At 39.6% G+C, this 57671-nt stretch carries 45 protein-coding genes, 1 other RNA gene, 2 pseudogenes and 2 CRISPR repeat arrays (2 of these 50 running past the window's edge); of the genes and pseudogenes, 33 read left to right on the top strand and 15 right to left on the bottom strand.

Translation table 11 applies throughout. The features are described 5' to 3' along the window. Window positions 1-199: the beginning of a quinone-dependent dihydroorotate dehydrogenase gene (locus RS893_RS01240; protein WP_315789441.1), read on the bottom strand. It extends 941 nt beyond the left edge of the window; the window shows 199 of its 1140 coding nt (coding positions 1-199); its start codon is at window positions 197-199; its stop codon lies off the left edge, out of view. A 97-nt stretch (window positions 200-296) separates the two neighbouring features. Between RS893_RS01240 and RS893_RS01235 the strand changes: the two genes are divergently transcribed. From RS893_RS01235 to RS893_RS01225, 3 genes are all read left to right on the top strand, one after another. Continuing rightward, window positions 297-3119, top strand: coding sequence for a GAF domain-containing protein (locus tag RS893_RS01235; protein ID WP_315789440.1), 2823 nt, complete (start codon window positions 297-299; stop codon window positions 3117-3119). 330 nt (window positions 3120-3449) lie between these two features. Continuing rightward, window positions 3450-3620, top strand: a complete 171-nt coding sequence (locus RS893_RS01230) for a DUF2256 domain-containing protein (RefSeq protein WP_315789439.1) — start codon at window positions 3450-3452, stop codon at window positions 3618-3620. Window positions 3621-3656: 36 nt separating this feature from the next. Further along, window positions 3657-4616, top strand: coding sequence for an isoaspartyl peptidase/L-asparaginase (locus RS893_RS01225; protein WP_315789438.1), 960 nt, complete (start codon window positions 3657-3659; stop codon window positions 4614-4616). Window positions 4617-4713: 97 nt separating this feature from the next. Here the strand turns inward: RS893_RS01225 and glmU are convergent, their stop codons facing one another. The 4 genes from glmU to RS893_RS01205 all read right to left on the bottom strand — a co-directional run bounded on the left by glmU (window position 4714) and on the right by RS893_RS01205 (window position 9262). After that, window positions 4714-6099, bottom strand: a complete 1386-nt coding sequence (glmU, locus tag RS893_RS01220) for a bifunctional UDP-N-acetylglucosamine diphosphorylase/glucosamine-1-phosphate N-acetyltransferase GlmU (protein ID WP_315789437.1) — start codon at window positions 6097-6099, stop codon at window positions 4714-4716. A gap of 200 nt (window positions 6100-6299) precedes the next feature. Beyond that, window positions 6300-7529, bottom strand: a complete 1230-nt coding sequence (locus RS893_RS01215; RefSeq protein ID WP_315791828.1) for a two-component system response regulator — start codon at window positions 7527-7529, stop codon at window positions 6300-6302. Between the two features lie 87 nt (window positions 7530-7616). Then, a complete protein-coding gene (locus RS893_RS01210) occupies window positions 7617-7814 on the bottom strand; it encodes a hypothetical protein (RefSeq protein WP_315789436.1) in 198 nt (65 codons plus the stop codon). A 485-nt stretch (window positions 7815-8299) separates the two neighbouring features. Then, a complete protein-coding gene (locus RS893_RS01205; RefSeq protein WP_315789435.1) occupies window positions 8300-9262 on the bottom strand; it encodes a tRNA (5-methylaminomethyl-2-thiouridine)(34)-methyltransferase MnmD in 963 nt (320 codons plus the stop codon). Between the two features lie 129 nt (window positions 9263-9391). Between RS893_RS01205 and RS893_RS01200 the strand changes: the two genes are divergently transcribed. Beyond that, the gene (locus RS893_RS01200) at window positions 9392-10207 is read left to right on the top strand and encodes a sulfurtransferase (RefSeq protein WP_315789434.1); all 816 of its coding nucleotides are present in this window, start codon (window positions 9392-9394) and stop codon (window positions 10205-10207) included. Window positions 10208-10269: 62 nt separating this feature from the next. Here the strand turns inward: RS893_RS01200 and RS893_RS01195 are convergent, their stop codons facing one another. Continuing rightward, window positions 10270-11700 carry a hypothetical protein gene (locus RS893_RS01195; protein WP_315789433.1) on the bottom strand — a complete coding sequence of 477 codons (1431 nt, stop codon included), beginning with the start codon at window positions 11698-11700 and terminating at the stop codon, window positions 10270-10272. 506 nt (window positions 11701-12206) lie between these two features. On the opposite strand from RS893_RS01195, the gene RS893_RS01190 reads away from it, so the two are divergent. Continuing rightward, on the top strand, window positions 12207-13667 hold the full coding sequence (locus tag RS893_RS01190; protein WP_315789432.1) for a FecR family protein: 1461 nt from the start codon (window positions 12207-12209) through the stop codon (window positions 13665-13667). A 414-nt stretch (window positions 13668-14081) separates the two neighbouring features. Here the strand turns inward: RS893_RS01190 and RS893_RS01185 are convergent, their stop codons facing one another. Next, window positions 14082-16475 (bottom strand): CHASE2 domain-containing serine/threonine-protein kinase, encoded by a 2394-nt coding sequence (locus RS893_RS01185; protein ID WP_315789430.1) that lies wholly within the window; start codon window positions 16473-16475, stop codon window positions 14082-14084. Window positions 16476-17240: 765 nt separating this feature from the next. Between RS893_RS01185 and RS893_RS01180 the strand changes: the two genes are divergently transcribed. The 3 genes from RS893_RS01180 to RS893_RS01170 all read left to right on the top strand — a co-directional run bounded on the left by RS893_RS01180 (window position 17241) and on the right by RS893_RS01170 (window position 21493). Beyond that, the gene (locus RS893_RS01180) at window positions 17241-17765 is read left to right on the top strand and encodes an NYN domain-containing protein (RefSeq protein WP_009454098.1); all 525 of its coding nucleotides are present in this window, start codon (window positions 17241-17243) and stop codon (window positions 17763-17765) included. Window positions 17766-17855: 90 nt separating this feature from the next. Then, on the top strand, window positions 17856-19451 hold the full coding sequence (locus RS893_RS01175; RefSeq protein ID WP_315789429.1) for a 2-isopropylmalate synthase: 1596 nt from the start codon (window positions 17856-17858) through the stop codon (window positions 19449-19451). Window positions 19452-20047: 596 nt separating this feature from the next. After that, entirely contained in the window at window positions 20048-21493 is a 1446-nt protein-coding gene (locus RS893_RS01170; RefSeq protein WP_315789428.1) for an ATP-dependent DNA helicase RecQ, read from the top strand. 60 nt (window positions 21494-21553) lie between these two features. On the opposite strand, the pseudogene pheS reads toward RS893_RS01170, so the two are convergent. Next, a pseudogene (gene pheS / locus RS893_RS01165) lies at window positions 21554-22545 on the bottom strand (phenylalanine--tRNA ligase subunit alpha). 611 nt (window positions 22546-23156) lie between these two features. Between pheS and surE the strand changes: the two are divergent. The 8 genes from surE (at window position 23157) to secA (ending at window position 32603) form a co-directional block, all read left to right on the top strand. Beyond that, a complete protein-coding gene (gene surE, locus RS893_RS01160) occupies window positions 23157-23954 on the top strand; it encodes a 5'/3'-nucleotidase SurE (RefSeq protein WP_315791827.1) in 798 nt (265 codons plus the stop codon). A gap of 426 nt (window positions 23955-24380) precedes the next feature. Next, window positions 24381-25277 (top strand): MBL fold metallo-hydrolase, encoded by an 897-nt coding sequence (locus RS893_RS01155; RefSeq protein ID WP_315791826.1) that lies wholly within the window; start codon window positions 24381-24383, stop codon window positions 25275-25277. Between the two features lie 224 nt (window positions 25278-25501). Then, window positions 25502-26602 (top strand): bifunctional riboflavin kinase/FAD synthetase, encoded by a 1101-nt coding sequence (locus RS893_RS01150; RefSeq protein ID WP_315789427.1) that lies wholly within the window; start codon window positions 25502-25504, stop codon window positions 26600-26602. Window positions 26603-26633: 31 nt separating this feature from the next. Beyond that, a complete protein-coding gene (locus tag RS893_RS01145) occupies window positions 26634-26936 on the top strand; it encodes a hypothetical protein (RefSeq protein WP_315789426.1) in 303 nt (100 codons plus the stop codon). Beyond that, window positions 26920-27828, top strand: a complete 909-nt coding sequence (locus tag RS893_RS01140; protein ID WP_315789425.1) for a MoxR family ATPase — start codon at window positions 26920-26922, stop codon at window positions 27826-27828. The genes RS893_RS01145 and RS893_RS01140 overlap by 17 nt, the downstream gene beginning before the upstream one ends. A 95-nt stretch (window positions 27829-27923) precedes the next feature. Then, a complete protein-coding gene (locus tag RS893_RS01135; protein ID WP_315789424.1) occupies window positions 27924-28664 on the top strand; it encodes a class I SAM-dependent methyltransferase in 741 nt (246 codons plus the stop codon). Window positions 28665-28763: 99 nt separating this feature from the next. Next, the gene (locus tag RS893_RS01130) at window positions 28764-29309 is read left to right on the top strand and encodes a cytochrome C (protein WP_315789423.1); all 546 of its coding nucleotides are present in this window, start codon (window positions 28764-28766) and stop codon (window positions 29307-29309) included. Window positions 29310-29810: 501 nt separating this feature from the next. Beyond that, window positions 29811-32603: a preprotein translocase subunit SecA gene (gene secA / locus RS893_RS01125; RefSeq protein ID WP_315789422.1), complete on the top strand. Its 2793-nt coding sequence runs from the start codon at window positions 29811-29813 to the stop codon at window positions 32601-32603. Between the two features lie 136 nt (window positions 32604-32739). Here secA and RS893_RS01120 read toward each other — a convergent pair whose 3' ends face one another. Continuing rightward, a complete protein-coding gene (locus RS893_RS01120) occupies window positions 32740-32973 on the bottom strand; it encodes a hypothetical protein (protein WP_315789421.1) in 234 nt (77 codons plus the stop codon). Here RS893_RS01120 and RS893_RS01115 point away from each other — a divergent pair. From RS893_RS01115 to queF, 5 genes are all read left to right on the top strand, one after another. Then, entirely contained in the window at window positions 32972-33238 is a 267-nt protein-coding gene (locus RS893_RS01115; RefSeq protein WP_315789420.1) for a YciI family protein, read from the top strand. The genes RS893_RS01120 and RS893_RS01115 overlap by 2 nt on opposite strands. A 37-nt stretch (window positions 33239-33275) precedes the next feature. Next, window positions 33276-33372, top strand: an RNA gene (ffs, locus tag RS893_RS01110) — signal recognition particle sRNA small type. Between the two features lie 26 nt (window positions 33373-33398). Next, on the top strand, window positions 33399-33791 hold the full coding sequence (locus tag RS893_RS01105) for a phasin family protein (protein ID WP_315789419.1): 393 nt from the start codon (window positions 33399-33401) through the stop codon (window positions 33789-33791). A 330-nt stretch (window positions 33792-34121) separates the two neighbouring features. Continuing rightward, window positions 34122-34526, top strand: a complete 405-nt coding sequence (locus RS893_RS01100; RefSeq protein ID WP_315789418.1) for a hypothetical protein — start codon at window positions 34122-34124, stop codon at window positions 34524-34526. A 75-nt stretch (window positions 34527-34601) separates the two neighbouring features. Further along, the gene (queF, locus tag RS893_RS01095; RefSeq protein ID WP_315789417.1) at window positions 34602-35015 is read left to right on the top strand and encodes a preQ(1) synthase; all 414 of its coding nucleotides are present in this window, start codon (window positions 34602-34604) and stop codon (window positions 35013-35015) included. 134 nt (window positions 35016-35149) lie between these two features. On the opposite strand, the gene RS893_RS01090 is transcribed toward queF, so the two are convergent. Both RS893_RS01090 and RS893_RS01085 read right to left on the bottom strand, forming a co-directional pair. Continuing rightward, complete coding sequence (locus RS893_RS01090) at window positions 35150-36568, bottom strand: cytochrome c biogenesis protein (protein WP_315789416.1); 1419 nt, start codon at window positions 36566-36568, stop codon at window positions 35150-35152. A 79-nt stretch (window positions 36569-36647) separates the two neighbouring features. After that, entirely contained in the window at window positions 36648-37379 is a 732-nt protein-coding gene (locus RS893_RS01085; RefSeq protein WP_315789415.1) for a cytochrome c biogenesis protein CcdA, read from the bottom strand. A gap of 183 nt (window positions 37380-37562) precedes the next feature. Between RS893_RS01085 and RS893_RS01080 the strand changes: the two are divergent. After that, a pseudogene (locus tag RS893_RS01080) lies at window positions 37563-37745 on the top strand (IS1634 family transposase); the annotation flags it as partial. Window positions 37746-37804: 59 nt separating this feature from the next. On the opposite strand, the gene RS893_RS01075 reads toward RS893_RS01080, so the two are convergent. Beyond that, window positions 37805-38041: a hypothetical protein gene (locus tag RS893_RS01075; protein WP_315789413.1), complete on the bottom strand. Its 237-nt coding sequence runs from the start codon at window positions 38039-38041 to the stop codon at window positions 37805-37807. A gap of 879 nt (window positions 38042-38920) precedes the next feature. Here RS893_RS01075 and RS893_RS01070 point away from each other — a divergent pair. From RS893_RS01070 to RS893_RS01055, 4 genes are all read left to right on the top strand, one after another. Beyond that, the gene (locus RS893_RS01070) at window positions 38921-40207 is read left to right on the top strand and encodes an ABC transporter ATP-binding protein (RefSeq protein ID WP_315791825.1); all 1287 of its coding nucleotides are present in this window, start codon (window positions 38921-38923) and stop codon (window positions 40205-40207) included. 13 nt (window positions 40208-40220) lie between these two features. Further along, window positions 40221-41297: a class I SAM-dependent methyltransferase gene (locus tag RS893_RS01065; RefSeq protein WP_315789412.1), complete on the top strand. Its 1077-nt coding sequence runs from the start codon at window positions 40221-40223 to the stop codon at window positions 41295-41297. Between the two features lie 8 nt (window positions 41298-41305). Beyond that, a complete protein-coding gene (locus RS893_RS01060; RefSeq protein ID WP_315789411.1) occupies window positions 41306-42580 on the top strand; it encodes a glycosyltransferase family 2 protein in 1275 nt (424 codons plus the stop codon). Between the two features lie 65 nt (window positions 42581-42645). Continuing rightward, window positions 42646-43575, top strand: a complete 930-nt coding sequence (locus RS893_RS01055; RefSeq protein ID WP_315789410.1) for a glycosyltransferase family 2 protein — start codon at window positions 42646-42648, stop codon at window positions 43573-43575. A gap of 227 nt (window positions 43576-43802) precedes the next feature. Here the strand turns inward: RS893_RS01055 and RS893_RS01050 are convergent, their stop codons facing one another. Both RS893_RS01050 and RS893_RS01045 read right to left on the bottom strand, forming a co-directional pair. Then, complete coding sequence (locus RS893_RS01050) at window positions 43803-44405, bottom strand: site-2 protease family protein (RefSeq protein WP_315789409.1); 603 nt, start codon at window positions 44403-44405, stop codon at window positions 43803-43805. Window positions 44406-44417: 12 nt separating this feature from the next. Further along, window positions 44418-45197 (bottom strand): prohibitin family protein, encoded by a 780-nt coding sequence (locus RS893_RS01045; RefSeq protein ID WP_396336405.1) that lies wholly within the window; start codon window positions 45195-45197, stop codon window positions 44418-44420. A 330-nt stretch (window positions 45198-45527) separates the two neighbouring features. On the opposite strand from RS893_RS01045, the gene nfi reads away from it, so the two are divergent. The 7 genes from nfi (at window position 45528) to RS893_RS01010 (ending at window position 52753) form a co-directional block, all read left to right on the top strand. Further along, entirely contained in the window at window positions 45528-46193 is a 666-nt protein-coding gene (gene nfi, locus RS893_RS01040) for a deoxyribonuclease V (RefSeq protein WP_315789407.1), read from the top strand. Between the two features lie 237 nt (window positions 46194-46430). Then, complete coding sequence (locus RS893_RS01035) at window positions 46431-47120, top strand: FHA domain-containing protein (RefSeq protein WP_315789406.1); 690 nt, start codon at window positions 46431-46433, stop codon at window positions 47118-47120. 166 nt (window positions 47121-47286) lie between these two features. After that, window positions 47287-49293 (top strand): FHA domain-containing protein, encoded by a 2007-nt coding sequence (locus RS893_RS01030; protein WP_315789404.1) that lies wholly within the window; start codon window positions 47287-47289, stop codon window positions 49291-49293. A gap of 380 nt (window positions 49294-49673) precedes the next feature. Continuing rightward, window positions 49674-50408 (top strand): GDSL-type esterase/lipase family protein, encoded by a 735-nt coding sequence (locus RS893_RS01025; RefSeq protein WP_315789403.1) that lies wholly within the window; start codon window positions 49674-49676, stop codon window positions 50406-50408. Between the two features lie 53 nt (window positions 50409-50461). After that, window positions 50462-50896 (top strand): hypothetical protein, encoded by a 435-nt coding sequence (locus tag RS893_RS01020; protein ID WP_315789402.1) that lies wholly within the window; start codon window positions 50462-50464, stop codon window positions 50894-50896. Window positions 50897-51257: 361 nt separating this feature from the next. Further along, entirely contained in the window at window positions 51258-51851 is a 594-nt protein-coding gene (gene cysC / locus RS893_RS01015) for an adenylyl-sulfate kinase (RefSeq protein ID WP_315789401.1), read from the top strand. Between the two features lie 239 nt (window positions 51852-52090). Continuing rightward, window positions 52091-52753 carry a class I SAM-dependent methyltransferase gene (locus tag RS893_RS01010; RefSeq protein WP_315789400.1) on the top strand — a complete coding sequence of 221 codons (663 nt, stop codon included), beginning with the start codon at window positions 52091-52093 and terminating at the stop codon, window positions 52751-52753. A gap of 256 nt (window positions 52754-53009) precedes the next feature. Beyond that, window positions 53010-54940: direct repeats of the CRISPR family, unit length 37 nt; unit sequence GTTGCAACTTTTATTAATCCCTATTAGGGATTGAAAC. Window positions 54941-55080: 140 nt separating this feature from the next. Here RS893_RS01010 and RS893_RS01005 read toward each other — a convergent pair. Further along, window positions 55081-55314: a hypothetical protein gene (locus tag RS893_RS01005; protein ID WP_315789399.1), complete on the bottom strand. Its 234-nt coding sequence runs from the start codon at window positions 55312-55314 to the stop codon at window positions 55081-55083. 106 nt (window positions 55315-55420) lie between these two features. Beyond that, a CRISPR array of direct repeats spans window positions 55421-57671; the repeat unit is 37 nt; unit sequence GTTGCAACTTTTATTAATCCCTATTAGGGATTGAAAC (it continues 838 nt past the right edge of the window).

Raw genomic sequence — 57671 nt, 5'->3', positions numbered from 1 at the left:
CAAACAGCGTCTGTTCTAAACGTTTATCAGTAACAGACAAAGAATTGTGTAACCGTTTGGCAATCCAGCTAGCAGGAGGGCGATGGTTATTGTTTGCCAGCCAACTGAGACTACGAATTGTTGAATAGTGCAACGACTCTGGATCTGCGTCAAGCAGATCAAAGAAAAACGGACGGATTAAAGCTTGATAAATATCCAAATTTGGTTGATTTTAACTATGATTGTTTGTTGTTTGTTGTTTGGAAGTTTGATCTGGGCATCTTATATATTAGCAAGCAACGTTTAACGGTAATCGGATGAGGCAGCAACAAAACCTTACAGCCGCCGAACAACAAATCATTTCCTTGGGACGAGTTCTGCAAACTCTCAGGGAAGAAGATCATGTTGATGCTCTGATTGCAACCACAATTTCTTATCTGCAAGAGCAATTTGAGTACAGCCTGATTTGGATTGCTCTTTATGATCGCCTCAATCATATGTTATTAGGGCAAGGTGGCGTTACCCCTGGTGGTAACACTAGTTATTTACAACAACGAGTAGTTCTCAATCCTGGAGATTTGTTAGAGCAAGTAGTAATTGAACAGCGCCCCTTAGGTGTAGCTGATTTACGAGCGGAAATTCGGATTGAGGCATGGCAACAGTTAGCACAACAATTAAACATTCAAGGAACAATAGTAGTCCCTATTTGCTACAAAAACCGCTGTTTAGGTTTAGTGTTACTGGGTTCTCAACGCTGGGGTTACTTGTTAGGTGGAGAAGCCAGAGCCAGGCTGATGATGGTTGTAGGTGAATTGGGGGCTGCACTTTATGAAAGAGAAATGGATTTGCAGCACAAGCAAACCAAGCGCCTCGACAAGCCACTACTACGGTTACTAAATAATCTACAAACTCTCAATCATCTAGAACAAAGATTAGAAGCAGTTGTAGAAGCGACGCAAGAATTTATTCTACCTACCCGTACAAGTATTTATTGGTTTGATAGGGAAGGCTATTACTTTTGGCGACGATTAAGTAACAAAAAAAATCATCAGGAAACAACAGCAAAAATTACAGTACACGAACTGAGTGATTTTTATATTGCTTTGTCAGTCAATGAAATTGTCTGGATTGGCGAAGGACGCAGTTCTTTAAAAAGTAATTTTACTGTGAAGTTGTTGCAACGTTTTGGAGTACGCAGTCTGTTAGCAGCTCCAATTATCTGGCAAAAGGATTTCCTGGGCTTTTTGACAGTGGAAAGTACTGAACCGCACATCTGGACAGAGGCAGAAAAAAACTTTACCAAAACAGCTGCTGGTTTAATTTCTCTTGTTACACCTCTAAAGGAGACAGAAAGCACTATCAAACAAATTCAAAATGATGCTTATTTAACTAGTCAAATTGCCCAGGGTATTTATAGTAATTATGACATTCAAGAAATTTTAGACCTCTGTGCTGCAAAAGTTTTACAACGCTTGCTTATAACTCGATTTTTGTTACTGCATTATGATTCTGAACAAAATAATTATCAAATTTTTTACCAAAATCAACCACATAATAGTCGTCCTCTAATGTGTTCTTTAGAAGCTCTCAAAGATGTAGATTGGCAACTTTTGTTTCGTTCTACTGGAGCAGTAGCAATTGAGAATTTGGAAACAGATTTACGGTTTTTTAATTGGCATCCTCGCCTATTGGAAAACGGTGTGCGATCGCTTATAGTTTGTAACTGCGCTTTTGCTCAAGAACCCAAAGTACTGTTAGCTTTAGCCACAGAAACCCAGCGTAGTTGGACATCAATAGAAAAAGAATTAGTCCAGGTTGTGGCTCAACAAATTGGTGTCACTATCCGCCAATGGCAGTTGCATCACCAAACTCAGCAACAGCAGAAAATTTTGCAAAGTTTTCAGCAATGTCTTCGTATTCTAGAGCAATCCCAGGATTCTCCAACACAACCTATTCAGCATCTAGAACGCACCGCCTTAGAACAAATCGCTGCCATTCTCAATTGTTCACTAACGATACTTTTATCTTGGCAACCGGGCGAAAATGTGGCAAAAATTATACCTGGGGTTATTGCCAATTCAGAATTTGAGATTGTCATTGATATACCAATTCCACTTCAAAATGAAGCTTTGATTCAATGGGCGTTACTCAGTGAGGATTTATTACCCATAACAGTTAATGATTTACCTTCTGCTACTAAAAAATGGTTGAGTGGTGCTGGTATTGGTCAAATTTTAGTGATGGCATTACGCACAACTGCTGATTATCAACCTACAGGTGTGGTGGTTATAGCTGACCATTGGCAACGTCGATGGTCTGAAGATAGTCTATTAGCCACAGAAACTCTAATTTGTCAACTAGCTTGGTCACGGCGATGGTTGCAAATTACCCAAATGTTAGAGTCTCGGACAGAAGAACTTAGACAACTCAATTGGTACAAACATCGCCGTTTAGAAGAGATCCAAAGAAGCGTAACGCAGTTACTCGTGCAAATGGATGATTTGGGTATTCCTGCTAACGAACTAACTCACATGCGCTACCAGCAACTGCTACGGCAATTAGATAACAACACAGCTTCCATGACAGCCTTATTAAAACTGGAACTATGGCAGTTGCAGATGAGTTGGGAAACCGTACCCATCGCTAGTTTGTTAAAGCGATCGCTCGAACGAGTTGATAATTTACTTAAACAACAAAGACTGTGGGTAGGTGTGCATGGTTTGGGACAACAAGAAGGTGAAGAATCATCCAAAAATTATTCGCTTCTGCCTCACTCTTCGTTAGCGATCGTTGGTGATATTGTAAAAATAGAATTGATTCTGCATGAGTTACTAGTTTGTGCCTGTCACCGTTCCACAATACTTGGCAGAATAGACATTTGGTGTCGTCGTTTAGATGAACAGTTCCTAGAAGTATCGATTACAGATAATGGTGACATTGAATCACAATTACTGACAGAACTCCATCAAGATACACCTAAAGATATACTTGCTCCCTCCAGGCTTGAGCAATTACCCGGTCTAAATCTATTAATCTGCCAAAAACTTATGCAGCAACTTGGTGGAGAATTGCATTTCTATCAACTACCAGATGGTCGCACCGTTAGTCGCTTACTTTTACCGTTGGCGCGTAGTAATTAGGAGATTGGGTATCGGGGATAGGGGGGGACAAGGAGAACAAGGAGAACACGGAAGACAAGGGAGAATTTCTTCCAATCCCCAATCCCTTTTTATAAAGTAAAAATATATACAGAAAATCAACCGAATATTTGCTTGTATTTAGTCATTCAAAATCAGGGTTGGAAATTTTTAATTACTTAGCGAAGGACTTTACCGAAATATTTCAGAATTGATGAATTTGCAATTCTCAATTCCGTATTCTGAATTCTAAAAGTCATCTACGTTTGTAACAAACAGCTATAATTGATTTCCATCTCAAGTGAATCAATTTTTAATCTGCACAGTAGAAATATGGCACGTAGCCGTTCTAAATCTGACTTGCCTACAAAAATTTGTCCGGTATGTCAGCGTTCGTTTTCTTGGCGCAAAAAATGGGCAGATTGCTGGGACGAGGTGAAATACTGTTCGGAACGCTGTCGTCGTCGTCGTTCTACGGCTCAAGATGAAAATAATGAATCGTAAAAATACTTAGACTCAAATTACACAAATCAAGAGGAGATGAAGATACAGGTGCAACCTAAGTTAATTATTCATGGGGGGGCTGGTAGTTCTTTACATGGAAAAGGCGGAGTAGAGGCAGTACGCCATTCACTTTATAAAGTAATAGAAGAAGTATATTCTCTTTTACTTTCCGGCGTGACTGCTAAGGAGGCAGTTGTGTGTGGATGTCAAATGTTAGAAGATGACCCCCGTTTTAATGCAGGTACTGGTTCAGTGCTGCAATCTGATGGTCAAATCCGTATGAGCGCAGCTTTGATGGATGGCACAACCCAAAGCTTTAGCGGTGTAATCAATGTTTCACGGGTGAAAAACCCCATCGATTTGGCAAAATCTTTGCAAAGTTCTCCAGATCGGGTACTGTCAGATTATGGTGCGGCTGAGTTGGCACGGGAATTACAAATTCCTAGCTACAACGCTTTAACTGATTTACGCTTACAAGAGTGGATTCAAGAACGCCAGCAGAATTTTAAACATACAATGGCCAGTGTAGTAGCAGAGCCAGAACTAGTGGAAACTAGTAGCGCTCGTCGTGGTACTATTGGTGTTGTAGCTCTAGATACTGAAGGTCAGATAGTAGTGGGTACTTCTACTGGCGGTAAAGGTTTTGAAAGGATTGGTCGCGTCAGTGATTCTGCGATGCCTGCTGGTAATTATGCTACCAAACATGCAGCAGTTAGTTGTACTGGTATTGGAGAACACATTATTGATGAGTGCCTAGCAGCAAGGATTGTAGTACGTGTTACAGATGGTATGTCTCTAAAAGAAGCTATGAACCGATCTTTTGCAGAGGCGCAGCACAATAGGCGGGATTTTGGAGCGATCGCTCTAGATGCTAGTGGTGCGATCGCTTGGGGAAAAACTAGCCAAGCCTTACTCGCTGCCTATCACGACGGTGAAAAAATAGGTGACACACTAGAACTTCCTGAAGGTACAGAAGTAGGTTGTATTGAAGTATGAAGTGTAAAGGATGAAGGATGAAGTTATAAAGTATAAACTTTTATCCTTCTGCCTTTATCCTTCTAATAATTACTTCTTAGCTAGTAGCCTGAAATTCTCAACTTGAGTTTTTTGGTTGTTGGTTTTGGGCTGAGCGTTTCTTGGACACCCAACCTGGTTTTACTACTGGACGTTCACGGGCAATTACTAAACAATCATCAGGGACATCTTCTGTAGCCGTGGAACCTGCTGCTACGTAGACATCATTTCCCAAGGTAATTGGTGCGACTAAAACAGTATTACAACCTGTGCCAGTGCGATCACCTATTTTTGTTGGATGTTTTTTCACGCCGTCATAATTAGCGGTAATAGTTCCTCCACCAATATTGACTTGATTTCCGGCAGTGGTATCACCTAAGTAAGATAGGTGGGCAACATTGGTGTGTTCACCCAACTTAGTATTTTTCAATTCCACAAAATTACCAACGCGACATTTAGCACCAACTTCTACATGTCCGCGTAAATGTGCATAGGGGCCAATACGGCTACCCGCTTGGACAATGCTATCTGTCACCACTGAATACATGACAGTAACATTTTCACCAATCTGACTATTTTCAATTAAAGTTCCAGGCCCGATGCGGCAGCCTGTCTTGACTACCGTATTTCCACGTAAATGAGTTTGTGGTTCAATAATTACATCTATTTGTAACTCTACAGTATCATCAATTGTAGTACTAGCAGGGTCAATAATAGTAACACCTGCAACCATCCATTTTTCCTTGATGCGCCTTTGCAAAATTTCGTAGGCAGAAGCTAGCTGCAGGCGATCGTTAATACCCAAAATTTCTTGGTAATCTTCTACATTTACAGCCATTACCGGAGAAACTTGAGTAACGGCATCAGTCAGATAATATTCTTTTTGGGCATTATTCGCTTGTAAGTGCGGCAATACTTTAGCCAAATCCTGCCAACGAAAGCAATAAACCCCTGCATTGATACAGCAATTTTGTCTTTGGGCAGGAGTGCAATCTTTTTCTTCTACGATTTGCTGCACAATATTGTTATCGTCACAAAAAACGCGTCCATAGCCTTTAGGGTTGCTTAGATACGCAGTCAAAATAGTAGCGGCATTTTGTTTTTCTTGGTGTATTTGCAAGAGATTTTGCAGAGTTTCAGTGCATAGTAAAGGTACATCACCATTGAGTATCAAGACATCGCCGCTATACCCCTCTAAGTAAGGAAGCAATTGCTGAATAGCATGACCTGTTCCTAACTGTACACTCTGTTCTACAAACTCTAGATCGGGAATGGACAGCATGGCTGCTTTCACTTCTTCAGCTTGATACCCCACAATAACCATCTGTCGTGAAGGCGAAAGTGGTTGGACAGTTTCGATGACTCTCTCGACAAGTGACTGCCCACCCAAAGAATGCAAAACCTTGGGAAGATTGGATTTCATCCGTGTCCCACGTCCTGCCGCTAAAATTGCTACAACTACCATAATTAGCTATCAGCCAAGTGAATTGCGTTGATTAAGCTTGGTACTTTAAGATTCAGGCTCAAATCATACCACTTTATAAGTTAATGGTTGGTAGTTGTTAGTTGCTAGTTGTATAGTTGTTAGGAATTTTTTATTGATTAGAATTAGCTGGTTATTAGTAATTGTCCAATCAACAAACAACAACCAACAAACAACAACTACTACTGTTGTTTAGAACTGCGAATAAATTCTTCAAACTGCTGCATTAGTTGAGGATTTCGCCAACCCTTGGCTGTTTCTTCTTGCATGACAGTGAGTGCTTCCTGTGGAGAAAAGGCTAGCTTGTAAGGTCGTTCGCTAGTCAGGGCATCATAAATATCAATAATCTGAAAGACCTGTGCCAGGTAGGGAATATTTTCCCCTATGAGTCCATCAGGATAACCTGATCCATCCCAACGCTCGTGGTGATGGCGAATAATAGGAATCACACCTTGCATACTGCGTAATGGTTGGCAAATTTTTTCACCAATCAAAACGTGCTGCCTCATAATATTCCATTCTTCGGGGGTAAGTTTTCCCTTTTTGAGTAATACAGAGTCAGGAATACCTACCTTACCAATATCGTGAAGATAACCACCCCACATTAAATCCCGAATTTGATTACGTGAGAGATTCAAGTATTCACCAAAAGCCTTTCCCAGTTTTACTAGCCGTTCACAATGATCACCAGTATTTGGATCGCGGCTTTCAATTGACCTCGCTATAGAAAACAAAACTTGTTCAGCATGGTCTAAATCTTCATTCAAACGCTTTTGTCTCACCAAAGATTTGACACGTGCTGCCAATTCTACACGGTCAAAAGGCTTACTTAAAAAATCATCTGCGCCGACTTCTATACCTCGAATACGTGATCGCCGATCGTTTAAAGCTGTGACAAAAATTATTGGTATAAGTCGTGTATGCTCATTTTGCTTGAGCAACTGACATACTTCAAACCCATCTAAACCGGGCATCATCACATCTAGCAAAATTAAATCCGGTTGCTTTTGGGTTACTAATTCAACCGCAGTAGAACCACTATCTGCTTCAATTACTTCATAGCCTTCCATTGCCAATAGGGCAACAGCAGTCATGCGACTAGCTGCATGGTCATCTACGATTAAGACTTTTGGGGCATCCGAATCAAAACCATTCACTTTAGACCCTTTGCCTGGTTGTATCTTGGATTCCAGAACATCGTAACCAAAGTTAACACAAGGTTTGCTCCAACAGGACAAAGTTCCTGCCTGTCCAACGTTTAGGTCTTGTTTAGATAAGTCCAAAGAATAATTTTCTGCATTTGGTAATGCTACAACATAATTAGCATCTATATTATTAACATTGTTTAGGTGATTTAAACTAGCCACACTTGCTTCGGTAGAGCCCATAACCTTGGATGTCCATTGAATCACAAAGGCACTCCAATATTTAAAATCAGTTAACAAAATTAATCTTCAAAAAACAGTTTAGTACTTGAGTGTATTTAACTCTGCATTCTTTCATGCTTGATTTATCTGAGCAAGCATTTTGCTTGTCGTCATGGGTAGCATGAATTTTTGATTTATATATTGTTTCAGAACAATAAAATATTGCTGCCAATATTTCCTGTCTGTAATTCCAGTATGGTCAATTCGTGCAAATGTTAAATCAGGTTTTTCACGGAGATTTCTTAACATGGCAGAGGTGGAGAATTTCATTTTCGTTGAACTTCATTTCATCAAAGTTAAACACTTAAAATTACAGTTTTAGCTTTGAGTGTATCTAGCTTGAAAATGGGTGTGGGGGTGTAAGGGTGTACAAGTGTAGGAGGAGTTATATTTTTATTCCCTCGTTGTGGGGTTTTCCTGTGATTACCTAGCTTGAAAACAAGGAACTCTTAACAGGGAAGAGGTATTTTCATCGCAAGGTTTGTGGGATTTTCCCGTGATTGACTGACTGAAAAATAGGGAAAAGTCTACAGGGAAAAGGATTTTTTTATTCCCTTTTGCTGTTTACCCTCTTCATTGGTGTTGGTATAGGCAGTTCATGATGGCTATTTAGTCAATGGAAATCATGAAACTACACTCAGTACTCTCTAGCAGTGACGAATTACTTGGGTTGTCAGTGATTAGAGTCACAAAACTCATTACCATTATTAAAAAACTAATGGGACGCTTACGCGTCTACAAATTTTTCGCAAAATCTAAAATCCAAAATTGTTTGATTGCCAGCGTTTTCGCCAATGAGACGTTGGTTCAAGGGAAGAAGCTTGTTGTTCTTGTTGCCGCCGCCTAAGTATAACTTCAGCAGAATCTGTTAACTGTGGATCACGATAGGGAATCGCAGCACGAGTCAGTAAATGTTCTTTTTCTGATTGGGAGAGAGGTGGAGGAAATGATGGAGTTATAGGGTGATGGGGTGATGGGGTGATGGTTCTTCCCAACTCTCTACCTCCCCAACTCCCTACCTCCCCATTCAGGTTATAAGCTGCAACAGTACCAGGTGATCGCCTGCCCACGGGAGGGGTAGAACCTATTTGTAAACCAGCAGTTAAAAGTGCGGTGCGTACAGCAGCAGCACAAGAATATGTGGCTAAAATACCATCGTTTTGTAAACACAGAGTCAGTTGTTGAATAAATTCAATAGTCCATAATTGTGGGCATTGAGGTGGTGAAAAAGGATCAAGAAAAATTGCATCAGCTTGAAAACCTAAACCATAGACTTGCTGAACTGTGGTTCTGGCATCGCCGATAAGTAGTCTGGCTTGTAGACGGCTGGTCTGTACTTTTTGCTCATAAGCTAAGTAACTAAGTATATTAGTATACTCGTAATTCCAATTTTGAAATAGGTGATGAGCGATCGCACGTTGAGGTACAGCAGTATTTATTTCTAAACCAACTACTTCTATATAACAATTAGGATTAACAGACCAAATTGTCTGCAAAGCAGCAGCTGTGTTATATCCTAATCCATAACAAACATCCAACAAGCGCAGCATCGGTTGATACTTAGCTTTTAATGCCAGCTGAGTAGGTTCAACAAACTTAAGAAAACTCTCTTGCCTGGCTCCATAATGGCTATGAAAAGCCTCACCAAACTCTTGGGAAAAGAAGGTAAAAGAACCATCTGCGGTCAGTTCAGGTGTAAAATTATCTATATCTGACATGATTTTAGTTAGTAGTTAGTAGTAATTCCTCTACTCCTTACACTCCCCCCACTCCACCCTTACCTTAAGCCGCTACGCGTCTACACACTCCCCCCACTCCTTACACTCCCCCCACCTCCCCATCCCCCAATGTCCAACCTCATCGTCTCTCGCGAATGGTTACTAGAACATCTTGAAGATCCACAAGTTGTAATAGTGGATTGTCGCTTTTCTCTTGCTGACCCACAACTGGGAAAACAGCAGTACCAAAACAGCCACATTAAAGGTGCTTATTACCTAGACCTCAATCAGGATCTTTCGAGTCCTGTGGAAAAATATGGAGGAAGACATCCTTTACCTCATCCTGATGAATTAGCTCATAAATTATCAACCATCGGAGTAAATTTCCAAAAGACTTTGGTTGTAGCTTACGATGATTCCCGCCTTGGATTTGCGTCTCGATTGTGGTGGCTGTTGCGTTATCTTGGTCACGAACAAGTGGCGGTGCTAAATGGTGGTTTTAGCGAATGGCAAAAAGCTGGCTACCCTGTTACAGATATCATCCCTCCACCTGAGCAAAAAAGTAATTTTACTTACGCAATACAAACACATATGGTAGTGGATCGCCAAATGGTAATTAGCCGTAAAGACTTACCTGAAGTCGCTTTAGTGGATTCACGAGAAAGTGATCGCTATCTTGGTATTCGTGAACCTATCGATAAAATTGCTGGTCATATTCCTGGTGCAATAAACTATCCTTGGCAAGAAGTCACCGACACTAAAAGTTATGTCCTTCCGTCATCAGAACAGCGTCACCATTGGTCACAATTAGAGCAAGCAGAAGAAATCATAGTTTATTGTGGTTCTGGCGTCACTGCTTGTGTAAATTTACTATCTTTAGAATTAGCAGGCATTCCCACAGGTAAACTTTACGCAGGTAGCTGGAGTGATTGGATTAGTTATTAGTTAATGGTCAATTGTTTACAGTCTTGACTTGTTGACAATTGACACTAGACTATTGACGATTTTTAAAATCGGCCCAATTCTAAATTATAGTTAATACCAAAAAACCAACCATCAAAATCTATATTATTCTCTGTAGAGTTACCTAATGTGACGCCTGCTTGCACACTAATATTACTATTTTTAGATATTCCATAATTTAAGTGACCAAATAGTCGATTATATAAGTCTTCTCGATCACGTTCTGTGAAATTGGACAAACTAAATTGATAATCAACACCAGCCTGGAGAGACCTTTGCAGATAATAACTAAGAGAAAGCCAAAAGAAATTAATAATTCGATTACGATCTTCTGGTGGGTCAGTCAGACTCAGACGAAATTCATAAAAACTATCTAGTGCTAGCTTTTTTGATAGGATATCTCGCCGTCCCAAAGCTAACCGCAGGACATTCTCACCTAAAAAGCGATCGCCAGCATCAAAGGTATTATTATCTCTAGCATAAAAAAGCTGTTGATTACTCCAACCAATTTCACCGTACATTCGTGGTGTAAATCGCTGCTGAAGATTGAGATTAAATCTCACCTGATTATAGTTATATTTTGATTGGTCTAAGTAACGAATTAAGTAACCATCAATAGACCCATTTATAAAAGTTTTTTTTCCCACAGGAAAAGATACAGACCCTAGCGTTAATCCAGAATATATTAAGCTGTCTTCAATTGGAACGATTCCTGATGAAAAAATATTACTACTATAAAAGTAGCCAACACGAGCCAGTAAATAGCCTACAGGTTTGAATTGATTTGCAGGCTGTTCTATGGGTGGAAGTTGTGGTTCTTCTGGGGTCGGTGTGACTTCTCGTAGTCTCAGTTTTCCAAGTTCTTCATCAATATCATCAAAATTTGATTCTAGTGATGGTAGATTGTTTCTTTGCAGGCGTCGTATTAATCTTTGCAGTCTTTTTTCTCTTTCTATCTCTGGTGCTTCCAAACCCTGGTCTGTTTTTGTAGAGGAGGGTGTGGAAGCATATGTTGGCTGTGTTTCTAAGTGTAGCAGTTCATTAGGCTGCTCTATTTGCTCAGAAGCATTTTTTAGTGTAGACTCTGGTTGTACATAAGGTGATTTTTGTGTAGCCTGAGAGTATAATTTAGTTGATTCACCTGTAGACAAGATAGTATAAGTCGAAAATACAGGAACATTTTCTTCTCTTTCAGGGACTACATCTTTGAATGTGACATCTACCCTGTTTATCAAGTTTAAAGACCACACAAAGGGTAATTTTGAATTTAGACTCTCTGATTGTGGTTGCTGATGTGGTTGATTATTAATCTGATCAATTAGCAAGGATGGTGTTTTTTCTCCTAGTTTGTCTCCAAAGCTACTAAAGTCTAAATTTGTAGCCTCTACAGCATTAACACTGAGAGAATACCAGTTGACACTACTAGAGGCCAACAAAAACTTGACTAAAAAGTTTTTCCAGACATTAAGTTGCATACTAAATCTGTTTTCTAAAAAATAGACCCATAAGCTTATTTAGAAGTTCCCGTCTTAATAATTAGTCAAAGAATAATGACAGATGGGAAAAGGTTAAAGGGTCAGGAGAAAAGGTTTAATTATTAAGATGAAACCCATCTCACAACCAACCTTTGTTAATTGGTGAAGTACTACGAATATTTTGTCTTCTGAGCAACTTTCGTTATTGTAAATGTTATTGTAAATGATTATTATACTTAATTTATGATTTTCTAAAAATGTTATAATTAATTCTCCTAATCTTCTAGTGATATTAGCAAGAAAAAATTTTCTCATAATACAGAAGATAGTTTAGTAATAGTTAATTTGCATATTTTTATATATTTAATATTTAAATGTATTTAAATAAAATTTATAGAAAAATCTTGCTATAAGAGGATAATTAACAAGCGTAAAAGCAAAATTTTAATATAAGAACTGAATTTGACACTGCTTTGGCATTAGTGAAATTACCCGAGGCTCCAAAAATGTTTCGTAAATTCTTCCCATTCTTGGTGGCTAGCTGCTTGGGAACTGCGGTGTTGCCTTTGCCAGAACGGGCAACAGCTGCCACACCTTTAACTAGGGCTGTGATCCAAAATCTTCGTAATTTGGTTCAACTTATGCCCCATAATCAACCTAAGCGTCGGGCACGTAAGTCAGATGCCATAATCCCAGGAGATGGGTTGTCTACTGGTAGAGGCTCCCTAGCAGAACTACGTTTTAACGATGGTTCTCTAGCACGAGTTGGGGAACAAGCAGTATTTCGATTTCTACCGAAGACACGAAATTTTCGCTTGTCGAATGGTACTGTTTTGCTATTGATTCCACCGGGACAGGGGCGAACACGGGTAAATACACCAAATGCAGCAGCAGCAATTCGTGGTTCAGCATTATTTGTTCGCTACGATGAGAAAAAAGATACCACAGTTGTAGCGGCACTTACAAATAGTGGTATTGAAGTTTTCAATCAAGATGCTTCCCAAAGGCAGGAATTAAAAGCAGGGCAAATGCTTGTTGTGGTTAAGGGTCAATTTCAAGGGTTATACGATTTTGACCTGAGAACTTTTTATGAAACTAGCGATATGGTGCGGGGGTTAGATTTACCTAAACAGGAACAACCTAGTTCAGATCCAGCGATCGCAAAAGTTCAGGCTGAAACTGCCGAAGCTATAACTTCTCAACAACCAATCACTGGTCAACAAGTTATCGAAAATCCATCTTTTGTAAAACTAACCCCCAGTGTCTCAGATTCTTCTAACAACCCCAACAGTAACCCGAAACCCTCTACAAATTCCTCTCCCACAACTGGACAAAACGGAACAAACACAGCACAACAAAAGGATAATACCAACCAAGAAAATAATACACAGTCAACCAATAACACTACTAACTCTCAAAGTAACTCCAATAATCAAAATCAAAATACATCGACACAGACAAACAACGAGCAAAAAAAAGTAGACACTCCACCACCCGTTCCTGATTCCACTACACCAAACACAACTGATAAACCGAAGTCAGATACATCTCCACCCGCCTCTGACTCCACTGGGTCAAACGACCCACAACCACAAACCCCACCTCCAGCCTCTGACTCCACTGGGTCAAACGACCCACAACCACAAACCCTCCAGCCTCTGACTCCACTGGGTCAAACGACCCACAACCACAAACCCCACCTCCAGCCTCTGACTCCACTGGGTCAAACGACCCACAACCACAAACCCCACCTCCAGCCTCTGACTCCACTGGGTCAAACGACCCACAACCACAAACCCCACCTCCAGCCTCTGACTCCACTGGGTCAAACGACCCACAACCACAAACCCCACCTCCAGCCTCTGACTCCACTGGGTCAAACGACCCACAACCACAAACCCCACCTCCGGCCTCTGACTCCACTGGGTCAAACGACCCACAACCACAAACCCCACCTCCGCCTCTGACTCCACTGGGTCAAACGACCCACAACCACAAACCCCACCTCCGGCCTCTGACTCCACTGGGTCAAACGACCCACAACCACAAACCCCACCAGCGCCTGTAGAAACACAAACACCCCCAGCGCCTGTAGAAACACAAACACCCCCAGCGCCTGTAGAAACACAAACACCCCCAGCGCCTGTAGAAACACAAACACCCCCAGCGCCTGTAGAAACACAAACACCCCCAGCGCCAATTGAGTCCACTGGAGTAAACCCAATTCCACCTCCAGTAGAAACACCAACACCTCCAGGTCCTCCACAAAATCAGTAGATCGAGGGTGCAAGTACCGTTTTTTACAAGCAAATCAAAGCCCCGGATTTTCAATCGGGGGCTTTGCGTAAGTTCTAAGGCATTACAGTTACTTACTTAGTACCTCAGCTTTCATCTGTTCTGCCTTCTTGCTGTCTATTTTCTTGTATTAAAGTATCTTCTGGGACTTCAACCCAAGGTGTAGTGGGAATATCTGACTCTCTAAAAGAAACAGAATTCAATAATGAGTGATTGTTGAGTGAAGTGTATTTGTTTTCGCGATTAATTAAGTTGTTGAGTGCCTGTAGTGGTTCTGTTGCAGACTGATAACGCTGTTGAAAGTCTTCCTGCACCATTTTAGAGATAATTTCAGCAAAGGCAGGGCTAATATTTGCTTTGTGTATCCATTGCAATTCACCACTAGCATCTTTTTCCAGTTCGTGAGGAGGGATGCCAGTTAGCGCTTTAATGGCAATCATGCCAATTGCATAAATGTCACTATTATATTGTGGACGCCCAAAACATTGCTCAGTGGGTGCATAACCTTTAGTACCAATGCCAATTGTAAAGGCGGTTTGTTCTTGACTACCCAATATTTGAGTGGTTACTTCTTTAACAGCACCGAAGTCAATTAGTATCAGCTTGTTATCTGATTCTCGGCGGATGATATTGCTAGGTTTAATATCTCGGTGAATCACACCATTTTGATGGACAAATATCAATATTTGCAATAATTCTCGCAAAATCTCAATCAATTCGTCTTCTGCAAGTTGTTTGCCAGGTAGCATTTCTTGACTGAGAGCATGACCATCGATGTATTCTTGAACTAAATAGAATTCTTCTTCTTGTTCAAAGTAAGCGAAAAGTTGGGGTATTTGGTTATATGTTCCCAATTTTTGCAATGTTTGAGCTTCTGCATTAAATAATCGTCTAGCAACTGCCAATTGTTCAGGTTTATGAGTAGCTGGTTTTAGTTGCTTGACCACACACAAAGGATTACCTGGGAGTTGCATATCTTCAGCTATGTAAGTTTCGCTGAATCCTCCTGCACCAAGTACTTTGACAATTTTATAGCGTCCGCCCAAGATTTTTCCTGATAATGCTATATCCAGTTGTTGAAGTAAATCCTGCAAGTCATCTTGTTGGCTGATAATTTCTTGAACAACGGGAGAAGATTTGTACTTATTAAAAATGATTAATAATTGATGTTTTCTCAAAATTTCCTTAGCTGCTTCCGTTGCTAAATAGGATAATCCAATTCCAGCGATAGCTATGATTGGGATGCTAGCAGGGAAAATTAACTGACCGTAGATAAATAATACATAACTAATTCCTCCCCAACTAATAGCAAGAATTACACTGTACAAAAATCTTCTAATTACATACTTGCTTTTAGCAATAACTATTGCACATATGCCTACTAAACTAAACACAAATAAACCACGTAAAGGTGCAGTGTGAATAGCTTGGGCAATGCTTTTTCCTTCCATCAAAGTTGCGATCGCATTGGCATGAATTTCTACTCCCGACATTGGTTCTGGATATAACCAACTAGAAGCCGCTGGTACTAAGTAATAATCTTTCGCTGATTGGGATGTGACTCCAATCAGGACAATTTTGTCTTTGAATACCTTGCCTTGTTGTAAATAAGTATTCCAATTTTCCGGGTCGAGTACATGCCAAAATGGATACATTTCAAAAGTACCCGCACTGCCATAAAAATATATGCGATCGCCTTTTGGTCGAGGATAATTGATTTGAGCTGCCCTTAAAACAGCTTCATCAAAAGAGGGAATTTTATCGGTAGGAACAAAACCTTCTTGAGCCTCTAATAATTTAGGAAACTCGCTAGCTAAACGGTGTACTTTATCATCAACCTCTTTGGGAAAATTCACCGAACCTATTGATACTGAACCTGTACGAAACATCTGATTCGGTTGGGTTAATTGCCAAAAAACACCTTGGTGAGTTTCAGAATTTTCGTAAATTGCGGCTAAGGAAACCTTATTTCCATAACGCTGTAAAACCGCTTGTAATTTGCGATCGTTTTTACTATTACTTGGTAAGTCAAACAATATATCTACGGCTACATGGCGTGCTCCTGCTTGCACTAACTTTTCAATGACTTGGGCATATGCTACACGTCGAAAAGGAAAGACATGCAATGGTTCTAAGTAAGCATAGGCTTGCGGATTTGTTTTGTAATACTGTTCTGGCACTGATATCGACTGTTCGTCAATTGCCAAAATCACAATATCTTCGTTGGGAACTACTGAGCCTCGGAGAATAAAAAAGACAGAATTTGCTTGATTTTCTAGTAATTCTACCCAGCCAAAACTGGAAGCACTCAGCAGTGCTGCTGCAATTGCCCAACTACCAGCAAGTAAATTACCTAAGCGCCCCATTAGCTTTGTCTGACGTACTGATGTTGTCAGAGTTGCTTTTGTTAATTTACTTGAGGTTTGATTAGGATCTGAGACATCTTTTTTAGCTAATGTATATATAGGTTCTTCCGCCATATCGTATTGCTGATTGATTTACTGTGATTTTATTTATTTACGCACTCTTTTAGGACAATTATCTTGAAATAAGGCTTAAATGGAAATCTTATACATTTGTAAACTAACCTCTATTTATCATCAAAGTTGCATTAGCACTGAACAGAAAATATCTGACATATTAGCTAGACAATACCTGAATTTTGACTTAACTTAGCCTTTTAGAGTTATTTTTCTAAACAGACATGGGTTGCAGCGAAATATTACTGCTATGGACTAAGCTGCTATTCCATACTAAGAGATACACTTCTACAGAAATTGCTCCCGAACCTACACTATTAGCTGTATGTAACAGTGTAATCCTTGCCCTACCAAAAGAAGTATTCTCTATTTAAAGGCTTTACTGAAAAGTAATCTCGTATAGTGTGCAATCCTTGCTCTGTCCAAAGAAATATTCTCAACCTCAACTTTACACTAAGCCTGATTACACCACTTTAGGAGTAAACTTAATTGATATACAGCCATTCTAAGCTGTTACATAGTCAATTTGATTGGTAGATTTTGACTAGAGGGTGCAATTAACAGCGCCGAGTGTAAAAATGTTAAGCACCCGGTCATCCTTAATAACTATGTTTCTGGCTATTTTATACTTTAAGAGGGGTTAAATATAACTTATATATGACATTATAATTTATAGATAATAGCAAATTTTTCATTTTATAATTGCTATAATCTATTGTTCAATCTAAATTCTTCTTTATCTATTATTTTAGGTGTAACTTTACTATGGGTTCCTCTATGAATCGTCTGTCTATTTTTGTAGACGGAAATAATATGTTCTATGCTCAACAAAAAAATGGCTGGTTTTTTGATCCGCGACGAGTCTTAGAATACTTTAGACATGAACAGCCAGACACAACCTTAATAAATGCATTCTGGTACACTGGCTTAAAAGATCAACAAGATCAGCGAGGTTTTAGAGATGCTTTAATAAGTTTGGGATATACAGTTAGAACTAAAGTTCTAAAAGAATATTATGATGATTCTTCTGGTCGTTATTCACAAAAAGCGAATTTAGATATAGAAATTGTAGTAGATATGTTTAATACAGTAGATCAATATGATCGAGTTGTTTTATTTAGTGGAGATGGGGATTTTGAAAGAGCAATAGAATTATTACGTTCCAAAAATACTCATATTACAGTAGTATCAACCGAAGGAATGATTGCTAGAGAATTACGCAATGCTACGGATAGATATATAGATTTAAATGATATTCGTGACCAAATAGAAAAAGTAGACGCGTTATAAGTTCGATATTTTATTTACAAATTATAAAAGCAAAAAATTAAGTTTTAAGGTATTTTAAACCACAAGTAAACAATAAACAACAAACAGCCAATGAAAACTCAACCAGAAAAAATTATTATCTTTGACACCACCCTTAGAGATGGCGAACAATGTCCAGGTGCAACTTTAAACATTGATGAAAAGCTTGCTATTGCTAAGCAACTATCACGTTTGGGTGTGGATGTAATTGAAGCTGGTTTTGCCTTTGCAAGTCCTGGAGATTTTGAAGCAGTAAATAAAATTGCTCAAATAGTAGGGACAGAAAATGGGCCTGTAATTTGTAGTTTAGCAAGAGCAAGACAAGAGGATATTAAAGCTGCTGCCCAAGCTATAGCACCAGCTGCAAAAAAGAGAATTCATACTTTTATAGCTACTTCTGATATTCACCTCAAATACAAACTGAGAAAAAGTAGACAAGAGGTGTTAGTGATCGCAGAAGAAATGGTTGCTTATGCGAAAAGTTTTACTGATGATATAGAATTTTCTCCTGAAGATGCGGGACGTTCTGATCCAGAATTTCTCTATGAAGTTTTAGAAAAAGCGATCGCAGCTGGGGCGACAACAGTTAATATTCCTGATACTGTTGGTTACACAACTCCAACAGAATTTGGAGCATTAATTAAAGGAATTAAAGAAAACGTTCCTAATATTGACCAAGCAATTATTTCTGTTCACGGACATAATGATTTAGGTTTAGCCGTTGCTAACTTTTTAGAAGCAGTCAAAAATGGTGCTAGACAGTTAGAATGTACCATGAATGGCATTGGGGAAAGAGCCGGAAATGCAGCCCTAGAAGAATTAGTTATGGCATTACATGTGCGGCGGCAATATTTTAATCCTTTCTTGGGACGCCCAGCAGAATCTGAAGAACCACTCACAAATATCGACACCAAGCAGATTTATAGAACCTCACGCATGGTTTCTAATTTAACAGGAATGCTGGTGCAACCAAACAAAGCAATTGTTGGTGCAAATGCCTTTGCTCACGAATCAGGTATTCACCAAGATGGTGTCTTGAAAAACAAGCTCACCTATGAAATTATGGATGCCCAATTAATTGGTTTGACAGAAAATCAAATTGTGTTGGGCAAGCATTCTGGTAGAAATGCTTTCCGCACACGTTTACGAGAATTGGGTTATGAACCAACAGAAACAGAATTAAACAAAGCATTCATCAGATTCAAAGAAGTAGCAGACAAAAAGAAAGAAATTACAGATTGGGATTTAGAAGCTATAGTTAATGATGAAATCCAACAAGCTCCTGATCTGTTTAAGTTAGAGTTGGTGCAAGTTTCCTGTGGTAGTAACGCCAAACCCACCGCCACAGTCACCCTACGTAACCCAGAAGGTGATGAATTAATCGATGCTGCGATTGGTACAGGCCCTGTAGACGCAGTATACAAAGCTATTAATCGTGTGATCAATGTACCTAACCAATTAATTGAGTTTTCTGTGCAGTCAGTCACAGCTGGAATAGATGCTATCGGGGAAGTAACAATTCGTCTCCGACATGAAGATAGAGTCTTCTCTGGTCATGCGGCAAATACAGATATTATTGTGGCATCGGCACAGGCGTATGTTAACGCCTTGAATAGACTATACGCTTGGTTGCAAAATCAACCCAAGCAAGAGGAAGTAACTGCTTAGCTTGAACAGCAAGAAGCCTTAGACTCAATACGGTTTAGTTAAGGATAATCCGTAGGTTTGGTTGTAGCTTGCTTCCCGTAGGGTACTACGAAGTGAAACGCAACAATCCCGAACTCAGGTTAGTTTACCTGCCTTAAGCCCTCCGGGTACTCTACCTTGAAGCCGCCCTTACGGGCGGCGTCTACGCCAGTCTCCCATCTCGGTAGGAAGTCAAGACGGGGGCTGACTCACCGCGCAGGACGCGTCTACGTTCCTCAATCCAACCTGCTGGTTAGTCCTATTAATTTTGATTGGCTATGAGACCCCGATTTTTTAAAAAAGTCGGGGATCTGGCCCCTCGCAACCTCTCAGAACTAATGAGACAGACTACTGCTCAGTTTAAGGTTTTTGGTTCCAACACCAAGGGTATTGAAATATAAAGTGATTAGCCAAACTTGAGATTAGAGCCTCAGCAATTAGCTGAACCTGATATCAAATTAAGACTGCTTGCTATATGTGCAAAACTATTTTAATTCCGCGACTACATAAAATTACTGAGCCAGGAATCTTTCAGTAGAGGATATATTCAAAAAATTAAATTCCATCCGCTACTGCCCATGAATAACTCTGCAATAATATCCTGGAATGACGTTTTGGTTGCATTTCAAAAAATTTGGGGTTACAAAGATTTTCGATCGCCACAGGGAGAAATCATCCGTAGTTTATTGGCAAAAAATGATGCACTAATTATCATGCCTACTGGTGGCGGAAAATCTATTTGCTTTCAGTTACCGGCATTGTTACAAACAGGATTAACTTTAGTGGTTTCGCCTTTAGTAGCGCTGATGGAAAATCAAGTCCAAGAACTACGCCATCGTAATTTAAGCGCTGCACTTTTACATAGCGAATTACCCTCTTGGCAGCGACGAAAAATTTTACAAGCTTTAGAAGAACAAAAGTTGAGATTATTATATTTATCGCCAGAAACTTTATTTAGCCCCCCTGTATGGCAAATATTATGCCAGCCACAACTTATAATTAATGGCTTGATTTTAGATGAGGCGCATTGTTTAGTGCAATGGGGAGACACTTTTAGACCCGCCTATCGAAGAATTGGGGCAGTGCGGCCAGCATTGTTAAAATCAAAACCAACAGGAACAAAAATAACGCTAGCCGCTTTCACTGCCACCGCCGGTCCTCTAGCCCAAAAAATAATCCAAGAAACTTTACAACTAAACCAACCAGCAGTTTTTCTTTTAGACCCTTATCGTCCTAATCTTAACCCAAGAGTCCGATTAGTTTGGACTCCAAGAGGCAGAAAGCAACAATTATTAAAATTTATCAGAGAAAAACAACAAACAACGGGATTAGTTTACGTTCGCAGCAGGCAAGATAGCGAAAATTTAGCTGCATGGCTGCAACAGATGGGTTATGTGACAGCCAGTTATCACGCAGGATTGAGTGCAGAAGAACGACGCCTGATTGAAACTGCTTGGATAGAAGGGAAAATGCCATTTGTTGTTTGTACTTCTGCTTTTGGTATGGGGATAAACAAATCAGATGTGCGTTGGGTGGTTCATTTTCACGCACCTTTGTTGTTATCGGAGTATGTACAAGAAATTGGACGCGCCGGACGAGATGGTAAAACAGCAGAAACGTTAACTTTGGTAAGTGAACCTACAGGGTGGTTAGATCCACAGGACAAGCAAAGACAGAAATTTTTTGAGAATAAAATGCGATCGCAACAGCAACAAGCACAGCAATTAATCAAAAAATTACCAAAAACAGGGGAAATAAACGCAGTCACACGACAACATCCTGATGCTGCTATTGCTCTTTCTCTTCTACACAGTACTGGTCAACTCAACTGGCTTGACCCTTTTCACTACACCACCATTGTGTCAGGTACGAAAAGTCAGCCTGTAAGTCAATTGCACGCCGCCAAGGAGATGAATAAATATCTGACTACCAAGCAGTGTCGTTGGCAGTTTTTGTTAAATGCCTTTGGTTTTCATCAAAAAGGTGAAAATTGGCGTTGTGGTCATTGTGATAATTGTCAATAGTCATTGGTCATTACTTAAACAAATGACAAATGACCAATGACTATTGACTAATGACCATTTTTAAAACTGCTGCAAAAAGCGCAAATCGCTAGTATACACACGGCGAATATCATCTAGTTGATGCAACACCATCGCAAAGCGTTCCACACCAAAACCGGCGGCAAAGCCAGTATATACTTCTGGATCGTATCCTACCGCTTTTAACACATTTGGATCGACCATGCCGCAGCCCATCACTTCTAACCAGCGTCCATTCCACTGTAAGTCAACTTCCGCAGACGGTTCTGTAAATGGGAAATAACTGGCACGAAAGCGAATTGGCAACTCACCAAACATTTGTTGCAAAAATATCTTGATCGTACCCTTGAGGTCGGTAAAAGTCAGTCCCTCATCAATTGCTAAAAGTTCAATCTGATGAAAAACCGCCGCGTGAGTAGCATCCACGTTATCCCTCCGATAAACCCTTCCTGGCGCAACAATACGTATAGGGGGTTCCTCGGCTTCCATGTAACGAATTTGTACCGATGAGGTATGAGTCCGTAGCAAGTTACCATCTGGCAAGTAGAAAGTATCCTGCATATCGCGGGCGGGGTGATCAGGCGGGGTATTTAGGGCTCGAAATTGTAGTAGTCTGTTTCCATTTCTGGGCCAGAAGCCACTGTGTAACCCATACCAACAAAAATATCCAGCGCCCGGTCAATCATGCCGTTGATCGGATGGACTCGACCTTGGGGGCGGTAAATTCCCGGCATAGTGACATCTAGAGTTTCTGCCTCTAGCTGTGCTTGAATTTTAGCTGCTTCAAGAGTGGCACGTTGCTGGTCAAGGCTTGTTTGCAGCGCTTCTTTAACTGTATTGGCGATCGCTCCAATTTTTGGTCTTTCTGGGGCTGGGAGTTTGCCCATACCGCCCAGAAGCACTGATAAACTACCTTTTTTGCCAAGGTACTTGACTCTTAATTCTTCAAGAGTTTCCAAGGTTGTCGCAGCTGCGATCGCTTTTTCTCCTTCCTCTTGCAGTGCCAAAAGTTGAGTCTCTAAATTACTTGTCATTAGTTAATAGTCAATAGTCATAGGTCATCTAAAGTATGAAGTGTGAAGTATGAAGGATGAAAATTTTTTATACTTTATACTTCATCCTTATTTTTGCATCCTTTTTCTTTTTTCATCCTTTCTTTGGTCATTGGTCATTAACTTTGGACTAATGACAAAGGACAAAAGACAAAAGATTAATCAAATTAATTAATAAGTCAATTGTGCATCAAAGGCAACGGTTGCAACGCAACCTGTTACTACCAGTTTAGAAGCGATATTAGGGAACGGGGAGTGTGGGGACCGGTGAGTCCCCCATGAGCGATTGCCGTAGACGCGCTTTACTCGGCTTCTGTAAAGTAAGGGTCCCCCGGCATAAAGAAAGAGGCGTTGGGGATTAGGGGCAATGGGGTGGTGGGGTGGGGAGACAAAGGAGAAATTCTTCCTTGTCCCCCTTGTCTCCCTTGTCTCCCTTGTCTGGTTTGTCCTCCTTATCTCCCCAATTCCCGATCCCCGGTACCCGATCCCTAATCCCTTTTTTCATATTTTGTGACTTGTGACATTGACAATTGACCAAAGACTATTGACTAATGACTAAGGAATGACAAATGACACATGCACTAAATCAAAAAATGAAATTACTAATTAGTAACGATGACGGTATTTATGCCTTGGGTATTCGTACCCTTGCTAATACATTGGTAAAAGCAGGACATGAAGTAACTGTAGTTTGTCCAGATCGAGAACGTTCGGCCACTGGACATGGGCTGACATTACATCAACCAATTCGCGCTGAAATTGTCGAGTCTATTTTTCATCCTGCCGTCAAAGCTTGGGCTTGTGATGGTACTCCCTCTGACTGTGTAAAATTAGCACTATGGGCTTTACTTGATTCTCCTCCCGATTTGGTTATTTCTGGTATTAATCAAGGTGCGAATTTGGGAACAGAAATTCTTTATTCTGGTACTGTTTCCGCAGCAATGGAGGGCTTAATTGAAGGTATTCCCAGTGTAGCACTTAGTCTTACTAGTTTCTCTTCTAAAGATTTTCAACCCGCAGCGAAATTTGCCAAAATCTTAGTAGAATATCTGGCAGCAAAACCTTTGGTAGATTTGATGTTGCTTAACGTTAACATTCCTGCTGTGACGTGGGAAGAAATCTCCGGAGTTGCCATCACTCGCCAAGGAGTGCGACGCTATGTTGATGTTTTTGATAAAAGAATTGATCCGCGTGGTAAGACTTACTACTGGTTAACGGGAGAGATTTTAGAAGATATAGAACCACCAGTAGGTTTGAATTTGCCTCAAGATATACCTATGGACGTACACGTCATCCGTGATAACTACATTAGTGTGACGCCATTAAAATACAACCTGACCTACGGCACAGGGTTGCATCAATTATCTCAGTGGAACTTTAAACTAAAGTAAGTTTTAGGAGTATAAGTAACTGTAAGGTGATGGTTAAATGCATCACGATTAAATATAGGCTATAAAGTAGGAGCGTACTTGCAGATAACCCTTATAAAAACTCCAAAAACTTGAAATTTACCTTAGAGTTTCCCTGATTCATCTTGAGTAAAATCAACCTGGGTCAAGGTATGCTGTTTTACTGATAAATTTACTATCTATCAAAAGAAGTGAAACGGCATAAACTTAACACAATAAGTAACATTTTTTGATTGACCGATAATTCCTTAATGGTACAAGCCCCCAGATTAATCTGTGGAGCCAATCCAAAATCTAAAATCCGATGATGATTTGATGGTACAAGCCCTCAGATTAATCTGTGGAACCAATCCAAAATCCAAAATCTAAAATCGGATGATCGCCCGCTCAGTCCAGCAAGCAACACCCATGTCAAGGATAGAGAACCAATTTACCGTGCATTTTTGGGGCGTTCGTGGCAGTATCCCCTGTCCGGGATCAAACACAGTCCATTACGGAGGTAATACCCCTTGCGTTGAAATGCAAGTGGATGGCAAACGCTTAATTTTTGATGGTGGCACGGGACTGCATGTGCTAGGGCAATCTTTGTTGCCCAAAATGCCTATAGAAGCTCACATATTTTTCACTCACTCCCATTGGGATCACATGCAAGGTTTTCCCTTTTTTACACCGGGCTTTGTGAGGGGAAATACATTTCATATTTATGGAGCGATCGCTCCTGATGGTTCAACCGTAGAACAGCGTCTCAATGACCAGATGCTGCATCCAAATTTTCCTGTTCCCTTGCAAATAATGCAGGCAAACTTAGATTTCTACGATGTTATACCAGGACAAGCTATAGGTATTGATGATATTACCGTAGAAACGGCTCCACTTAATCATCCAGGTGAAGCAGTTGGATACCGAGTCAATTGGCGTGGTGGTGCTGCTGTTTACATTACGGATACCGAACATTTTGCAGATAGGCTGGATGAAAATGTCCTGTGGCTAGCCCGTGACGCCGATATCCTGATCTACGATTCCACATATACTGATGAAGAATATCATTCACCGACCAATCCTAAAATTGGTTGGGGACATTCTACATGGCAAGAAGCTGTGAAGGTAGCTAAAGCCGCCAATGTTAAGACACTAGTAATTTTTCACCACGATCCTGCTCATAATGATGAATTTTTAGATCGGGTAGGGGAAGAAGCATGTCGGAAATTTTCTGGTGCAGTTATGGCACGGGAAGGAATGGTGCTTCAGGTTCCTGTTTCAGTTCCTTTATCAGAATCTTTTCCTATTAGTAAGTTTTCTATGTAGATATTGCTAAGGAAGTAATTCTAGATTTTAGATTAGATTGGTGATCAAGAGCTTATTCTACAGGTAAGCGCCCTTTGGGTATCTGTGGTATGAGTTAGTAACAAGGCAAAAGCTGATAGCACTAGATGTCTTGAAAGCGCCTACCACAGGCTAGAAACGCCCACAAAGGCAATTCCCTAAGAGTTAGCAAACAAGTTGAACAAAACTAAGATCCCAAAATCGACGTGCCAAATTTGTCTCAAAATGGGTATTCTGTGTGGGTAACATCTTCACCTGAATTGGCTCTCACGCCAACTGCTGTCGCGCTTGGCAAGTTTGACGGTGTACATCGTGGTCATCAACGAGTGATCCAACCAATTCTGCCACCGTTTAGGAAAGATGGGGAGAAAGATGATGAGGAGATGGGGAGATTGGGAGATGGGGAGAAACTCACCCCACCACTCCATCACCCCATCTCCCTATCACAAAAACCCCACAACGATTCCATCTTTTCGACCGTCGTCACCTTCGATCCTCATCCCCAAGAGTTTTTTACAGGTAAACCCAGGAGTTTGCTCACACCATTGGATGAAAAAGTCCATCAGTTGCGATCGCTTGGAGTACAACAACTGGTACTATTACCTTTCGATAAAGAACTATGTGCTTTGACTCCAGAAGAATTTGTAGAAAAAATTCTCGTTCAACAATTACAAGCAGTACAAATTAGCGTCGGGCAAGATTTTCGTTTTGGCTCTAAACGTAGTGGTACTGCTCGTGACTTACAACTTATTGGTGCTAAATACAACATTCCTGTTACTATCGCCTCTCTAGAAACTTGTGCAGAATCTCAAGAAAATAATATCCAGGTGTACCAACAGACCCGCATTAGCAGTTCACTTATCCGCGAAATTCTTACTAGTGGCGACATTGAACGAGCAAACCAATTGTTGGGACGACCTTACACCCTCATCGGTACTGTGATTAAAGGTCAACAAGTTGGCAGAACTATTGGATTTCCCACCGCTAACCTGGAATTACCCAAAGACAAGTTTCTGCCTCACCACGGTGTTTATGCAGTCCGTGTTTTTACTGTGAGTGAAATATTAGATATTACAGGAAATGGCTATTTGGGTGTCATGAATATAGGTAATCGCCCCACAGTTAATGGTATTCATCTTTCGGTAGAAGTACATCTGTTTGATTGGTTTGGTGATTTATATGGTAAAAAGCTGGCGGTGCATCTTGAAAAGTTTTTACGACCAGAGCAAAAATTTCCTAATCTAGAAGCACTCAAAACACAAATTCAACTAGACTGTAATGCCGCTAGAGCTTTTTTTAAGTGTTAATTGTTAATTTTGTCTCGCTAAGGGAACACTAGTGAAGGAAAGGGGACAAGGAGGACAAGGGGGACAAGGAGGACAAGGAGGACAAGGGGGACAAGGGGGACAAGGGGGACAAAGGGAATTAGTTACTATATTATTCTCCCCACACTCCTCACACTCCACCCTTACCTTAAGCCGCTACGCGTCTACACACTCCTCACACTCCACCCTACGGGAAGCCACTTGCGTGTCTACACACTCCCCACCTCCTTACACTCCCCATCCCCCCATCCCCCCATCTCCCCTGTCTCCCGCTACCCAATCCCTAATTCCCAATTCTTATGAGAGACAAAATTGACGCCCTCACACAAAATTTGGCTTACACTATTGTTGGCAAAAATGAGGCAATACGCTTAGTTCTAGTTGCTTTACTCGCTGGTGGTCATGCTTTGCTCGAAGATGTTCCGGGAGTCGGTAAAACTCTCTTAGCAAAAGCACTCGCCCGTTCAATTGATGGCAAGTTTCAAAGACTACAATGCACCCCTGATTTACTACCAACCGACATCACAGGCACTAATATCTGGAATCCTAAAAGCGGCGAATTTCACTTTCTCCCCGGCCCAGTATTTGCCAATGTCTTGTTAACTGATGAAATTAACCGCGCTACACCCCGCACTCAATCGGCTTTACTAGAAGTTATGGAAGAACAGCAGGTAACAGCCGATGGTGTCTCCCGTGCTGTTCCCACACCATTTTTTGTGATTGCTACTCAAAACCCCATCGAATACCAAGGTACTTTTCCTCTGCCAGAAGCACAGATGGACAGGTTTATGCTGTCCTTGAGTTTGGGTTATCCTTGCGAAGCAGAAGAACTACAAATGCTGCAACGCCTGGATAAGGGAGTGAATGTTGCCGATTTACAACCTTGTATTAGCTTGGCAGAAGTCCAACAATTGCGGCAAATCGTAGCTCAAATCAAGGTAGATATTTCCTTGCAACAGTATATCCTTGACTTAGTGCGGGCGACGCGATGCGATGAGGAAATTACCTTGGGGGTAAGTCCCCGTGGTACGGTAGCATTACATCGAGCTACTCAAGCACTGGCTTTTTTATTGGGACGTGATTATGCTATTCCCGATGACGTGAAATTTCTCGCTCCTCATGTTCTTTGTCATCGTCTCATCCCTGCAGGTGGACGCAGTGCTAAAACTGTGATGGAAAGATTATTGCGGGCCATACCAATTCCTTAAATTAATCTTGAAGTTTACTTCAAACTCGAAGCTTGTCTTCCACCTAAGCATTGTTGTGCGTTACACTCCGTGAAAGCATCTTAAGTACAATGCTTATGAGTACAAGCAAATTTGATTTTGAAAGTTTGTTCAATGAAGATTATCTTTACTTCTACAAACCTTTAATAACATTGGAGCGTACTGAGCGAAATGTTGAATTAATTTGGCGTTTGCTGAGTCTAGAAGCAGGAATGACTGTATTAGATTTAGCTTGTGGACATGGAAGAATTGCCAATCAACTTGCTAAACACGGCTGCAACGTGACAGGACTTGATGCTACAGCTTTATTTTTAGACAAAGCTCGTCAAGATGCAGTAGCTGCTGGTGTAGAGGTAGAATACATTCAAGGCGATATGCGTTCTATTCCTTGGACAGAACGTTTCAATTTTGTTATCAACTGGTTCACTGCCTTCGGTTATTTTGAGGATGAACAAAACCGCCAAGTACTCCTCCAAGCTGATTGTGCCTTGAAAACAGGCGGTAAACTATTAATTGATATTCAAAACTTGTACCGTATTTTAAAAAACTTTCATCCTGCCTTTGTTACTGAACGTGAAGGCAATTACATGATTGATACTAACCGCTACGATATCTCTACTGGTCGCACATATAACGAACGAATTATCATCCGTAATGGACAGATGCGTCGCTTCAATTTCTTTGTTCGCCATTTTACCTTTACAGAACTCCGCGACTGGTTATATCAAGCAGGTTTTCGTCAGGTTGAGGTTTACGGACACGATGGTGAGCCATTTGCACTTGATAGCCGCAGAATGATTGTAGTAGCAACAAAATGAAGCATTGGGAACTAGGGATTAAGTAATAGGTCATGGGTGATGGGAAAAACACCTATTATCTATACTTCTTCAAAATCTAAAATTTAATGAGTGTGAGGAATGACTAATTTAAATAAGTATCGCAAGCACCGCCAACTCAAGGGAAAATCTTTAGGTTTACTGTTAATAGTCCTGACTTGGAGTTTGGCTATGGGTTGGCTTATTTCCTTCGCTACAAATGCCCAAGGCACTACTCCTACCTCTGAAATAGGTACTGTAGATGTAGTACCTGCTCAGTACCAACTTGGACAAGAACTTTACTTAGAAAATTGCTCTAGTTGTCATATTGCCCTACCACCACAAGTTTTACCCACCCAAACTTGGAAAAATATTCTGCAAGACTCGCAACATTACGGCGGCCAAATTCGGCCTCTTGTCGATCCACCACGCATTTTGGTTTGGAGATATCTTTCCACTTTTTCCCGTCCGATCCTAGAAGACGAACAAATACCTTATCGGGTCAACAACTCTCGTTTTTTCAAAGCTTTACACCCCCAAGTTAAATTACCACGTCCTGTGGAGATCAATAGCTGTGTCTCCTGTCATCCTAGTGCCAATGAGTATAATTTCCGTCGTCTGACTCCGGAGTGGGAGAATTCTAATTAAGTGAGGGAAGTATGAGGAGTGAGGGAAGTATGAGGAGTAAAATAAATATTTCATTCTTCTACTTCTCACACCCCTCATACCCCACAAAGAACGGCGATCGCTACTTGAGCATGGTCGGGCTTCACTGCCTTATCTGGAAGCGAAATGATACTATTAATAAAGTTTCAAATATAAACTTCTAATTTAAAGCCATCATTTAGTAACTAGATTGGTTTGTCTTGTTACTGTTTTTGTTGGAAATTCCCATTGCTAACCCATTTCTAGAGTATTAAATTCAGTGAACAGTGAACAGTTATCAGTTATCAAGCCTATGGTGGGGAATTTTACCCGCAACCAACAACTAATTACCACTAATTGGTTGGGGACTTTCATTCAAAAAACAAAACTGATGACTGGTAATTGACAACTGATAATTGATAAAACTCAGTTGGGTCAAATACATATAATCAATAACCCAAACTTAAAATTCCCATCCCCGTTGATTTTGTTAAATAATCTGCCATGCTAAAAACTTTGTTGGGCGACCCCAACGCTCGTAAGCTTAAAAAATACCAACCTTACATTACTGAAATTAACCTCTTAGAGGAAGATATCAAAGCCCTTTCTGATGAAGAACTTAAAGGCAAAACAGCAGAGTTTAAGCAGCGTCTGGCTCAAGGTGAAACTCTTGATGATATTCTCAGCGAAGCTTTCGCTGTAGTCAGGGAAGCCGGACGGCGAGTCTTAGGGTTACGGCACTTTGATGTCCAGTTGTTGGGTGGTGTAATTTTGCACACAGGGCAAATTGCCGAAATGAAAACTGGTGAAGGTAAAACCCTAGTGGCAACTTTACCTAGCTATTTAAATGCTCTCACAGGCAAAGGTGTACATGTAGTTACAGTCAACGATTACCTAGCTCGTCGGGACGCGGAATGGATGGGACAGGTACATCGCTTCTTGGGTTTGAGTGTAGGTCTGATTCAGGCTAGTATGACCCCCCAAGAACGCAAAAAAAATTATGACTGTGATATTACCTATGTCACCAACAGTGAGGTAGGATTTGACTACCTGCGCGACAACATGGCAACATCAATCACTGATGTAGTGCAGCGCCCATTCAACTACTGCGTGATTGACGAGGTAGATTCAATTTTAATTGACGAAGCGCGGACGCCATTAATTATTTCTGGGCAAGTCGAACGCCCCACAGAAAAATATATAGAAGCAGCCCGGATCGCCGCCGCCTTGCAAAAAGATGAGCATTATGAGGTAGATGAAAAAGCCCGTAACGTCCTGTTAACTGATGAAGGCTTTGCTGAAGCAGAACAGCTGTTGGAAGTAAAAGATTTATTTGACCCTGAAGATCCTTGGGCGCACTTTGTTTTCAACGCAATTAAAGCCAAAGAACTGTTCCTGAAGGACGTTAACTATATTGTCCGCAACGGAGAAGTAGTCATCGTTGATGAATTTACCGGACGGGTGCTACCGGGACGGCGTTGGAGTGATGGACTGCACCAAGCAATTGAAGCCAAAGAACACGTAGAAATTCAACCAGAAACCCAAACTTTGGCGACTATTACTTATCAAAACCTGTTTTTGCTCTATCCCAAATTGGGTGGGATGACAGGAACGGCAAAAACGGAAGAAGCCGAATTTGAAAAAATCTACAAACTGGAAGTAACCGTTATTCCTACCAACCGGGTTAGAAGACGGGAAGACTTATCCGACATGGTGTTTAAGAATGAGGCCGGCAAGTGGCGGGCGATCGCCAAAGAATGTGCCGAAATGCACCAACTTGGTAGACCCGTATTGGTAGGAACTACAAGTGTAGAAAAATCTGAGTATCTCAGCCAGTTGTTGAAACAAATGAGCATTCCCCATGAATTGCTCAACGCCCGACCAGAAAACGTGGAGCGGGAAGCGGAGATTGTCGCTCAAGCAGGACGCAAAGGTGCTGTGACTATCGCTACGAACATGGCTGGTAGAGGTACGGATATTATCTTGGGTGGTAACGCTGAATATATGGCTCGTTTGAAGATGCGGGAATACTTCATGCCCCGGATCGTCAAGCCAGAAGATGAAGATATGTTTAGCGTTCACAGGGCAGCTGGTTTGCCTCCTGCTTCCGGTAGTGGTCAAGGCTTTGTCCCTGGCAAAAAAGTCAAAACTTGGAAAGCTTCGCCCCAGGTTTTCCCAACTCAACTTTCCAAAGAAACAGAACAGCTGCTCAAGCAAGCAGTAGAAATGGCAGTCAAAGCCTATGGCGATCGCAGTCTGCCAGAATTGGAAGCAGAAGAAAAAGTCGCTGTCGCCGCCGAAAAAGCCCCGATTGACGACCCTGTAATTCAGAAATTGCGGGAAGCTTACAACCGCATTAAGCAAGAGTATGAAGTGTTCACCAATCGCGAACACCAAGAAGTAGTAGATCTGGGAGGCTTACACGTAATTGGTACAGAACGTCATGAGTCGCGGCGGATTGACAACCAATTACGAGGACGCGCCGGACGCCAAGGCGACCCTGGTTCCACCAGATTTTTCCTCAGTTTAGAAGATAACTTGATGCGGATCTTTGGTGGCGATCGCGTCGCGAAATTAATGGAAGCCTTCCGCGTAGAAGAAGATATGCCTATTGAATCCGGGATGCTGACTCGTAGCTTAGAAGGCGCTCAGAAAAAAGTCGAAACCTACTACTACGATATCCGTAAGCAGGTATTTGAATACGACGAGGTGATGAACAACCAACGCCGTGCTATTTACGCTGAACGGCGACGGGTTCTAGAAGGACAAGACCTCAAAGAACAAGTGATTGAGTACGCTGAAAAAACGATGGACGACATCGTTAACTACTATATCAATCCAGATTTGCCTTCAGAAGAGTGGGAACTAGACAAGTTAGTTGAAAAAGTCAAAGAATTTGTTTATCTATTAGCAGACTTACAATCATCTCAACTAATAGATATGTCAATGAGTGAGATTAAAGCCTTCATGCACGAACAGGTACGAATCGCCTACGACATGAAGGAAGCGCAAATAGACCAAATTCAACCCGGATTGATGCGCCAAGCTGAACGCTTCTTTATCTTGCAGCGAATAGATACCCTTTGGCGGGAACATCTGCAACAAATGGATGCTTTACGTGAGTCCGTAGGATTACGGGGTTATGGTCAAAAAGATCCATTAATTGAATACAAGACCGAGGGTTACGAACTGTTCTTGGATATGATGACCAATATTCGTCGAGATGTTGTCTACTCCTTATTTATGTTCCAACCCCAACCTCAAGCAGTAGTGCAAACATCCTCTGAGATGGTATAAGATAAAACAGCAAAATTTATTTTATGCAAAGACGCTGAGTAATTCTTGGCGTCTTTATGTTTTGGTGGAAAATCTATGATAGAACGATAATATCCACAGGTTGTTTATCCTTAAAACCAAGCGTATTAACTGATAGCTAAAATTTTACTAGAAAAGGTTGTGGTTGCTGAATTTGAACAAAATCGCTATCGGCAGAAACAAGGATGAGATTGTGCTGAATCGCTGTCGCCGCTCTTAAATCTCCAACACTTTTACTTTGACGTTTGCTTTGATGTTTAAGGGCAAACTGATTAAAAACTGCTGCTTTGATTTGACTGTAAACAATAACAGTTCTCCCCCTAGTTTTTGTAATGGAAAGTAACAAGTACATGCCCATTTTCGTCAAGATAGAGGAAGGTAAAGTTGATAAATCGGTCTTTGACCAATATATACCCGCTCACAAAGCTTACGTAAAAGAATTGATTGCTAAAGGACACAATGCTAAAACTGGCTACTGGGCAAAGATGGGAGGCGGCATGATGGTGTTTGAAGCTGCATCAATGGCCGAAGCCCAGGCAATTGTCGCCAATGACCCGTTAGTGAGCAACAATTGTGTTAACTACAAGCTATATGAATGGAAAATTGTGGTCGAATAACACACACATGCAATATTTAATGCTATGCTAATTTGTAGACCTGGATCTATGCGACTGTAACGCCCAAATCTTGTCAGGACCGGAAGGTAGCAGCAACACGGGATGCTTACGGTAGGCGTAGTCTCCGGGTCGCCCTATTTCTAGGAGCGTAAAGGCTGTAATGGCTGGTTTTGGAGATATTGTTAAAAAAGCTTTTTACCTTGGTGTTGGGTTAGCTTCTTACGCAGGCGAAAGAGCAGGCGGAACACTATCAGATGTGCGATCGCAAATCCAAAAGCTGGCAGACGAAATGGTGGCACGGGGTGAAATGACCACAGAAGAGGCGCGTCGCTTCGTTGAAGATATGATGAAGCAAGCCCAGCAGCAATCAGCAACTGCTACAACAGCAGAGTCGACTACTCCTTCTGAACCGCGCCGTATCGAAATTATCGAAGAAGACGATCAGCCAACGGCAAAAGATGCCCAAACTGGGAATAGCGATAATGTAGATCAATTACGTCAGCAAGTTCTGGAATTAGAAAACGAATTAAAGCGTTTGCAACGTGATAAGTAATAATAAATTTATGCTGGGTTGATGTTAGCTTTGTCTTGCTGATATCAACCCATTACTATATGGCGTAGAATTTAGTTAAAACCTGTTCCTCAGGGTGTTGTTCATTGCTGGCAGTTAGATAGTATTTAACGTCGATGAATATTTAGTTTCTGTAAGATACTACTCTTCAGGAAATTGCCTTAAGGATGTCTAAATTAGACTAGTACTCGACTACATTAATTTTTATGGGCTTTGATCTCCCCAACTTTTTAAAAAGTCAGGGATGATCTGACCCCTCGCAATCCCTCAGAACTTATATTTTTGAATCTAGCCACTAAGGGCGTTAGTTTTATGGAAAATTGGCAAAAGGATTTTTGGGAAATGATACAAACAGTAAGCGATGAAGTAGAACGCTTCTTCCTGGGGATGAGTGACATGGTAGACACTTTTTTTGAAGTTACGGAAGAAGTTACTGAGCAATTGCACAATACAATTGCTGTAGAAATGGATCAGTATTTTCAGGAATTGACTGAACCATTTTTAGAGATGTATTGGGAATTGGAAGATATAGTAGGTGATGATTTAGATCCTGCTTTTCCTTACCCAGTGGAACCTTCAGCAGAAAAAAATCCTGCTTGCATTGGTTGTTGTCACTATCACGGTCAAGCTTATGGTGGTAATTTGTTAGTCTGTGGTATGCATCCCTACGGATGGGATGGTGAGAATTGCCCAGACTGGGAGTCGGAAGAATCATGAGTTATGAAGTCGACAGTCAACAGTCCACTGAAAATTGACTATTGACTAATTAATTACTAATTATAAATTTTTATTATGAGTAATTCTTTATCAGAAAGTGTGTCACAGTCAAGTCAGGAAATTAAGTATGGCGAACGCGAAATCGCAGAAGGAAAACTCATTACCTTTCCTAATCCGCGTGTAGGACGACGCTATAACATAGATATCACATTACCGGAATTCACATGTAAATGCCCCTTTTCTGGCTATCCAGATTTTGCCACCATTCATATTACCTATATACCCGATCAACAGGTAGTAGAATTAAAGGCACTCAAGCTTTATATTAACAATTACCGCGATCGCTACATTTCTCACGAAGAATCTGCTAACCAAATTTTGGATGATTTTGTCGCTGCTTGTGATCCTTTAGAAATCACTGTTAAAGCTGATTTTGCCCCGCGCGGTAACGTGCATACAGTGATTGAAGTTCATCATGTGAAATCATAGTTTATAGTAAGCAAAAAGCGTGCTTACTATAAACCTACCTCAGTTTTATTTAACGCAGAGACACGCAAAGTTAGCGCTAAGGGACGCAGAGTTTTTCTTAGTGAGAATTCGTTAGGAATTAATGAAATGTTGTACTAAGTTGGTGATGCGATCGCCTTCTCCTCATTTGTTTGTTCTTGACTTAGGGAATCTAATATTCCCAACATTTCCTGTTCAAAGGCTACCTGGGCGCGATTAGTTTTGCCACCCACATACAGACGTCCATCTATCTGCAATGCCCAAATTTGGGAGTGGGAAAAATAACTCATCACCACACCCAACATCAATAAGGCAAACCCAGTATAAACCATCGGAATTCCTGGATCGGCTTTAATTTGTAAACCAGTACTACCAACCACATCCAAAACTGTCAGTTTCACGCCATTGATTTGGGTGGACATACCTGTCCGCAAAGTGTTGAATAATTGGCCTGCGGCGTCATAAATTAACACTGTTCCTTGTAAATCTTTGGCTAGTAGAGAAACACCCTCACTTAAATCTGGTTTTGTGGGAATCCAGGTTCCCCAAATCCGGCCATTACCATTGCTATTTAATAACGCCATTGGTATTTGAAAAATTGGACTTTGGTTCACCCGCACTCGCACAGCAGCAATTCCCCAGTCTGTTTGGTAAAAAGTCACACCCCGATAACGCAGAGGTTGATTCACAAAAATTTTCTTGTGATCAACTTCTTGGTTTTGGTTATTTAAAACAGATAAATCTGAGTAAAACTGGTCAATACTGCCACTAGGAGTATAATCAATCCAAAAACGATTAACACGTACAGACCAATCTTTAGGTATGCGTGTTGCGGCCCAAGGCCCTGCATCAATAATATTTTTGACTTGGAATGTATTACCACTAGCAACCATTTCCTGGGCCATAAACCCAGTCATCGCCCCCCAAATTGACCCCAAAAGAATCACGACTATACCGATATGTACAATGATTGGACCGATGCGTCCGATTATTCCTTTACGGGCATAAAGAATATTAGCTTTATCTGTTTCTTGAAAAACTTTATAGCTGTGGTTCTTTAATATTTGGATGAGGGAATCAACAGAACTATTATCTAGTTCTGCACTCAATGCTAACTTATTAAATTGTCGGGGTTGATCATAAAATTTCCAACGACGGGAAGCTTTTAAAGCAGGTAACTGACGAGTAAAAGTACAAGCAGTCAAACTAGTACCAAAAAATATCAGTAAAGCTAAAAACCACCAGGTACGATAAACATGGTCTAGCCCCAAAGTTAAAATAACTTTCCAAGATAGGAAACCAAATAAAGCTGGGTGTTCTGGATAATTAGCCTGGTAAAAAGCCAGTGATTGACCTTGTTCAATGACTGTACCAGTAATACTAAATAGAGCAATAATCAGTAAGAGTGCGATCGCTAAACGTAAATCTGTTAGTACAGGTAAAAAATCCTGTCGTAAAAACCGCGCGATCGACCACCAATTTAATTTTTCTGTAGATTGTTCAGTAACTGTATTATTTGTATTATCTAAAGTCATTTGAATTAATAAATATAGAATTGCTAGTAGTTAGTAGTTCGTATTTGACCACTAATCACTATCTACTAACCACTAACTATTAAAAAGAAATCCGAGAAACGAGAGAAAAAACACCAAATCCTACTAACAAAGCCCCGCTAATTGGGTTAATCCAACCAGACCAACGGCGTAATTCTAGTATCTTTTTAATCGAAGCAGTAAAGGTACCTGCCAAAATTAATGGTGCTACATAACCTGCGGTGTAAGAAATGAGCAAAACCGCACCTAAAATTAAGTCTTGTGTATTGGCAACCCAACCTAATAAACTTGCTAAAACAGGAGTACTGCAAGGAGAAGCAACTAAACCAAAACTCAGACCGATCACATAGGCGCGCATACCTTGGGGTAATTCTTGAGAAATCCACTCTGTACCTCCAAAGGATGGCATTTGCAAGGGCAAAGCTTCCAACAAATTCAGCCCCATCAGGATAGCTATAACACTAACAATAATTGGTAAACCAAAACCGATTTGCCCGTAGACTTTTCCAACCAAAGCTGCTAAAATCCCTAAACTTGCAAGAGTAGTTGCTAATCCGAAAGCAAACCAAGTAGACTGGGCAGCAGCTTGCAGACGACTTTTCGCTTCGTAACCGCCGATGTAGCCGATAGTGATAGGCAACATAGACAGCATACAAGGCGTGAGACTGGTGAGAAGCCCAGCAATAAAAATGACACCTATGCTTAGTATACTCAGATGCGTCAACTGATTAGAGACAAGGGAGTTGGCGAATTGTTCTAGTTCGTAAAATTGGGTTTGCAGGTTTTCAAGCATGGGCTAGATAAATGGAAAGTCCTTGCACTGCTTGAATTGTAGCTTAATTTGCGCTAATAGGTGGGAGTCATCACTATGCTGTTGGAGACTTGCTATGTTCAACGACGGGCTTAATGTCTGAACCTATAATTACAAACGAACGAGTCGATGACATACCCGTTCTTCATTAATATATATTTATTTATATTATCGGGTGGGGATTTTTATCTATGTCCTTTAAATGCCAAGCAAGCACCGCCAGAACAATTAATAAAATATCTTCAACCAATTTGGGATAGAAAACAAGAATTAACAACTATCGATTACAAATATGCAGATGGAAAAACTAGAGATTTTGCCGAAGGATTTGAATTAGAGATTTGGCAAGTATTTATTATGCGCGATCGCAGCTCTATTTTGAGAAGTGCGATCGCTTTTCCATAGCTTTAATTCAAACTTTCATCAGTTTGGCAATCAAACATAACTACAAAGTTATCTTCAGGTGATATCTGGCGCAAACGCTGCATGTGTCCATCTGCGTCAGATCGACTACGGAAACGAGCAATAATCTGACGCTGTGTGTCAGGAAGCAAACGGGCTATTACCCACGAATTTAGACGATTTTTGTAGGCAACAGTCTGGGTACTGCTCTTAGGTTCGTTGCATTGTGTATTTTGTGTCATGATTAAGTTATCAATAATGTGTTTGACAAAGGGCGTTAGTGACTCTCTTGGTGGGGATACACTGACGCCTTACCTCATTGAAAGATTTAACTCTATATCACAATATTTGTCAATTGTCAATTAGTGTCATTAACCAAGGCTATACATGTACACAGGGAAAATGCATAAGATAATCAAGTTTTGAAGTAGCACTTAGACTAAGTACAACTGGTAGGGAAAATAGAGTTTGCATGTGCAGGGCTTACGAAATAAGCAAAAGAGACCTTTATCCAATGTTTGTGTGATGTATCACATAGGTATTTGTCTTTAATACATAGCAAAGAATTATGAGACAAAAAGAAAAATAAGGAAGAAAAAATTCTACCTATATTTTGTGAACTTAATTTATGGTGTCCACTTTATATATTCCTATTTTGGAAAAAGATTCAGGAACACCCAAGCAGAAGATTTAGTTCGTGTTTCCGCTTACGTGATTTGTATCAAAGCACAGAATTTGAACTAGTGCAAGTAGTAAATGAGTCATTATCAACTAAAAATATGCTATAAATATGCCACTTTGTAAACTGCCCTTTTTCGCGTAAATGTATGGGCAGTCTTCAAAAATTATCATTACACCACCTATGTAAATGGACTAAAAGGAGAGTCTGTCGAGTTCATCAAGTTTTGAAATAACCACAGCAATTCCTAAAAATATGTCTTTAATCCCTAAAGATAAGGCTCATATTCACAGTTTTGGCAAAATGGCAACTGAATAAATTTCCTGCCACTTATCATGTAATGAAACGTTCTAGTGAAATGGCAGCGCAGGCTCAAACCAGCTTCCACAAGCATGATTTATTCATGCTGTGGAATTTTTAAGAATTGCAAGCAAAAATTAATATGGGAGAAGAAATAGCAATTTCTCTAAAAAATATCTCCAAGTGCTTTAAATGCTATATTCATCCTGTCGATAGGCTCAAAGAAATTTTTTTACCTGCTAGAAGTAGAGCTAAGGAATTTTGGGCATTAAAAGATATAAATTTAGAGATTCCAAAGGGTGAAACAATAGGAATTGTGGGTAAAAATGGTTCTGGTAAAAGTACCTTATTACAAATTATTGCTGGAACTTTAACACCTACTACTGGTGAAGTGATAGTCAATGGTCGTGTGTCAGCATTATTAGAGTTAGGAAGTGGATTCAATCCAGAATTTACTGGTAGACAAAATGTATTTTTTAATGGCAGATTGTTAGGATTAAGCCAGAAAGAAATTGAAGATAGATTTGAAGCAATAGCTAGTTTTGCTGATATTGGAGATTTTATTGAGCAACCAGTTAAAACTTATTCGAGTGGTATGTTTGTCCGCTTGGCATTTGCCGTAGCAGTTAATGTTGATCCAGAAATTTTAATTGTTGATGAAGCGCTAGCAGTAGGAGATATAGTATTTCAACATCGCTGTATGCGCCGGATGCGAAGTTTGATGGATTCTGGAGTCACAACATTATTTGTATCTCATGACTCTGGAGCAGTAAAAACATTGTGTAATTCAGCAGTGATGATTCATGAAGGTAAAATTTACTTTTCTGGAGTACCTAATGCTGTCATCATCAAATATATGAAACTGGTTACAGAAACAGAGTTAGGAACAGTCACTAAAAAAGAGTATTTACCTAACAACCAAATTAATCAGCAAAATTTAATCGCAAATCAGCCTGCTCGTAGAGGTAATCGTAAAGCATTAATTAAAAATATCCGATTATTAAACCAACTAGGAGAAGAATTAGCAGAGACACCTACTCTAGGATTTAACGAACAAGTTACATTAATTCTTGAACTTCATGTTTGTGAAGTATTACAAGCATGTATAGTTGGTTTTTTTATCTGTGATAGAAATGGTAATGAATTAATTGGTAGTAACACCTTTGAAGAGAATTCTCCGATTGGTAAATTAGAGCCAGGAGAACAGTTAAAAATAGAATTTAAATTTCGTCTGCCATTACGTCCGGGGTCTTATAGCTTAACTGTAGCAGGTGCAGAAAACTATACAGCGATGTCATTTGATTGGATTGACAATGCAATGGTTTTTCAAGTGCTTCCTCCTAATACAGGTAAACGCATTCATGCTTTGGTAAATCTGCCTATAAGCGTCCAAGTATCACCACAGAAACTAACAGAAATCAGAAAATAGAAACTATCTTTTTATGATTACTAAATTGGAGAAAGATTATCCTTTACTGCCAAATATTACTGTAGAAAGTTTAGATGAAAATAGTAGTTTAAAAAAAATGCTCCGTTGGGTAGGAGAAAATAAGCATATAATAGATTTTGGTTGTGCTACAGGTTATTTTGCTCGATTGCTTAGCAGTAAAGGTTGCCAAGTCACGGGCATTGAAATCAATGCAAAAGCTGCCAAAATTGCTGAGCAATATTGTGAAAAAGTTATTATTGCGGATTTGGATTTTGTTAACTTAAAAGATATATTACCAGAAGAAAGATTTGATATAGCTGTATTTGGAGATGTTTTAGAACATCTGCGTAACCCTTGGAAAGTACTAGAAGAGACTAGGGAACTATTACAGCCAGGAGGATACGTAATAGCCTCTATTCCTAACATTGCTCATGGAGCAATCCGTTTAGCTTTATTACAAGGAAAGTTTGAATATACAGAACTTGGTATTTTAGACAATACACATTTAAGATTTTTTACACGTCAAAGTGTTACAGAATTATTCGAGAGTTCTGGATATTTTGTTGATACTTGTGAACAAATAAAATTACCAATTTTTTCTGGTTCAGACTGGATACCTCATATAGATAAAAATCAGGTTGATATTAGTGTGATTAATGCGATTGAACAAGATGAAGATGCAGATACATTGCAGTTTGTCCTACGGGCATTTCCTTTAAGTTTGGATGGTAAATATTCATCTTTATATCAACAATATTCTCAATTATGTGAAGAACATAATAATTACCAAAATCAACTTAAAGAAATGTATGCCGAGTTGAAGCGATCGCACTTTGCTTTAGAAGAGCAACAAATTCAGTTAGAAAAAACTCAAACACAACTAGAAGAAGTACAAAATCAACTGCAACAAGCACAATATCATTTACAAGAAATTCAGCAACAATGGCAAAGTACACAAACTCAGTTATACCAAGCTCATACAGCCTGGGAGCATTGCCAAAACATTATTAAAGGAATGGAAAGTAGTAAATTTTGGAAACTTCGTCAAGCTTGGTTTCAACTCAAAAAATCTTTTATTTCGCCAAAGTAAACTCAGCGATGATTAAGACAGAGCAACATTCTCAATTGCTATTAGAACAAGTCATTTTGAACTCACGTCACTCAGAATTATTGGCAAATCAAACAGAATTAAATACTAATTATTTACAGAACAGCTTGATATTAGAACATCATACAAATAATTCTGAAAAAAACTTTTACGAATCAACTAAAATAGCACCAAAACCACTCAAAATCAAGGATGTAAATTTAACTATAGATGAAAAAAGATTATTATATATCTCTCGTTTACAAGCAGCACAGTTATGTGAAAAAATGGGTAATTTACCCTGGGATATAAAATCAAACTCTGCATATGAACTGTGCGAAAAACCATCTATATCAGTGATAATTACACTGTATAACTACTCAGAATATATTTATGAATGTTTAGAAAGTGTTTCTCAAACAGATATCATTGATATACCAGGAGGTATTGAAGTATTAGTTATTGATGATTGTTCGACAGATAACTCAGCTAATTTAGTTTTAGAATATTTGCAACAATCTCAATTGCCAATCTGTTTGGTTAGCAAATGGTTTAATACTGGCTTAGCAGATGCTAGAAACGTAGGATTGAAACTAGCTCGTTCCCCCTATATTTTTATATTAGACGCTGATAACTGGATTTATCCGAATTGTTTATCTGTGCTTTTTGAGAAAATTAACTCTTCTCGATATGCTGCTGTTTATAGTGAAATCCAAAAATTTGATCACCAAACCAAGCAAGAAATGAATCGGATTTCTTGCTATGAGTGGGATATATATAAGTTAGTGAAACAGCCATACATAGATGCTATGGCTATGTTTGATAAAAATATATTACTAAAACTCGGTGGATATTCTACAGAATTAATTGAATATGGTTGGTTTGGATGGGATGACTATGACCTCTGGCTCAAAATAGCTCAATCTAACTACTCATGTAAACTTATTCCTACAGTACTTAGTCGCTATAGAGTACATGCTGAGTCAATGATTAATACTACTAACAAGTATGCACTGAATCTAGCTAAATATTTTTGTCACAAATTTGTTAAATTAGCTAATAAATATTATACCTCAGATATGTTGTTTGGCTTTCCTAAAAGTGAAATTTATCTTGAATTAAATCTCTCTCCTCCACAAACTCAAAATCATTTTATCTTCCAAGAACTACAATGTGCTTATGCTCAAATTGCAGCAATGGAATCAAGTAAGTTTTGGAAGTTAAGAAATCAGTGGTTTAAACTGAAAAAACTTTTAGGTTTAGTGAAAGATGTTGAAATTATTTAGATGTTGTTTCAATACTTTTATAAGTTTCTACATTAATTTATAAATTAGTAGATTTTGTAATTTCAATGCCAAACTATAGAGTATCAGCTTATATAACTGCTTATCAAGAAATAGCAGCACTGAATAAAACTATCACAGCCATCACAAAACAGTCATATCCAATTGAAAAAATCTTAATAATTGATAATTCTCAAAATCAAATTATCACTGATAACAGGTATGAGAAAATTATTGTAGATTTTCATCCTGAAAATATTGGAGTTGCTGGAGGATTAAAAATTGCTGTTGACTGGGCTATCCAACAAGGTTATGATTTTCTTTGGTTGTTTGATCAAGATAGTGAACCTAATTCTAATGTTTTAGAAACACTATTAACTTATTACCAAGATTTATCTAAATATAAAAATATAGGAATTATTGCTCCAGTCATATTTGATATTAATACAAAGCAAGAATTTCCTGGCTGTGTGTTTCAAGATTATAAGCTTGTGCCTCTCCCTGGAGTTGCTGCTATTCAGAATTTCTATCAATGCGATGCTGTCATTACTTCTGGTTCTCTCGTAAATATTAATACAGCTAAATGTATTGAACCACCAAAAGCAGATTTATTTTTAGATGCGGTAGATTATGCCTACTGTATGAACTTCCGCAATCAGGGATATGAAATTATTGTTGTTAAAAATGCGATGATGAAACATCGTATCGGAAATTACTCTTTAGTTAAAGATAGATTGAAAAAAGATATAAATACATTCAGCACTTTTATTTGTTCTCCCTCTCGCTATTACTATGCTTGTAGAAATCATACGTTTTTGGAAACAAGGCTTGTAGCAAAAATTAAGTTGTATCGCTCAATAGCGTACAGGATAAAATTTTTAATTATGATGATGCAGAGAATTATCCGCTATGAACCAGATTTGATATTGTTGAAACTATGGGCTTGTATTGTGGGAACTTTTGATGGTTTTCGTGGCAAGTTGGGTAAAACTTGGTAAACAATCAGTGTTCATCTGTTTACCCTCCGGGAAGCCGCTTACGCCTCTACGTTTTTTCTTTACTCGACTTCATCGTCAACCCACCATATTTTTTATTAATCGACTACCGATACACACCGATAGACACAGATGGATTATTTGTGTGGATTGAGTTTTTTTGTTCATATAGTTTCTCTAAAAATAATGGTTAATTTACATTAGACTTAAGTGCTGGCTATCATCCCAATTTATAAAACAGTCTGTAAAATAAATACAGCGATCGCACTTAATCCATCACCAAATTCGGGAATCAAAAATAGCATCATTAAAGCAAATAATCCAAAATAGGTATATTGCAGTGATTTTAAAGTAGGGAATATTTCGCTGAAGATATAAAAACCATCTAAAGGTGGAATAGGTAAGAGATTAAACAAGAAAAGCATCAAATTAATGTGTGCTGCCATGTAAAGGAATTGAAAACTCAAAAACTCTATGTACGTAGAACTAGCAAGTATTTTTAATAGTGCTATAAATAAAAACGCTAAACCTAAATTGCACAACGGCCCTGCTACGGATACTAAAATATTACCTAATCTTTGTGAACGAAAATTAGCAGCATTTATTGGCATTTTCCCCCAAGCAATACCAGCTACACAAAGAAATATAATTGATTCCCAACCCATATGTACTAAAGGATTAAGAGTGATATGTCCTTGTTTACGGGGAGTGTCGTCTCCTTGACTCAAAGCAACTAAACCATGAGCAAGTTCGTGTAAACTAATTGAGATGATGACAATGATCACCACTCTCAAAAATACTATTGGACTAACAATTAGTGTTTCAAGAAACATAGTTTAAAGCTACTACTGATTAGCTTGTTTTTGAGAGTTTAAATTAGCAGGGTTAATATTAATCAATGGCAAACTATCATTACCACCCATGACTGTTGGGAAATGTCCATCCCATTTTTCTATTGCTTGCTTTTGCAACAACTCCGGGGTTAAAGTTAGTCTTAGTAATTTCTGTGCTTCTGCTTGACCTTTAGCACGGTTGATGTCTGCTTGTGCTTCTTGGGTTGCTCGTTTCGCAATAAATTCTGCCTGTTTAGCTTCTTGTTCAGCTATTTGTTTAGCTTCAATCGCCCGACTAAACTCTGGAGAAAAAGCAAAATTTACTAAAGAAACATCATCAACAATTACACCGTAAGTAGCAAGACGAGATTTTAAATCATTATCAATTTCTTGTTTTAATTCTGTTCTCTTGGTGATGATTTCTTCTGCTGTTTTTTTAGCAGTAGCTGCTTTCAAAACTTCAGAGACTGCGGGAGTCATAATTCCCACAAGAATTTGTTCATTATCTCCAACTTGTTGAAAAACTTTATTTATTCGTGTGGGATCTATATGCCAATTTACAGCAAGTTCAGTTGTGACTTTCTGCAAATCACGAGAAGCAGCATCGGCTTTAAAACTATTTTGAGCAACTCGAACATTTAGTTTTCTCACAGATGTGATGACTGGTACAATTGGATGGATACCTTCATCTAACACCCTGTCTTGAACTTTACCAAATTGCATGACAACACCCCTTTCTCCGGCGTTCACAATAGTAAAGGGGCGGAAAATAAATGCCAAGATCAATACCATCACTCCTCCACTCAAATAACAATTAAGTGAGAAGTTTCTTTCTATGTTTCTTCTGTTGCTATGCATACTTGTGTTATTCCCAGTAAAGTATGTTTAAGTAATGGGAAATATTTAGTCAATGAGTGGTAAAGCACTCACAACATACATCGCCAAACTTATGTGGCTAACTACTAATCTGGTCAAAATAAATTCGCTATCTGCTCTTTAACAAAAAGTTACAATATTTCTAACATTAATGAATGATATTGTTAAATACACAATTTCCTTTAATGATTTCGGAAAAATCATTTTCTACCGGGTAGTAGTCATTCACCACCCAGAAAGTTAGATATGAAGATTAGTCAACGTCATGCTTGGACTCTGAGTGTAGAGGAAGCGATCGCTATTCAAGAACAAATGCAAGCTGAAGTAATTACCTCAGATCAACTCCAGCAACCTGTACAATACGTTGCTGGTGTCGATATGGGTTTTGAAGCTGATGGTACTATTAGTAGAGCAGCAGTAGCGGTGCTGAGTTTTCCGGAGTTGGAATTACAAGAGACGAGCATAGCACGCCGTCCGACATCTTTTCCCTACATTCCTGGCTTCCTTTCATTCCGAGAAATACCTGCTGTCCTAGATGCATTAGAAAAAATAAAAATTACACCAGATTTAATTTTATGTGATGGTCAAGGAATAGCTCATCCTCGAAGATTTGGTATAGCTTGCCATTTAGGAGTCATCATAGATATACCTACTATTGGTGTAGCAAAATCATTACTTGTTGGTAAACATGAAGAATTACCAGACACACGAGGTAGTTGGCAACCCTTAATACATAAAGGTGAAATAGTCGGGGCAGTGTTGCGAACCCGTGTCGGAGTCAAGCCTGTATATATTTCTAGCGGACATCGTATAAGTCTACCCACAGCAATTGACTACGTATTACGCTGCACACCAAAATATCGCTTACCAGAAACTACACGAATTGCTGACAAATTAGCAAGCGATCGCTAAGCACAAAATTCCACAAAGTCGTAAATACTCCGCGAACCTTTGCGCTGCCTTTGCGTCCCTCTGCGTTTACAAACACCATAATTTTACGCAAAGCAACACTAAGCATACTATCAAAATAAATTACTTTCTAAAGTTTCATCTAAATATGTTGTAATTAGTTGCTTGCACCTGCCTTATCGTGTTAGGAATCGCACAGGGAGGAATTGTATATAAAATATAGGTTTTGGGGGGAGAACAATGAACGCACTAACTTTACAATGGCAAGACGCCGGTCAAATTAAAACTCAGAAAATCCACGAAAAACAGCCAAGTAAAAATCCTGGCACTATCCGTATTGGTCGCGATCCAGTCCGGTGTGATATTGTTTTGAGTCATCCTACAGTATCAGGCTTACATGTAGAAATCTTTTTTAACGCTCAGCAGCAGCGTTTTTTAATGAAAAATTTGCGTGAACAAAACCCTCCCCTTGTAGATGGGCAGAAACTCGTTCAAGGTGAAATACCTCTAAGTGAAGGTAGCATTATTTATTTAGGACAACAACTACTTAAAGTAACAGAAGTTTCTGTTCCAGGAGGTAGCACCGTACCACCAACTATTTTGACACCGCCACAACCACAAGCTACCAATCCTCCGCCAGTACCTGTTGCACAACCACAGGTACATCCTAATTATCACCAACCTACACCACAGCAACAACCACAGGTACATCCCAATTATCACCAGCCCACACCACAGGTCGCAGCACATCATCACCATCATCCAGTCACACCCGGCGTGCAACAGCAAGCACAACCACAAGGGGTTTATGGATTGCAATGTCCCAGATGTAAAAAACTTTCTTCGTATAAGGACTTGCTACTAGGCTGTCAGCACTGTGGTCATTCTTTGCAAGATGCCCTCAGCGTATTAGTACCACCGAGTCATTAGTGAATTGCAAATAACAATGGAGACAAGGGAGAGTATGAGGAGTGTGGGAAGTGTGGGGAGTGTGGGGAGAGAATGACTAATGACAATTGACCAATGACAAATGACTAATAACTAATAAAAACCATCACATAAGCTATATTTACTTACTTAATAAATAGAAATACTTATGAATAACGGTTCTTTAGAAATTCAATTACTCTGGCAAGACCCAGTTACAGGAGAACAACGAGAACCAAGGTTGAGAGTACCGATTGCCTTCGGTAGAGAATTTGCCCGGATGCCTGCCGAACTTAGGGGACAACCAGTAGCCCGGATGCTGTTAAATCATGACCAAGTTTCTCGCTTCCATGCCTTGATTGAGTGGGAACAAAACCAACTAGTGGTCACAGACCAAGGTAGCGTCAATGGTATCTACGTCAACGGTCAACGCCAAACACGGGCTGTAATCAATAGCGGTGATATTTTACAAATAGGTCCTTACGTCATTTCTGTAACCTTTGCTGCCTCTGTTCCAGCCAGTCCACCTATACCACCTAGTCCTCCTATTCCTTCCCCACCAGCCCCCAGTGGGAATTCTGTCATTATCTTCAACCCCAACACTAACCTTCCAGACCCTACTTTAGCTCCACAAGTAGTAACACCACTAGGTAGCAATTTCCCACCACCAATCTTTCAGCAGGAACTTGTCTCTGTTCAAGCACTTCATGCAACTGGTATGCCGGTAGATGAAACTTACTATTTAGCGATAGGAGCAGGATTAGGTAGTTTTATTTGGGTAGATTTACTAAGATTATGTGGTGTCAAAACTGACAAGATAGCGGCACTGGGTATAGATAAAGAACCTTATGCGCGTTATAAACTTCTGTGTTTGAATTCCCAAATTCCTCTACACGAAAGATTGCGTTCCAATTCTGACTCTTGTCCTGACAATATTTGGGGTTGGCCTAGCTATGCCTTGCGAGAAGCTTGGCATGACTTTGGCAAAGGCAGAATTGATCAGTCTATCAAACATCTATGGAAGGTTTTTGCTGAACCTACTTTTGCTGAAACTTATACACCCCGTGCAGGTAATGTGTTTAATTCTATAGACCGGGAGGCAAGACGTATTGGTTGGGACAAAATTTATCGGTTTGGACGAGTCTTGGCAATTCGCAAAACAGATGATGGCAGGTATTGTGTAGCCTATTCTCGTGGACGTGGGAACCATGCCTTTTATGTCAGCCGTTATTTACACTTAGCGACTGGTTATCCAGCGCTGCAATTTCTTCCTCATTTACAAGCTTATCGGGAAAGATACAAAGACTTTAGGTCGGTTGTAAATGCTTACGAAGACCACAACCATGTATACGAACTCCTTGAACGCCAGGGTGGTAAAGTCTTAATTCAAGGACGAGGAATTGTTGCTTCTCGAATTGTGCAACGCATATATGAGGCACGCAAGAGAAACCCGAATATTTCTATTTTACATTTAATGCGATCGCCAAAACCCCAAGGTAATAAATACGGTACTTCCCAGCGCATCGTCAAGCATCATATCGAATTGCAACCATTTAACTGGCCCAAAGCTTGTTGGGGTGGAGAATTACGAGAAACCCTAGAAAAAGCCAGCCCAGAGCAGCGTAAAGAATTAATATCTAACAAAGTATGGGGTGGAACCACAACTGCTGACCGCTTAGACTGGCAGTTGATCACAGAGATTGGGCTAAGAGAAGGCTGGTATAAAATTCAATTTGCTGTCGTCACTAGAGTTGAACAGGACGCTCAAAAACATCTCATTGCCTATATTCAAGACAAAGATTTTGGCGAAATTCAACTCCCTGCCGTTGATTTTATTATTGATGCTACTGGTCTTGATGCCAAAGTCAAAGAAAGCCCTTTACTCAAGGATTTAGTCGAACATTACCACTTACCACTCAATCCTATAGGACGTTTGGCTGTGGCTAATAACTTTGAGTTAGTAGAAATGCGTAACGCTCAAGGTAAAGTTTATGCCGCAGGAGCAATTACTTTTGGTGGTCCCTACGCAGCAGTTGACAGTTTCCTTGGCTTGCAATACGCCTGTCTACGTGCTGTAGATGGTCTGGCCACCGCCCGCGCCCCCGGTGTGCATAGTCTCAACCCCATTAGTTCTTTTGGGCAATGGTTAAAGTGGGTGTTTAATCAATCGCCTTAGTAGGGGATCGGGGATGGGGTAGACAAGGGAGACAAGGAGGACAAGGAAGACAAAGGAAATAAATAACTAATGACTAATAACCAATGACAAATGACCACCAACCAACCACTAACAATTGACCATTGACTATTGACCATTGACCATTACCAATTTCCGTATTTTCTTCTATGGTTTATGAATTTCTTGTAAAGACAGTCAGTAGTAGAATACTTGGTAGCTCAATTTTAAAGTTTAATTAATCCAATCTAGAGCGGCAAAACAATTGCTATTGTCTTGTGTAAAAACTGTGTGAAAAGAAGTCATTTACAGAAAATCAGATACTCTGAAATGGTGTAGAAATGTATAGAATTCTGTAAAGATATAAAATATAGTTTTTTCAAATGCAGTTATTTTTAACACCTTCTTCCATGCAGCTGTCTACTCGACCAACCAAAAGTCAACCTTTAAAGATTGTCGCACTGGGGGACAGTTTAGTATATGGATTCGGTGATCCAGAGGGAGGTGGCTGGGTTGAACGACTACGGCGACAGTGGATGTCACCTGACAGTGCTGGTCACATCATCTATAATTTAGGCGTACGGGGCGATCGCGTCCAACAAGTCGCCCAAAGACTAGAAGTAGAGTTTCGGCATCGCGGCGAACTACGCAATCAAGTTCCAGATTTAATCATTCTCTCAGTCGGTGTCAATGATTCAGCCCGCTTAGGTCGTCCGAATAGACGCAACTATACAGACTTTGACGCTTTTCAAGCACAAATAAATTCCCTACTAGAAATGGCCCAGCAACTATGTCCTGTATTATTTGTGGGCATGACACCAGTTGATGAGTCCAAAATGCCATTTCTCGACTGCCTGTATTACAATCATACCGATCAGTATCTCTACAAAGAAGCAACTCGCATTGCCTGTCTGCAAAGAGGAATTCCCTATCTTGACATTTTCCAGAAATGGATAGAACGTGGTGAACATTGGTGGTTAAAACGTCTCAGTCATGACGGTCTTCACCCTAATACATCAGGTTATCAAGCTTTATTGGCAGATGTCACTACTTGGGAAGCGATCGCAACTTTTCAAAATAAATCCTATTCTCCAGCCTCAAATCAAGATACTATTTGACAATCAGAGCAAAAATTTTCATTCTGAGTTTTTTAATTTTTAATTCTGTAAATATGACTCCTACCTTATTAGGCCGCTGGCAAACTCGATTATTATTATTAGTAACTGTAGGTTTATTCGTATCCATACCCTTTGTAATAGGTTTAATTGGTTTCCAACCTGGCGTCATTTATTTTTGGATAATTGCCTATGTCGCCATTTTTGGAATTTTTTGGGATATAGTGTATGACCAAATTCAAAAAAAACGTTGGGATAGAGACTGGCCCGCACTATATCAACTACTATCTGGTGTTTGGGAATTTATTTTTGTAGTTTGTGGTGTTAAGTTTATTGGTTTTTTACCAACACCTGTTCCGAAAAATGAATTACCATTATTCTTAATAATTTTGCATTACAGTATTGTTTGGTTAGCAGTTTTTATTGCTTCCCAATCAATTATGCGAATTTTATTTCCTCGGTGGCGTTTTAATGGAGGGCAATGGCTTTAATAGTCAGTTATCAGTCATCAGTTAACAGTTATCAGTTTTTCCTGAATCCTTATGATTTACAATCATAGGGATTTTCTTTTTATTTATTCTACAAATTTAAATCATCATTGCTTAGAAGTTAAATTATATCAAGTCCGGCTAATTGCTTACGATATAAAACTTGGGCATTAAGCATTGGAAAATCATTAGTATCTTAATTACCAATTACCCATTACCGATAATAGTTCAGCAAATATACCCTTGCAAGTATACTTAAACACACAATAAAATCTAGAAAAATTTTAGGATCATGTCAAATCGTTGCAGCTGAAGTGAATTAAAATTTAGCAAAAGTAATACTTTTTATCAAATCAAGCTTCTTATGAGACACGCAATTCCCAGTATCAAAAATTTAGTGCAAACATCTGAAGGTTTAGTAATTTGGCTAACAGGACTTAGTGCTTCTGGTAAAACTACAATTGCTCAAGGATTAGAACGCGAACTCAGAAAACGCAATCAATTAGTTGAAGTTTTAGATGGTGATGCAATTAGAAAAAACTTGTCTAAAGATTTGAGTTTTAGTAGAGAAGACCGTAACGTCAACGTCCGTCGTATTGGCTTTGTGGCAAATTTACTCAGCCGTAATGGAGTAATAGCAATTGTTGCTGCTATCAGTCCTTATCGCGATGCTAGAGAAGAACTGCGACAGACTACGAAAAATTTTGTAGAAGTTTATGTCAATGCACCTTTAGCAATTTGTGAAGCACGAGATATCAAAGGACTCTATGCTATGGCTAGAGTTGGAGAGATTAAAGCTTTTACAGGAGTTGATGACCCCTACGAAGAACCCCTCAATCCTGATATTATTTGCTATACCGCAGAAGAAACAATAGAAGATAGCCTTGCTAAGGTAATATTTTATCTGGAACAGCAAAATTATATTCCAGCTAAACCTCTATTGGAATACAGCATTTAGAAGATGCAGCGACGCGGAGATTAGGAGATAAGGGAAATATCTTTAAAGAATGTTTGTAGTTGCATTACTAACGTAACTACAAACAATGTGTAGCTTTGATTCAGAAAGTTAGTAGTTAATTGTTACAGAAGTTCAGTTTGGTAGCTTCCCTTCTATCTTATTTATGGGTATAGGTAAAATCAACTTATGCAGTTTTGCGATAAAAACAGAAAAGAAGATACAAAAAGCGATCGCACTTTATGAGCAATAAAACTCTTGGAATAGAAAAATCTCTTTATGATTACTTACTTTCAGTATCTTTGCGAGAGCCGGAAATTTTAACTCAGCTGCGTCAAGAAACAGCACAGCACTCTATGGCCATGATGCAAATTGCACCCGATCAAGGACAGTTTTTAGCATTGCTAGTTAAATTAATTGCAGCAAAAAAAACTTTAGATATAGGTGTATTTACTGGTTACAGTTCTTTAGTAGTTGCATTGGCTTTACCAGCAGACGGTAAAGTAGTAGCCTGTGATACTGATGAAGAATATACAGCTATCGCTCGTCGTTACTGGCAAAAAGCAGGTGTAGCAGATAAAATCAATTTGCACCTTGCCCCAGCCTTAGAAACTTTAGAAAAACTCATCGCAGCAGGAGAAACAGAAACCTTTGATTTTGCTTTTATTGATGCTGATAAAAGCAACTATGACAACTACTACGAACTAGCTTTGCAACTCGTGCGCCGAGGCGGACTGATTGCGATCGATAATGTACTATGGTCAGGTCGAGTTGCAGATCCTCAACAACAGGATAATCGAACTAATACAATTCGGGCATTTAATCAGAAACTACATCAAGATCAAAGAGTGACACTTAGCATGTTAGCGATCGCTGATGGTTTGACCTTAGCAATGAAAAATTAGAATTTTTGCGTCAACCTGTAGGTGTTTTGTATAGGAGGTAAAAATTACTGGCTGAAAGTCTTGTCAATTCTGCTTTTGAACCCTCTTTTATCTAAACAGAGGTTGACGCAAAGCCTGTAACACCTATAAATCAAGGCTTTGAGGTATATTTTGCCAAATCCATATTGACAGTTCAACAGATGAAAAGCTATATTGACTCCAGGTTGACGAAACTGAACCTTGAAAACCAAATACAGAAAGGCTTCTGTGTCGAGCCGTTGCAACTTTTATTAATCCCTATTAGGGATTGAAACCAAAGTTCCGGGTAACTTGCCAGCCTTCACCCCAATTGAGTTGCAACTTTTATTAATCCCTATTAGGGATTGAAACGAAGCGAACACCAACTCCTAGGAAACCAGGTGACCGTTGCAACTTTTATTAATCCCTATTAGGGATTGAAACAAGACGCAGATGCGGCTTGAACCCGAAGAGTTGACGTTGCAACTTTTATTAATCCCTATTAGGGATTGAAACGTGAAAGAGTTCCAAGGTCAGGGCGGCTGGTAACTTGTTGCAACTTTTATTAATCCCTATTAGGGATTGAAACTGCAAAAGAATCATGGAGCACCGGTAGAGCACCGGTTGCAACTTTTATTAATCCCTATTAGGGATTGAAACAGGAGTGGGCTGCTGATAGAGCCATTGACTGGCACGTTGATGTTGCAACTTTTATTAATCCCTATTAGGGATTGAAACAGAATCATGGAGCACCGGTAGAGCACCGATTTCAGTTGCAACTTTTATTAATCCCTATTAGGGATTGAAACAGGTTACCTGTTTTCCCCTGTCTATGACTACTCATGGTTGCAACTTTTATTAATCCCTATTAGGGATTGAAACTACGTAGTTCTAGTAGCGCCGCTTGTATATGGAACGTTGCAACTTTTATTAATCCCTATTAGGGATTGAAACCTCTGGCTACTCCTCCGGGGGGAGCTTTTGCAGGAACTACAGGAGTTGCAACTTTTATTAATCCCTATTAGGGATTGAAACACTTTCCCGTCTGGAAGTATAGAGAGTACTCTGGGTTGCAACTTTTATTAATCCCTATTAGGGATTGAAACTCTGTGGTATCCGGTAGAACGTTGGCGTACACCGTTGCAACTTTTATTAATCCCTATTAGGGATTGAAACAACTTAAACAGCTCCAACTCTGTACCGTAGTCCGGGTTGTTGCAACTTTTATTAATCCCTATTAGGGATTGAAACAAGGTGTTTGTTGCCTTTTTTGAAGGGTTGGGACAGTTGCAACTTTTATTAATCCCTATTAGGGATTGAAACAAGTCGAACTAGGTAGTCAGGAAAAGCAGACAAGCGTTGCAACTTTTATTAATCCCTATTAGGGATTGAAACTAGGTAACGGGTTAGCAACTGCCCTAGCTTTCACAGGCATAGTTGCAACTTTTATTAATCCCTATTAGGGATTGAAACATGTGTCACTATCACTTTGTTAAGTCAACTGAAACGTTGCAACTTTTATTAATCCCTATTAGGGATTGAAACATACTGGGCTAGTCGTGGTAACATTCGGGCTAAAGTTGCAACTTTTATTAATCCCTATTAGGGATTGAAACAACACGTGACAAAGAGTATGCCCGGAAAGTAAAGGTTGCAACTTTTATTAATCCCTATTAGGGATTGAAACATCCCTACGATACCACCCCATGCGGCAGTACCGTGTTGCAACTTTTATTAATCCCTATTAGGGATTGAAACATATAGGTAACTAGTTATACAAAATGAGTACATGTTGCAACTTTTATTAATCCCTATTAGGGATTGAAACCTGTAAGTCGTAGTACTGTGCCGTTTCAGCAGTAAGTTGCAACTTTTATTAATCCCTATTAGGGATTGAAACAGCCAGACTCCCTGTCTATCACTTTCTTCAGAAGTCGTTGCAACTTTTATTAATCCCTATTAGGGATTGAAACTCCATCCAGAAGGCGCTGGTTTTTCCTGTAGGGTTGTTGCAACTTTTATTAATCCCTATTAGGGATTGAAACGACCTGTACGATGCTACTTGGGAAGACATACGTAACGTTGCAACTTTTATTAATCCCTATTAGGGATTGAAACTGGGTGTTGAAGGTAGAGTGATGATGACTATCCACGTTGCAACTTTTATTAATCCCTATTAGGGATTGAAACCTTTTATGTCGTCATCAGTTAGCCCATCGTCTAAAACGGATACTGACTCAACTTCATCTCCGGATATCATCTGGACGGTAGCCACTATGTGGCCAAAGCAAGAGAGATAGCCACTTTGTGGCAGTCCTGCTACGTAGTAGCTACATACAAAGAAACATATCCCAGATAGTATCTTTCTGCCCTCGGTTCTTGTCGTCCCAAGGGTTACAGACAAAGGAGTCACCGTTACTTAAGACAACTTGTACTTCTTCAGCATCTGTATAGTCGTCGTCTTCTAGTCCATCATCCAGCACCGATACACTATCCACACCCACTGATACGTTGTGAGGGTTTCCGTGGATATCATATATCAAAACTTCTATAACTGGTAGCATGGTTACTTTTTACTTTCCTTAGTATCTTTCTTTAAGGATAACATATACTGGTAACTTTTGTCTATCTTATCATGTGCATCTTTAAGGTACGTGTTAACCTGCTCCATGTTGCAACTTTTATTAATCCCTATTAGGGATTGAAACTAGTCAACTAGCCTTCTTTATAGAGGAGACTAGTGTTGCAACTTTTATTAATCCCTATTAGGGATTGAAACATGGGTACAGGGAAGACCAGAGCAGTGGTGAAGCTTGTTGCAACTTTTATTAATCCCTATTAGGGATTGAAACTAGTACGGCTTGTTGCTCATCAAGTACCGTGATGCGTTGCAACTTTTATTAATCCCTATTAGGGATTGAAACAACAAAGGGGAGCTGATCGAGCTGTTCGTCGGGAGTTGCAACTTTTATTAATCCCTATTAGGGATTGAAACATCCCCACCCCACTCATCACTGCCGGAGTCAAGAGTTGCAACTTTTATTAATCCCTATTAGGGATTGAAACTAAATGGTTTGCAACACGACATTTTTAGATAACGAAGTTGCAACTTTTATTAATCCCTATTAGGGATTGAAACTTTTCTCCGCTTTGTTCATCAGTAGTGATGTATACATCAGTTGCAACTTTTATTAATCCCTATTAGGGATTGAAACTTGGGGTTACTCGGTATCTCCAATTTATCCAGACGTTGCAACTTTTATTAATCCCTATTAGGGATTGAAACAGGTACAAACGCAGATTTGACCCTACGAGTGATGTTGCAACTTTTATTAATCCCTATTAGGGATTGAAACGTAAAACGACTCCTCAATCCTATAAGATTGACCGCAGTTGCAACTTTTATTAATCCCTATTAGGGATTGAAACCGGATTTTCCCAACGTATACTACTGTTGTACCTGTTGCAACTTTTATTAATCCCTATTAGGGATTGAAACGGTGTGGCTGTAGCTGGATTCATGGCCCTGAAGGTTGCAACTTTTATTAATCCCTATTAGGGATTGAAACAACTTGCAGCAACGCATAAGGGCATACAGAACAGGGTTGCAACTTTTATTAATCCCTATTAGGGATTGAAACTGAATAAACTGAAGGTACCGTATAACCCCAGCTGATGGTTGCAACTTTTATTAATCCCTATTAGGGATTGAAACACGCCCTAGCTATTTCAAATTTCTCTCGGTAATTCGGTTGCAACTTTTATTAATCCCTATTAGGGATTGAAACGTATTTTCCCAGTTTGCAAAAATATCACAGTTCAATGAGAGGTTGCAACTTTTATTAATCCCTATTAGGGATTGAAACTAGATGAACACTTCTATAAGTGAAAACTTAATTAAGTTGCAACTTTTATTAATCCCTATTAGGGATTGAAACTTCGCTTCACTACGAGTTACACCCCATGCCTCTGGTTGCAACTTTTATTAATCCCTATTAGGGATTGAAACTTATTGGGGTATGATTCAGAGCATTACCTACCAACGTTGCAACTTTTATTAATCCCTATTAGGGATTGAAACCAACACCTGAGACTGACCTTGAAGTTAAGAACCGTTGCAACTTTTATTAATCCCTATTAGGGATTGAAACAAACAATTTATTACGAATGCATAGTTGATGTCATCGTTGCAACTTTTATTAATCCCTATTAGGGATTGAAACTAAAACCCCTGATTCAGACCAAATCTTTGTTAGCTTAAGAGGTTGCAACTTTTATTAATCCCTATTAGGGATTGAAACAGCAGTTTATTAGTGAAGATGAAGTAGTAAGAATGTTGCAACTTTTATTAATCCCTATTAGGGATTGAAACGGGGTAGGCAATGACGAAAAGCCTTTTGCGCTCGTGCGGTTGCAACTTTTATTAATCCCTATTAGGGATTGAAACTTCATCGCAAGCGATCGCACTATTTATCTTTTTTGTTGCAACTTTTATTAATCCCTATTAGGGATTGAAACTTGATGTCGATCAAGACTGGTGTATATGTGTGTGTTGCAACTTTTATTAATCCCTATTAGGGATTGAAACCATATGTGCAAATTGGGGATGAGGTAGAACCAGGTCAAGGTTGCAACTTTTATTAATCCCTATTAGGGATTGAAACACTTTAGTCAAAGTGATTTCGGATACTGTGTCGTACTTAGAGTTGCAACTTTTATTAATCCCTATTAGGGATTGAAACATCTTTAGCAAAGGTTAAACCTGAGGCAACCAGATGGTTGTTGCAACTTTTATTAATCCCTATTAGGGATTGAAACCTTTGCAGATATCACGCTCCAAGAACTACTTGACTGTTGCAACTTTTATTAATCCCTATTAGGGATTGAAACCCTTATCGTGCCGGTAGACGACCTGCGGCGG

Source organism: Fischerella sp. JS2 (assembly GCF_032393985.1).
Taxonomy (GTDB): Bacteria; Cyanobacteriota; Cyanobacteriia; order Cyanobacteriales; family Nostocaceae; genus Fischerella.
The sequence above is the reverse complement of the archived record's forward strand: the minus strand, read 5'-3'. Positions and strand labels throughout refer to the sequence as shown.

Coding starts and splice junctions, on each gene's coding strand:
- RS893_RS01235 (WP_315789440.1), top strand. CDS start 297: ATGAGGCAGCAACAAAACCTTACAGCCGCCGAACAACAAATCATTTCC.
- RS893_RS01230 (WP_315789439.1), top strand. CDS start 3,450: ATGGCACGTAGCCGTTCTAAATCTGACTTGCCTACAAAAATTTGTCCG.
- RS893_RS01225 (WP_315789438.1), top strand. CDS start 3,657: ATGAAGATACAGGTGCAACCTAAGTTAATTATTCATGGGGGGGCTGGT.
- glmU (WP_315789437.1), bottom strand. CDS start 6,099: ATGGTAGTTGTAGCAATTTTAGCGGCAGGACGTGGGACACGGATGAAA.
- RS893_RS01210 (WP_315789436.1), bottom strand. CDS start 7,814: ATGAAATTCTCCACCTCTGCCATGTTAAGAAATCTCCGTGAAAAACCT.
- RS893_RS01205 (WP_315789435.1), bottom strand. CDS start 9,262: ATGTCAGATATAGATAATTTTACACCTGAACTGACCGCAGATGGTTCT.
- RS893_RS01200 (WP_315789434.1), top strand. CDS start 9,392: ATGTCCAACCTCATCGTCTCTCGCGAATGGTTACTAGAACATCTTGAA.
- RS893_RS01195 (WP_315789433.1), bottom strand. CDS start 11,700: ATGCAACTTAATGTCTGGAAAAACTTTTTAGTCAAGTTTTTGTTGGCC.
- RS893_RS01190 (WP_315789432.1), top strand. CDS start 12,207: ATGTTTCGTAAATTCTTCCCATTCTTGGTGGCTAGCTGCTTGGGAACT.
- RS893_RS01185 (WP_315789430.1), bottom strand. CDS start 16,475: ATGGCGGAAGAACCTATATATACATTAGCTAAAAAAGATGTCTCAGAT.
- RS893_RS01180 (WP_009454098.1), top strand. CDS start 17,241: ATGGGTTCCTCTATGAATCGTCTGTCTATTTTTGTAGACGGAAATAAT.
- RS893_RS01175 (WP_315789429.1), top strand. CDS start 17,856: ATGAAAACTCAACCAGAAAAAATTATTATCTTTGACACCACCCTTAGA.
- RS893_RS01170 (WP_315789428.1), top strand. CDS start 20,048: ATGAATAACTCTGCAATAATATCCTGGAATGACGTTTTGGTTGCATTT.
- surE (WP_315791827.1), top strand. CDS start 23,157: ATGAAATTACTAATTAGTAACGATGACGGTATTTATGCCTTGGGTATT.
- RS893_RS01155 (WP_315791826.1), top strand. CDS start 24,381: ATGTCAAGGATAGAGAACCAATTTACCGTGCATTTTTGGGGCGTTCGT.
- RS893_RS01140 (WP_315789425.1), top strand. CDS start 26,920: ATGAGAGACAAAATTGACGCCCTCACACAAAATTTGGCTTACACTATT.
- RS893_RS01135 (WP_315789424.1), top strand. CDS start 27,924: ATGAGTACAAGCAAATTTGATTTTGAAAGTTTGTTCAATGAAGATTAT.
- RS893_RS01130 (WP_315789423.1), top strand. CDS start 28,764: ATGACTAATTTAAATAAGTATCGCAAGCACCGCCAACTCAAGGGAAAA.
- secA (WP_315789422.1), top strand. CDS start 29,811: ATGCTAAAAACTTTGTTGGGCGACCCCAACGCTCGTAAGCTTAAAAAA.
- RS893_RS01115 (WP_315789420.1), top strand. CDS start 32,972: ATGCCCATTTTCGTCAAGATAGAGGAAGGTAAAGTTGATAAATCGGTC.
- RS893_RS01120 (WP_315789421.1), bottom strand. CDS start 32,973: ATGTACTTGTTACTTTCCATTACAAAAACTAGGGGGAGAACTGTTATT.
- RS893_RS01105 (WP_315789419.1), top strand. CDS start 33,399: ATGGCTGGTTTTGGAGATATTGTTAAAAAAGCTTTTTACCTTGGTGTT.
- RS893_RS01100 (WP_315789418.1), top strand. CDS start 34,122: ATGGAAAATTGGCAAAAGGATTTTTGGGAAATGATACAAACAGTAAGC.
- queF (WP_315789417.1), top strand. CDS start 34,602: ATGAGTAATTCTTTATCAGAAAGTGTGTCACAGTCAAGTCAGGAAATT.
- RS893_RS01090 (WP_315789416.1), bottom strand. CDS start 36,568: ATGACTTTAGATAATACAAATAATACAGTTACTGAACAATCTACAGAA.
- RS893_RS01085 (WP_315789415.1), bottom strand. CDS start 37,379: ATGCTTGAAAACCTGCAAACCCAATTTTACGAACTAGAACAATTCGCC.
- RS893_RS01075 (WP_315789413.1), bottom strand. CDS start 38,041: ATGACACAAAATACACAATGCAACGAACCTAAGAGCAGTACCCAGACT.
- RS893_RS01070 (WP_315791825.1), top strand. CDS start 38,921: ATGGGAGAAGAAATAGCAATTTCTCTAAAAAATATCTCCAAGTGCTTT.
- RS893_RS01065 (WP_315789412.1), top strand. CDS start 40,221: ATGATTACTAAATTGGAGAAAGATTATCCTTTACTGCCAAATATTACT.
- RS893_RS01060 (WP_315789411.1), top strand. CDS start 41,306: ATGATTAAGACAGAGCAACATTCTCAATTGCTATTAGAACAAGTCATT.
- RS893_RS01055 (WP_315789410.1), top strand. CDS start 42,646: ATGCCAAACTATAGAGTATCAGCTTATATAACTGCTTATCAAGAAATA.
- RS893_RS01050 (WP_315789409.1), bottom strand. CDS start 44,405: ATGTTTCTTGAAACACTAATTGTTAGTCCAATAGTATTTTTGAGAGTG.
- RS893_RS01045 (WP_396336405.1), bottom strand. CDS start 45,197: ATGGTATTGATCTTGGCATTTATTTTCCGCCCCTTTACTATTGTGAAC.
- nfi (WP_315789407.1), top strand. CDS start 45,528: ATGAAGATTAGTCAACGTCATGCTTGGACTCTGAGTGTAGAGGAAGCG.
- RS893_RS01035 (WP_315789406.1), top strand. CDS start 46,431: ATGAACGCACTAACTTTACAATGGCAAGACGCCGGTCAAATTAAAACT.
- RS893_RS01030 (WP_315789404.1), top strand. CDS start 47,287: ATGAATAACGGTTCTTTAGAAATTCAATTACTCTGGCAAGACCCAGTT.
- RS893_RS01025 (WP_315789403.1), top strand. CDS start 49,674: ATGCAGTTATTTTTAACACCTTCTTCCATGCAGCTGTCTACTCGACCA.
- RS893_RS01020 (WP_315789402.1), top strand. CDS start 50,462: ATGACTCCTACCTTATTAGGCCGCTGGCAAACTCGATTATTATTATTA.
- cysC (WP_315789401.1), top strand. CDS start 51,258: ATGAGACACGCAATTCCCAGTATCAAAAATTTAGTGCAAACATCTGAA.
- RS893_RS01010 (WP_315789400.1), top strand. CDS start 52,091: ATGAGCAATAAAACTCTTGGAATAGAAAAATCTCTTTATGATTACTTA.
- RS893_RS01005 (WP_315789399.1), bottom strand. CDS start 55,314: ATGCTACCAGTTATAGAAGTTTTGATATATGATATCCACGGAAACCCT.